General features: G+C 74.1%; 50 protein-coding genes and 7 pseudogenes (2 of these 57 running past the window's edge). 25 read left to right on the plus strand and 32 right to left on the minus strand.

Annotation, left to right across the window (positions count from 1 at the left end; genetic code table 11):
- The 4 genes and pseudogenes from AC4IHM_RS01380 to AC4IHM_RS01395 form a co-directional block, all read left to right on the plus strand.
- Positions 1-2,300: pseudogene (locus AC4IHM_RS01380) on the plus strand (SpoIIE family protein phosphatase); it begins 255 nt to the left of the window's first position.
- 295 nt (positions 2,301-2,595) lie between these two features.
- Positions 2,596-2,949: pseudogene (locus tag AC4IHM_RS01385) on the plus strand (histidine kinase); the annotation flags it as partial.
- A gap of 262 nt (positions 2,950-3,211) precedes the next feature.
- Entirely contained in the window at positions 3,212-5,140 is a 1,929-nt protein-coding gene (locus AC4IHM_RS01390) for a SpoIIE family protein phosphatase (RefSeq protein ID WP_490865239.1), read from the plus strand.
- A 145-nt stretch (positions 5,141-5,285) separates the two neighbouring features.
- On the plus strand, positions 5,286-6,125 hold the full coding sequence (locus tag AC4IHM_RS01395) for a chitosanase (protein WP_490865240.1): 840 nt from the start codon (positions 5,286-5,288) through the stop codon (positions 6,123-6,125).
- 72 nt (positions 6,126-6,197) lie between these two features.
- Here AC4IHM_RS01395 and AC4IHM_RS01400 read toward each other — a convergent pair.
- Positions 6,198-6,372: pseudogene (locus AC4IHM_RS01400) on the minus strand (CsbD family protein).
- Positions 6,373-6,472: 100 nt separating this feature from the next.
- Positions 6,473-7,942: an MFS transporter gene (locus tag AC4IHM_RS01405; protein ID WP_490865241.1), complete on the minus strand. Its 1,470-nt coding sequence runs from the start codon at positions 7,940-7,942 to the stop codon at positions 6,473-6,475.
- Positions 7,943-8,171: 229 nt separating this feature from the next.
- Here AC4IHM_RS01405 and AC4IHM_RS01410 point away from each other — a divergent pair, with 229 nt between their 5' ends.
- Positions 8,172-9,536 carry an FAD-dependent oxidoreductase gene (locus tag AC4IHM_RS01410; protein ID WP_490865242.1) on the plus strand — a complete coding sequence of 455 codons (1,365 nt, stop codon included), beginning with the start codon at positions 8,172-8,174 and terminating at the stop codon, positions 9,534-9,536.
- A gap of 82 nt (positions 9,537-9,618) precedes the next feature.
- On the opposite strand, the gene AC4IHM_RS01415 is transcribed toward AC4IHM_RS01410, so the two are convergent.
- The 5 genes from AC4IHM_RS01415 to AC4IHM_RS01435 all read right to left on the minus strand — a co-directional run bounded on the left by AC4IHM_RS01415 (position 9,619) and on the right by AC4IHM_RS01435 (position 13,031).
- A complete protein-coding gene (locus AC4IHM_RS01415) occupies positions 9,619-9,993 on the minus strand; it encodes a roadblock/LC7 domain-containing protein (RefSeq protein ID WP_490865243.1) in 375 nt (124 codons plus the stop codon).
- A gap of 53 nt (positions 9,994-10,046) precedes the next feature.
- Complete coding sequence (locus AC4IHM_RS01420) at positions 10,047-10,571, minus strand: roadblock/LC7 domain-containing protein (protein ID WP_490865244.1); 525 nt, start codon at positions 10,569-10,571, stop codon at positions 10,047-10,049.
- 38 nt (positions 10,572-10,609) lie between these two features.
- On the minus strand, positions 10,610-11,395 hold the full coding sequence (locus AC4IHM_RS01425; RefSeq protein WP_490865245.1) for a hypothetical protein: 786 nt from the start codon (positions 11,393-11,395) through the stop codon (positions 10,610-10,612).
- Positions 11,392-11,805, minus strand: coding sequence for a hypothetical protein (locus AC4IHM_RS01430; RefSeq protein ID WP_490865246.1), 414 nt, complete (start codon positions 11,803-11,805; stop codon positions 11,392-11,394). The genes AC4IHM_RS01425 and AC4IHM_RS01430 overlap by 4 nt, the downstream gene beginning before the upstream one ends.
- A gap of 431 nt (positions 11,806-12,236) precedes the next feature.
- A complete protein-coding gene (locus tag AC4IHM_RS01435; protein WP_490865247.1) occupies positions 12,237-13,031 on the minus strand; it encodes an SDR family NAD(P)-dependent oxidoreductase in 795 nt (264 codons plus the stop codon).
- 195 nt (positions 13,032-13,226) lie between these two features.
- On the opposite strand from AC4IHM_RS01435, the gene AC4IHM_RS01440 reads away from it, so the two are divergent.
- From AC4IHM_RS01440 to AC4IHM_RS01455, 4 genes and pseudogenes are all read left to right on the plus strand, one after another.
- The gene (locus AC4IHM_RS01440) at positions 13,227-14,411 is read left to right on the plus strand and encodes a hypothetical protein (protein ID WP_490865248.1); all 1,185 of its coding nucleotides are present in this window, start codon (positions 13,227-13,229) and stop codon (positions 14,409-14,411) included.
- 174 nt (positions 14,412-14,585) lie between these two features.
- Positions 14,586-15,149: a (2Fe-2S)-binding protein gene (locus tag AC4IHM_RS01445; RefSeq protein ID WP_490865249.1), complete on the plus strand. Its 564-nt coding sequence runs from the start codon at positions 14,586-14,588 to the stop codon at positions 15,147-15,149.
- Positions 15,146-16,136, plus strand: a pseudogene (locus tag AC4IHM_RS01450) (FAD binding domain-containing protein). Before AC4IHM_RS01445 ends, AC4IHM_RS01450 begins: the two are co-directional and overlap by 4 nt.
- A gap of 25 nt (positions 16,137-16,161) precedes the next feature.
- Complete coding sequence (locus AC4IHM_RS01455; RefSeq protein ID WP_490865250.1) at positions 16,162-18,291, plus strand: xanthine dehydrogenase family protein molybdopterin-binding subunit; 2,130 nt, start codon at positions 16,162-16,164, stop codon at positions 18,289-18,291.
- Between the two features lie 78 nt (positions 18,292-18,369).
- Here the strand turns inward: AC4IHM_RS01455 and AC4IHM_RS01460 are convergent, their stop codons facing one another.
- On the minus strand, positions 18,370-19,986 hold the full coding sequence (locus tag AC4IHM_RS01460; protein ID WP_490865251.1) for a hypothetical protein: 1,617 nt from the start codon (positions 19,984-19,986) through the stop codon (positions 18,370-18,372).
- A gap of 206 nt (positions 19,987-20,192) precedes the next feature.
- Here AC4IHM_RS01460 and AC4IHM_RS01465 point away from each other — a divergent pair, with 206 nt between their 5' ends.
- From AC4IHM_RS01465 to tgmB, 3 genes are all read left to right on the plus strand, one after another.
- Positions 20,193-20,513, plus strand: a complete 321-nt coding sequence (locus AC4IHM_RS01465) for a DUF1232 domain-containing protein (RefSeq protein ID WP_490865252.1) — start codon at positions 20,193-20,195, stop codon at positions 20,511-20,513.
- A gap of 119 nt (positions 20,514-20,632) precedes the next feature.
- Entirely contained in the window at positions 20,633-20,824 is a 192-nt protein-coding gene (gene tgmA / locus AC4IHM_RS01470) for a putative ATP-grasp-modified RiPP (RefSeq protein ID WP_490865253.1), read from the plus strand.
- 16 nt (positions 20,825-20,840) lie between these two features.
- Entirely contained in the window at positions 20,841-21,827 is a 987-nt protein-coding gene (tgmB, locus tag AC4IHM_RS01475; protein WP_490865254.1) for an ATP-grasp ribosomal peptide maturase, read from the plus strand.
- 33 nt (positions 21,828-21,860) lie between these two features.
- Here the strand turns inward: tgmB and AC4IHM_RS01480 are convergent, their stop codons facing one another.
- The 3 genes from AC4IHM_RS01480 to AC4IHM_RS01490 form a co-directional block, all read right to left on the minus strand.
- Positions 21,861-22,076, minus strand: a complete 216-nt coding sequence (locus AC4IHM_RS01480; protein WP_490865255.1) for a hypothetical protein — start codon at positions 22,074-22,076, stop codon at positions 21,861-21,863.
- Positions 22,077-22,279: 203 nt separating this feature from the next.
- Positions 22,280-22,543 carry a DUF5133 domain-containing protein gene (locus tag AC4IHM_RS01485; RefSeq protein ID WP_490865256.1) on the minus strand — a complete coding sequence of 88 codons (264 nt, stop codon included), beginning with the start codon at positions 22,541-22,543 and terminating at the stop codon, positions 22,280-22,282.
- Positions 22,544-22,754: 211 nt separating this feature from the next.
- Complete coding sequence (locus tag AC4IHM_RS01490; RefSeq protein WP_490865257.1) at positions 22,755-23,300, minus strand: hypothetical protein; 546 nt, start codon at positions 23,298-23,300, stop codon at positions 22,755-22,757.
- Between the two features lie 228 nt (positions 23,301-23,528).
- Between AC4IHM_RS01490 and AC4IHM_RS01495 the strand changes: the two genes are divergently transcribed.
- A complete protein-coding gene (locus tag AC4IHM_RS01495; protein WP_490865258.1) occupies positions 23,529-23,756 on the plus strand; it encodes a DUF397 domain-containing protein in 228 nt (75 codons plus the stop codon).
- 125 nt (positions 23,757-23,881) lie between these two features.
- Entirely contained in the window at positions 23,882-24,802 is a 921-nt protein-coding gene (locus AC4IHM_RS01500; protein WP_490865259.1) for a helix-turn-helix domain-containing protein, read from the plus strand.
- A 56-nt stretch (positions 24,803-24,858) separates the two neighbouring features.
- Here the strand turns inward: AC4IHM_RS01500 and AC4IHM_RS01505 are convergent, their stop codons facing one another.
- The 9 genes and pseudogenes from AC4IHM_RS01505 to bdeA all read right to left on the minus strand — a co-directional run bounded on the left by AC4IHM_RS01505 (position 24,859) and on the right by bdeA (position 36,461).
- Entirely contained in the window at positions 24,859-25,677 is an 819-nt protein-coding gene (locus AC4IHM_RS01505; protein ID WP_490865260.1) for an SAM-dependent methyltransferase, read from the minus strand.
- 146 nt (positions 25,678-25,823) lie between these two features.
- Positions 25,824-27,101, minus strand: a complete 1,278-nt coding sequence (locus AC4IHM_RS01510) for an ABC transporter substrate-binding protein (RefSeq protein ID WP_490865261.1) — start codon at positions 27,099-27,101, stop codon at positions 25,824-25,826.
- Complete coding sequence (locus tag AC4IHM_RS01515) at positions 27,098-28,246, minus strand: branched-chain amino acid ABC transporter permease (RefSeq protein ID WP_490865262.1); 1,149 nt, start codon at positions 28,244-28,246, stop codon at positions 27,098-27,100. The genes AC4IHM_RS01510 and AC4IHM_RS01515 overlap by 4 nt, the downstream gene beginning before the upstream one ends.
- Positions 28,239-29,135, minus strand: coding sequence for a branched-chain amino acid ABC transporter permease (locus AC4IHM_RS01520; protein ID WP_490865263.1), 897 nt, complete (start codon positions 29,133-29,135; stop codon positions 28,239-28,241). Before AC4IHM_RS01520 ends, AC4IHM_RS01515 begins: the two co-directional genes overlap by 8 nt.
- Positions 29,132-29,932, minus strand: coding sequence for an ABC transporter ATP-binding protein (locus tag AC4IHM_RS01525; RefSeq protein WP_490865264.1), 801 nt, complete (start codon positions 29,930-29,932; stop codon positions 29,132-29,134). Before AC4IHM_RS01525 ends, AC4IHM_RS01520 begins: the two co-directional genes overlap by 4 nt.
- Positions 29,929-30,711, minus strand: coding sequence for an ABC transporter ATP-binding protein (locus AC4IHM_RS01530; RefSeq protein WP_490865265.1), 783 nt, complete (start codon positions 30,709-30,711; stop codon positions 29,929-29,931). The genes AC4IHM_RS01525 and AC4IHM_RS01530 overlap by 4 nt, the downstream gene beginning before the upstream one ends.
- 491 nt (positions 30,712-31,202) lie before the next feature.
- Positions 31,203-32,489, minus strand: coding sequence for a PucR family transcriptional regulator (locus AC4IHM_RS01535; RefSeq protein WP_490865266.1), 1,287 nt, complete (start codon positions 32,487-32,489; stop codon positions 31,203-31,205).
- Between the two features lie 118 nt (positions 32,490-32,607).
- Positions 32,608-35,320, minus strand: a pseudogene (locus AC4IHM_RS01540) (helix-turn-helix transcriptional regulator).
- A 220-nt stretch (positions 35,321-35,540) separates the two neighbouring features.
- The gene (bdeA, locus tag AC4IHM_RS01545; protein WP_490865267.1) at positions 35,541-36,461 is read right to left on the minus strand and encodes a bis(hydroxyethyl) terephthalate hydrolase; all 921 of its coding nucleotides are present in this window, start codon (positions 36,459-36,461) and stop codon (positions 35,541-35,543) included.
- Positions 36,462-37,088: 627 nt separating this feature from the next.
- Between bdeA and AC4IHM_RS01550 the strand changes: the two are divergent.
- Positions 37,089-37,974: pseudogene (locus AC4IHM_RS01550) on the plus strand (Gfo/Idh/MocA family protein).
- A 13-nt stretch (positions 37,975-37,987) separates the two neighbouring features.
- Here AC4IHM_RS01550 and AC4IHM_RS01555 read toward each other — a convergent pair.
- Positions 37,988-38,335, minus strand: coding sequence for a hypothetical protein (locus AC4IHM_RS01555; RefSeq protein WP_490865268.1), 348 nt, complete (start codon positions 38,333-38,335; stop codon positions 37,988-37,990).
- Between the two features lie 288 nt (positions 38,336-38,623).
- Here AC4IHM_RS01555 and AC4IHM_RS01560 point away from each other — a divergent pair, with 288 nt between their 5' ends.
- The 3 genes from AC4IHM_RS01560 to AC4IHM_RS01570 all read left to right on the plus strand — a co-directional run bounded on the left by AC4IHM_RS01560 (position 38,624) and on the right by AC4IHM_RS01570 (position 41,322).
- Positions 38,624-39,832 (plus strand): glycoside hydrolase family 64 protein, encoded by a 1,209-nt coding sequence (locus AC4IHM_RS01560; RefSeq protein ID WP_490865269.1) that lies wholly within the window; start codon positions 38,624-38,626, stop codon positions 39,830-39,832.
- Positions 39,833-39,892: 60 nt separating this feature from the next.
- Positions 39,893-41,002, plus strand: coding sequence for a PP2C family protein-serine/threonine phosphatase (locus tag AC4IHM_RS01565; protein ID WP_490865270.1), 1,110 nt, complete (start codon positions 39,893-39,895; stop codon positions 41,000-41,002).
- Positions 41,003-41,130: 128 nt separating this feature from the next.
- The gene (locus AC4IHM_RS01570; protein ID WP_490865271.1) at positions 41,131-41,322 is read left to right on the plus strand and encodes a hypothetical protein; all 192 of its coding nucleotides are present in this window, start codon (positions 41,131-41,133) and stop codon (positions 41,320-41,322) included.
- 40 nt (positions 41,323-41,362) lie between these two features.
- On the opposite strand, the gene AC4IHM_RS01575 is transcribed toward AC4IHM_RS01570, so the two are convergent.
- From AC4IHM_RS01575 to AC4IHM_RS01590, 4 genes are all read right to left on the minus strand, one after another.
- Positions 41,363-41,848: a DUF5709 domain-containing protein gene (locus AC4IHM_RS01575; RefSeq protein ID WP_490865272.1), complete on the minus strand. Its 486-nt coding sequence runs from the start codon at positions 41,846-41,848 to the stop codon at positions 41,363-41,365.
- A 71-nt stretch (positions 41,849-41,919) separates the two neighbouring features.
- On the minus strand, positions 41,920-43,395 hold the full coding sequence (locus tag AC4IHM_RS01580; protein WP_490865273.1) for a hypothetical protein: 1,476 nt from the start codon (positions 43,393-43,395) through the stop codon (positions 41,920-41,922).
- Positions 43,396-43,593: 198 nt separating this feature from the next.
- Positions 43,594-45,948 (minus strand): glycoside hydrolase family 65 protein, encoded by a 2,355-nt coding sequence (locus AC4IHM_RS01585; RefSeq protein ID WP_490865274.1) that lies wholly within the window; start codon positions 45,946-45,948, stop codon positions 43,594-43,596.
- Entirely contained in the window at positions 45,945-46,685 is a 741-nt protein-coding gene (locus AC4IHM_RS01590) for a beta-phosphoglucomutase family hydrolase (protein ID WP_490865275.1), read from the minus strand. Before AC4IHM_RS01590 ends, AC4IHM_RS01585 begins: the two co-directional genes overlap by 4 nt.
- Before the next feature lie 54 nt (positions 46,686-46,739).
- On the opposite strand from AC4IHM_RS01590, the gene AC4IHM_RS01595 reads away from it, so the two are divergent.
- On the plus strand, positions 46,740-47,387 hold the full coding sequence (locus tag AC4IHM_RS01595) for a nucleoside/nucleotide kinase family protein (RefSeq protein WP_490865276.1): 648 nt from the start codon (positions 46,740-46,742) through the stop codon (positions 47,385-47,387).
- 70 nt (positions 47,388-47,457) lie between these two features.
- Here the strand turns inward: AC4IHM_RS01595 and AC4IHM_RS01600 are convergent.
- Positions 47,458-47,871, minus strand: a pseudogene (locus AC4IHM_RS01600) (FhaA domain-containing protein); the annotation flags it as partial.
- 77 nt (positions 47,872-47,948) lie between these two features.
- Positions 47,949-48,110, minus strand: coding sequence for a hypothetical protein (locus AC4IHM_RS01605; RefSeq protein ID WP_490865277.1), 162 nt, complete (start codon positions 48,108-48,110; stop codon positions 47,949-47,951).
- A gap of 226 nt (positions 48,111-48,336) precedes the next feature.
- Here AC4IHM_RS01605 and AC4IHM_RS01610 point away from each other — a divergent pair, with 226 nt between their 5' ends.
- Both AC4IHM_RS01610 and AC4IHM_RS01615 read left to right on the plus strand, forming a co-directional pair.
- Positions 48,337-49,254, plus strand: coding sequence for a MurR/RpiR family transcriptional regulator (locus tag AC4IHM_RS01610; RefSeq protein WP_490870733.1), 918 nt, complete (start codon positions 48,337-48,339; stop codon positions 49,252-49,254).
- 143 nt (positions 49,255-49,397) lie between these two features.
- Positions 49,398-49,775: a hypothetical protein gene (locus AC4IHM_RS01615; RefSeq protein ID WP_490865278.1), complete on the plus strand. Its 378-nt coding sequence runs from the start codon at positions 49,398-49,400 to the stop codon at positions 49,773-49,775.
- A gap of 24 nt (positions 49,776-49,799) precedes the next feature.
- Here the strand turns inward: AC4IHM_RS01615 and AC4IHM_RS01620 are convergent, their stop codons facing one another.
- Both AC4IHM_RS01620 and AC4IHM_RS01625 read right to left on the minus strand, forming a co-directional pair.
- On the minus strand, positions 49,800-50,288 hold the full coding sequence (locus AC4IHM_RS01620) for a flavin reductase family protein (RefSeq protein ID WP_490865279.1): 489 nt from the start codon (positions 50,286-50,288) through the stop codon (positions 49,800-49,802).
- A gap of 22 nt (positions 50,289-50,310) precedes the next feature.
- Positions 50,311-50,499, minus strand: a complete 189-nt coding sequence (locus AC4IHM_RS01625; RefSeq protein ID WP_490865280.1) for a hypothetical protein — start codon at positions 50,497-50,499, stop codon at positions 50,311-50,313.
- Between the two features lie 63 nt (positions 50,500-50,562).
- Here AC4IHM_RS01625 and AC4IHM_RS01630 point away from each other — a divergent pair, with 63 nt between their 5' ends.
- Together AC4IHM_RS01630 and AC4IHM_RS01635 are read left to right on the plus strand one after the other, a co-directional pair.
- Positions 50,563-51,324: a TetR family transcriptional regulator gene (locus tag AC4IHM_RS01630; RefSeq protein WP_490865281.1), complete on the plus strand. Its 762-nt coding sequence runs from the start codon at positions 50,563-50,565 to the stop codon at positions 51,322-51,324.
- A gap of 145 nt (positions 51,325-51,469) precedes the next feature.
- Positions 51,470-51,883: a Zn-ribbon domain-containing OB-fold protein gene (locus AC4IHM_RS01635; RefSeq protein WP_490865282.1), complete on the plus strand. Its 414-nt coding sequence runs from the start codon at positions 51,470-51,472 to the stop codon at positions 51,881-51,883.
- Between the two features lie 7 nt (positions 51,884-51,890).
- Here AC4IHM_RS01635 and AC4IHM_RS01640 read toward each other — a convergent pair whose 3' ends face one another.
- The gene (locus AC4IHM_RS01640) at positions 51,891-52,292 is read right to left on the minus strand and encodes a PPOX class F420-dependent oxidoreductase (protein ID WP_490865283.1); all 402 of its coding nucleotides are present in this window, start codon (positions 52,290-52,292) and stop codon (positions 51,891-51,893) included.
- A 132-nt stretch (positions 52,293-52,424) separates the two neighbouring features.
- Here AC4IHM_RS01640 and AC4IHM_RS01645 point away from each other — a divergent pair, with 132 nt between their 5' ends.
- The gene (locus AC4IHM_RS01645) at positions 52,425-53,480 is read left to right on the plus strand and encodes a hypothetical protein (RefSeq protein WP_490865284.1); all 1,056 of its coding nucleotides are present in this window, start codon (positions 52,425-52,427) and stop codon (positions 53,478-53,480) included.
- 96 nt (positions 53,481-53,576) lie between these two features.
- Positions 53,577-54,944 carry a S1 family peptidase gene (locus tag AC4IHM_RS01650; RefSeq protein WP_490865285.1) on the plus strand — a complete coding sequence of 456 codons (1,368 nt, stop codon included), beginning with the start codon at positions 53,577-53,579 and terminating at the stop codon, positions 54,942-54,944.
- A gap of 130 nt (positions 54,945-55,074) precedes the next feature.
- Here the strand turns inward: AC4IHM_RS01650 and AC4IHM_RS01655 are convergent, their stop codons facing one another.
- Both AC4IHM_RS01655 and AC4IHM_RS01660 read right to left on the minus strand, forming a co-directional pair.
- Positions 55,075-55,260, minus strand: a complete 186-nt coding sequence (locus tag AC4IHM_RS01655) for a hypothetical protein (RefSeq protein ID WP_490865286.1) — start codon at positions 55,258-55,260, stop codon at positions 55,075-55,077.
- A gap of 181 nt (positions 55,261-55,441) precedes the next feature.
- Positions 55,442-55,663 carry the end of an SDR family NAD(P)-dependent oxidoreductase gene (locus tag AC4IHM_RS01660; RefSeq protein WP_490865287.1) on the minus strand. It continues 579 nt past the right edge of the window, so the window shows 222 of its 801 coding nt (coding positions 580-801); the start codon falls outside the window, past its right edge; the stop codon is at positions 55,442-55,444.

Raw genomic sequence — 55,663 nt, forward strand, 5'->3', positions numbered from 1 at the left:
CGGGTGGTCCTGCCGAACTCCACGGAGGCCATGCGCCGCTATCCGCAGTTCACGGCCGGCCTGCCCTTCTCGTTCGGATCCCTGCACGTGCCCGTCGCCGGACCGGACCGGACGTACGGCGTCCTGACCGTCCTGTGTCCCCCCGCCCCGGACGGCGCGGAGATGCTGGAGGCCGTGGACCCGGTGGAGCGGCTGGCGCAGGACCTCGGCGCGGCCCTGGAGCGGCTGGACGAGGACCCCGCCGAACCGCCGGTCCACTGGGAGGGCGAACCGCTGTGCGTCCGGCCGCCCACCTGCGCACGGCATCCACAACGCGCCGGAGGTTTCACCTGGGACCCGGCCACCGGCGCCTGCACGCTCGACGAACCGCTGCGCGCCCTGCTCGGCGCGCCGGCGGACATGACCGGAGCCTCCCCCGAGCCCGACGCGCTCACCGGCGTCCTGTCGCCCGACGACGGGCACCGGATCGCCGCCGCGCTGCGTGAGACGGCCGCCGGCCGGCCGCCCCGGCTCCCCCTGTACGTGCGGACCGCGGACGGTGCGCCGCGCCTGGTGGAGATGTGGCGGCCACCGTCCGCGCCGCCGGTCGGCGGCCCGGTGCGCGGCATCGTCCGCGACCCCTCGCCCGGCACCCTGGCCGACGCCGCGGCCGACCTGCTGCCGGAGGGCGTGTTCTGCGTCGACCGGCTGGGCATCGTCGTCTACGCCAATCCGAGCGCCGCCCGGCTGCTGGGCCGGCCGCGGTCCGAGCTGCTCGGCCGCTCCCTGTGGGAGGCCGTGCCCTGGCTGGACCAGACCGCCTACGAGGACCACCTCCGCGGCGCGCTGCTCTCCCCCGAGCCGGTCAGCTTCCACGTCCGGCGCCCGCCCGACGACGACCGGACGACGACGCCGCAGCCCTACGAGGGCGACTGGCTCGCGGTCTCGGTGTATCCCGGCCCGGAACGTTCCTGACGGGCACGCTCCGCCCGGCCAACCGGGTGGCCGACGGGCTCACACCCGACGACGACGCGCCCCCGGCCGCGCCCGAGGCGGGCGACCCCGCGCCGCCGGTCGCCTCCACCGCGCCCAAGTACCGCCCCATCGTGCTGGCCGTGGCCCTCACCGAGGCGGTCACCGCCCGCCAGGTGTCCGCCGTGGTCGTGCGGGAGCTGCTGTCCGCGTTCGGCGGCCGGCGGCTCGCCATCTACCTGCTCCAGGACCGCCGTCTGCACCTGGCGTGGGAGACGGGCTTCCCGCCCGGCTTCCTCGCGCCCTTCGAGGGGGTGCAGCTGGACGCCCGGCTGCCCGGGGTCGAGACGCTGACCAGCGGACGGCCGCTCTTCTTCGACTCGATGCAGGCGCTGGCCTCGGCGTACCCCGGCATCCCGCTCGACGCCACGGAGGGCGCCCGCGCCTTCCTGCCGCTGATCGCCTCCGGGCGCCCGGTCGGCACCTGCATCCTCGGCTTCGACCGTTCCCGCGGCTTCAGCACCGAGGAGCGCTCGGTGCTCACCGCCCTCGCCGGGCTGATCGCCCACGCCATGGAGAAGGCCCGGCGCTACGAGTCCGAGACCGCCCTCGCCCGCGGGCTCCAGGAGGCACTGCTGCCCCGGCGGCTGCCCGCGCACCCGCTGCTGGAGACCGCCGGGCGCTATCTGCCCGGCACCCAGGGCATGGAGGTGGGCGGGGACTGGTACGACGTCGTCGCCTCCGGGGAGGGCATGGCCCTGGTCATCGGCGATGTGCAGGGGCACGGCGTGCAGGCCGCGGCCACGATGGGCCAGCTGCGCAGCGCCGTGCGCGCCTTCGCCCTCGGCGACCGTCCGCCCGACGAGGTGATGAGCGGCGTCAACCACCTGCTGGCGGACCTGGACCCGGGCCTGTTCGCGAGCTGCTGCTACGTCCGGCTCGATCCGGCCACCGGACGGGCCCGCGCGGCCCGCGCCGGACACCTGCCCCCGCTGCTGCGCCACCCGGACGGACGTACCGAGGCGCTGGACCTGCCCGGCGGAATGGTGCTGGGCGTGGACCCCGCGGCGGCGTACCCGCTGACCGAGTTCCGGGTCGAGCCCGGTGCCGTCCTCGCCCTCTACACGGACGGGCTGGTGGAGCGGCCGGGCGGCGACATCGACGACGGCATCACCGCCCTGCGACTGGCCCTGGCCAGGGCCGGTACGCCCGCCGGGCGGCCGGGGAGCCGTTCGCTGGCGGGCGTCGCCGACCGGCTCATCGTGACCGCACGCCGGACCACGGACCGCCCCGACGACATCGCCCTGCTCCTCGCCACCCGCCGCCCCCGCCCCGGGGGGCCGGCGTGAGCCGGGCGCCGGGCGCGGGCCCGGCGGGCCGCTCCGGCACGGGGGGCGCCCCTCGCCTCCTCGGGCCCGGCAGTGTAGACATGGGCACATGGTCCGACTGAAGGGTCGATCGGGAGAGCGGTCACCCCGTCGTCCCAGCGGCCCGTTCACCCGACGCCGGGAAGACACGGACCGGTCACGACGGGGAGCGGACATGGAGCCGCGGCGTACCGCGTTCTGGCGCGCGGCGCTGTCCGGGCGCAGCGTCGCCACCCAGGTCTTCGCCATGAACGTGGTCATCGTGCTGCTGCTCGTGATGGCCGCGGCGGGCGCGCTGGTGCTCCAGGTGCGGCACGACGGCACGGTGGAGGCCCGCAACCGGTCCGTCGCCGTGGCCGCGTCGTTCGCCAACTCCCCCGGCATCGTCGAGGCGCTGCGCGCCCCCGATCCCACGGCGGTCCTCCAGCCCCGGGCCGAGGCCGCGCGCAAGGCCGCCGACGTGGACTTCGTCGTCGTCACGAACAGCGACGGCATCCGCTACACCCACCCCAAGCCCGACCGCATCGGCAAGCGGTTCGTGGGCAACATCGCCCCCGCGCTGGCCGGGAGGACGGTGACCGAGGAGGTGGAGGGGACCATCGGCCCGCTGGTCCAGGCCATCGTGCCCGTCAGGGCGCCCGACGGCACGGTGGTGGGCCTGGTCTCGGCCGGCATCACCACGAAGAACGTGGGTGTCTTCGCCGACCGGCAGCTGCCGCTGGTGCTGATCGCGGCGGCCGTCGGACTGGCCCTGGCGACGGGGGGCACGGCGCTCGTGAGCCGCCGGCTGCTGCGCCAGACGCACGGCCTGGGACCGCACGAGATGACCCGGATGTACGAACACCACGACGCGGTCCTGCACAGTGTCCGGGAGGGCGTGCTCATCGTGAGCGGTGAGGGCAGGCTGGTGCTCTCCAACGACGAGGCGGAGCGCCTGCTCGACCTGCCCGCGGACGCCGAGGGCCGGCACGTCCGGGACCTCGGGCTCCCGGCCGACACCGCGGAGCTGCTGGCCTCCGGGCGGGTCGCCACCGACGAGGTGCACCTGGTCAAGGACCGGTTACTGGCGGTCAACCAGCGGCCCACCGCGGTACGGGGCGGCCCGGCCGGCAGCGTCGCGACGCTGCGGGACTCCACGGAGCTGCGGGCCCTGTCCGGCCGGGCCGAGACCGCCAGGGAACGCCTGGAGATGCTCTACGACGCCGGCGTGGGCATCGGCACCAGCCTGGACGTCACCCGTACCGCGGAGGAGCTGGCGGAGCTGGCCGTGCCCCGGTTCGCGGACTACGTCACCGTGGACCTGTTCGACACCGTCCTGTCCGGCGGCCAGCCGGAGGGGCTCGCGCCGCTGCGCCGCGCCGCGCTCGGCGGCATCCGCAAGGACGTCCCGCTCTATCCGGTGGGGCGGCAGATCCGGTACGTGGACTCCTCCCCGCAGGGCCGCACCCTGCGGACCGGCCGGCCCGTGCTGGAGCCCCGTCTCGACACGGCGCCGGGCTGGCGGGCCCAGGACGTTCGAACGCACCACGCAGGTGGTGGAGTACGGCGTGCACTCGCTGATCACCGTGGCGCTGCGGGCGGGCAGCCTGGTGCTCGGGGTGGTCGGCTTCTGGCGTTCGGAGCGGCCCGAGCCGTTCGACGAGGACGAGCTGGCCCTCGCCGAGGAACTGGTCGCGCGCGCCGCGGTCTCCATCGACAACGCGCGCCGCTACACGCGCGAGCACAGCATGGCGGTGACCCTCCAGCGCAGCCTGCTGCCGCGCAGGCTGCCCGAGCAGAACGCCCTGGACGTCGCCTACCGGTACCTGCCCGCGCAGGCGGGGGTCGGCGGGGACTGGTTCGACGTGCTGCCGCTGTCGGGGGCGCGCGTGGCGCTCGTGGTCGGCGATGTCGTCGGGCACGGGCTGCACGCCGCGGCCACCATGGGCCGGCTGCGGACGGCGGTGCACAACTTCACCGCCCTCGACCTGCCACCCGACGAGCTGCTCGGTCTGCTGGACGAACTGGTGGGCCGCATCGACCAGGACGAGGTCGCCGACGACAGCAGCGCCCCGGTCACCGGTGCGACCTGTCTCTACGCGATCTACGACCCGGTCGCCGGCTCGTGCGTGATGGCCCGCGCGGGCCATCCGCCGCCCGCGCTGATCCGGCCCGACGGCGGCGTGGAGTTCCCCGAGGTGACCGCCGGTCCCCCGCTGGGCCTGGGCGGCCTCCCCTTCGAGACGACCGAACTGCGCCTGGCCGAGGGCAGCCGGCTGGTGCTGTACACCGACGGGCTGGTCGAGGACCGGGAGCACGACATCGACGTCGGTCTCGGGCACCTGCGCCAGGCGTTGGAGACGGCCGGCGAGTCGCCCGAGGAGACCTGCCGGAGCATCCTGGACGCCCGGCTCCCGGAGCGGCCGGGCGACGACATCGCCCTGCTCGTCGCCCGTACCCGCACGCTCGGCCCCGACCGGGTCGCCGAGTGGCAGGTCCCGAACAACCCGGCGGCGGTCGGCGAGGTGCGCTCCGAGGTCACCCGGCGGCTGGCCGAGTGGGGACTGGACGAGCTGGTGTTCACCACGGAGCTGATCCTGAGCGAGCTGGTGACCAACGCGATCCGGTACGGCGGTGAGACGGTCCATGTCCGGGTGCTGCACGACCGCAGTCTGATCTGCGAGGTGTTCGACAGCAGCAGCACCTCGCCGCATCTGCGCTACGCGGCCATGACGGACGAGGGCGGGCGCGGTCTGTTCCTGGTCGCGCAGCTCGCCGAGCGCTGGGGCACCCGCTACACGCCGGCCGGCAAGGTCATCTGGGCGGAGCAGCCGGCGCCCTGACGGACGCGGGCGCCGCCCACGGTCCGTACGTACCAATGTGCTGCCGGGTGGGTGTCCGGTGTGCCGATTGTCTGGTAGGAAACTTTCCTATCAGTGCCCGCACTCCCCCCACCCCACGATCACCCCACGATCACCTGGAGATGCCGTGAGGCACCCGACCCCCGACCCGGCGCGCCCCGCAGGCACCTCGCGCCGTACCGTGCTCGCCATGGCATGCGCGTCCCTGGCGGCAGTCCCCCTTCTCAGCCCCTCGCGGGCCACGGCAGCCGTGCGCGCGCCGGGGCTCGACGACCCGGTGAAGAAGGAGATCGCGATGCGGCTGGTGTCCAGCGCGGAGAACTCCTCGCTCGACTGGAAGGCGCAGTACCCGTACATCGAGGACATCGGTGACGGGCGCGGCTACACGGCGGGCATCATCGGCTTCTGCTCAGGCACCGGCGACATGCTCGACCTGGTGGAGCTGTACGGCGACCGCAGCCCCGGCAACGTACTCGCCGGGTATCTTCCGGCGCTGCGCCGGGTCGACGGCTCCGCCTCGCACGAGGGGCTCGATCCCGGTTTCCCCGACGACTGGCGCCGGGCCGCGGACGATCCGGAGTTCCGCCGGGCGCAGGACGACGAGCGCGACCGCGTCTACTTCGGCCCGGCCGTGCGGCGGGGCGAGGAGGACGGGCTGCGGACGCTGGGCCAGTTCGCGTACTACGACGCGATCGTCATGCACGGCGACGGCGGCGACCCGGCGAGCTTCGGCAGCATCCGGGAGCGGGCGCTCGGCCGGGCCAGGACGCCGGCGCAGGGCGGCGACGAGGTGGCCTACCTGCACGCGTTCCTCGACGCGCGGGTGTGGGCCATGGAGCAGGAGGAGGCGCACAGCGACACGAGCCGGGTCGACACGGCGCAGCGCGTCTTCCTGAACGAGGGCAACCTGGACCTCGACCCACCGCTGGACTGGCACGTGTACGGCGACGCCTACCACATCGGCTGATCCCCGCCACGACGCGTCAGGGCCGCGGAGCCGGCTGCCTGCCGGGTTCCGCGGCCCTGGTGCGTCGGGGTGTCAGCGCCGGAACGCGTCCTTGCCCTTCTCCTTGGCCTGCCGGAACGTCCCCCTTGGACTGCTCGGCGCGGCCCTCGGCCGTCATCCGCTCGTTCCCGACGGCCCGGCCGGCCGCTTCCTTGGCCTTCCCCTTGGCCTGCTCCATCTTGGCCTTGGACTTCTGATTGCCGGCCACAGTGGCTCACCTCTCGGGTTGGCTTGCGATGTCGTGCGCGGTCCTGTCCTGCGGGTCGCCAGGTACGGCGATGTCAAACCCCCGAGGGCGGGCGGCCCGGTCAGCCCTGTCCCGCGTGGGTGTGGCTGTGGGCCGCCTCCGGCGGGCAGCTCCGGGCGCCGGAGGGACGGTCCTGGCGCCAGTCGCGGACCGCGACGGTGAGCGCGCAGAGCATGGTGACGACACCGCAGCCCACCGCCAGGGCGACGGCGTCCCGGTAGTCCCCGTGGGTGGCGTTCAGCGTGAGGTAGAACAGTCCGGGCAGCGCGGCCGTGCCCACGGCGCCGCCCAGCCGCTGCCCCGTCTGCAGGGCGCCGCCGGCGGCGCCCGCCATCCGTACCGGGACCTCCCGCAGCGTCATCGTGACGTTCGGGGAGATCACACACCCGCTGCCGAGGCCGCCGAGCAGCATCGCCGGGGCGGCGAACCAGGCGGCCCGGTCGGCCGGGGCCAGCCAGAGCACCAGCGCGGTCGTGCCGAGCCCCGCCATGACAGCGACGAGTCCCCAGACCGTCAGCAGCCGCCCCACTCGCTCCACCAGCCGGCCCGCCACGGCCGCGGCGAAGGCCGACCCCACCGCGAAGGGGGTCACCGAAAGGCCGGACTTGAGCGGTGAGAAGCCCAGCCCGTCCTGGAAGAAGAGCGCGAACACCAGCCACACACCGCTGAACCCGACGAAGTACAGGGTGGCCAGGCCCGCGCCGGTGGTGTAGCCGCGGGTCTCGGTGAACAGCGCGGGGTTGAGCAGCGGTTCCCCGCCCCCGCGGGCCACCCGGCGCTCCCACCACGCGAAGACGGCCAGCATCACCAGTCCCACCGGGAACAGCCACCACGCCTTGGTCAACCCGCCGCTCTCGGCCAGCACCAGCGGCAGCATCAGGGCGAGGATCCCGAAGCCGAGGAGCGCCACGCCCACGGGGTCGAGACGGCCCCGGCCACCGGGTGCCACCCGGGGCAGCAGGCGGAAGCCGAGCACGAGGGCGAGCACGCCGACCGGCACGTTCACATAGAAGATCCACCGCCAGCCGCCGGCGCCGGCAAGGGAGAGGATCAGGCCGCCGACGACCGGCCCCACGGCGCTGGAGATGCCCACGGTGGCCCCGAAGAGCCCGAACGCGCGCCCGCGTTCCACGCCCCGGAACAGCTGTTGGATCAGTGCCGAGTTCTGCGGCGCGAGGGCGCCCGCGGCGACGCCCTGGGCCAGCCGCGCGACGATCAGCAGCTCGATGCCGGGCGCGGCCCCCGAGGCGGCGCTGAAGAACACGAAGGCGGCCAGCGCGACGAGGAAGACGCGTCGTCTGCCCCACGCGTCGCCGACGCGTCCCGCGGTCACCAGGGTCAGGGCGAACGCGAGGGCGTAGCCGGACACGACCCACTGCACGGACGCCGCGGAGGCGTGCAGTTCCCGCTGCATGGACGGCAGGGCGACGGCGACGATCGTCACGTCCAGCAGGGTCATGAAACCGGCGACCAGGGTGACCCACAGGGCTCGCCACCGGTTCGGATCCGAGCCGTCGTCCGGTCCGTCCACGGCGACTCCTCTCGTGAGGTGGCACGGTGGGCGCGATCACCGCGTCCCACGCCTGCGTCACCCGTGACCGCGGGTTCAAACCCGCGCTCCGGCCCGCCCCCAACCTCGGCCATGAGATGCCATAAGATGTCCTTATGACCTTATAGACCGGACCCGCGTACCGACTTAGGCTTGCCTTAGTTTAGGCTTCCCTCGAGACGATCTGTCGCCGCTCGAAGGGAACCTGAACATGCCCCGCCCTCTGCGGGTAGCCATCGTCGGATCCGGCCCGGCCGGGATCTACGCCGCCGACGCCCTGCTCAAGTCCGAGGTGGCCGCCGAGCCCGGTGTGTCCATCGACATCTTCGAGCGCCTGCCCGCCCCCTTCGGCCTGATCCGTTACGGCGTGGCGCCCGACCACCCGCGGATCAAGGGCATCATCACGGCCCTGCACCAGGTGCTCGACAAGCCGCAGATCCGCCTCTTCGGCAATGTGGAGTACCCGACCGACATCAGCCTGGACGATCTGCGCACCTTCTACGACGGTGTGATCTTCGCCACAGGTGCCACGGCGGACCGGGCCCTGACCCTGCCGGGCATCGACCTCGACGGCTCCTACGGCGCGGCCGACTTCGTCGCCTGGTACGACGGCCACCCCGACTTCCCGCGCACCTGGCCGCTGGAGGCGGAGAAGGTCGCGGTCCTCGGTGTCGGCAACGTCGCCCTGGACATCGCGCGCGTCCTCGCCAAGACCGCGGACGAACTGCTGCCCACCGAGATCCCGCCGAACGTGTACGAGGGCCTGAAGGCCAACAAGGCCCTGGAGGTCCACGTCTTCGGCCGCCGCGGTCCCGCGCAGGCGAAGTTCAGCCCGATGGAGCTGCGGGAGCTGGACCACTCCCCCAACATCGAGGTCATCGTCGACCCCGAGGACATCGACTACGACGAGGGCTCGATCGCGGCCCGGCGCGGCAGCAAGCAGGCCGACATGGTCGCCAAGACCCTGGAGAACTGGGCGATCCGCGACATCGGCGACCGGCCCCACAAGCTGTTCCTGCACTTCTTCGAGTCGCCCTCCGAGATCCTCGGCGAGGACGGCCGGGTCGTCGGCCTGCGCACCGAGCGCACCGCGCTCGACGGCACCGGCAATGTCAGGGGCACCGGCGAGTTCAAGGACTGGGACGTCCAGGCGGTCTACCGGGCCGTCGGCTATCTGTCCGACCAACTGCCCAAGCTGCCCTGGGACATCGACTCGGGCACGGTCACGGACGAGGGCGGCCGGGTCGTCCAGGAGTCCGGGGAGCACCTGCGGTCGACGTACGTCACCGGTTGGATCCGGCGTGGCCCGGTCGGCCTGATCGGCCACACCAAGGGCGACGCCAACGAGACGGTCTCCAACCTGCTGGACGACTACGCGAACGGCAGGCTGCTGACCCCCGCCTCACCCGAGCCGGAGAGCCTGGACGCCTTCCTCGCCGAGCGGGACATCCGCTTCACCACCTGGGCCGGCTGGTACCGGCTCGACGCCGCGGAGAAGGCGCTGGGCGAGCCCCAGGGGCGTGAGCGCGTGAAGCTGGTCGAGCGCGAGGACATGCTCCGGGAGAGCGGCGCCTGAGAAGCCGTGACGACCGGCGCCGGCGTCTCGCGAAGAGGCGCCGGCGCCGGTCGTCGAGCGCGCGCTGTGGGCGCGGGCCGGGTCAGACCTCCAGTTCGCTCTCGATCCGGCGCAGCTGGTGGCGGGCCATCGCCAGGTTGGCGCGGCCCGAGTCGAGCACCAGGTAGAGGAACAGCCCGTTGCCGCCGCGGCCCTTGAGCAGGCGGATCAGGTGGTACTGGGTGTTCAGGGTGATCAGGACGTCCTCGATCTCCTCCTTCAGACCGAGGTGTTCCATCGTGCGCAGTTTGGACCGCACAACGTCGGTGTTGCCGGCGGCGGCGACCTCCAGGTTGAAGTCCTTGCTCCCGCCCAGCGTGCCGAGTGCCATGCCGCTGGTGTAGTCGACCAGCGCGGCGGCGGTCGCTCCGTCGATGGAGCTGAGGCATTCCTTGAGCGAGGTCTCCAGGTTGGCCATGGTGAGTTCCTTTCCGGACGTGATCGATGCGTGATCGGTGCGTGGTCGGTTGGTCAGGTCGGCCGGCGATGTCCGCCGGCCTGCGGACTGGGTTGGTGTGCGGGCCGCTGCGGCGTGCGCACCGGCAGGGTGCCGATGGGCCGCGCCGAGTCGGCGGCGGGGGTCGTGCTGTGCTCGGCGGCCGTGGCGGCGCCGCGGTCCTGGCCGATGCGGGCGGCCACCAGCTCCGCGATCCGCGCGCCGCTGCGCCGGCCCTCCAGGTGCAGCCGGCCCACGTTGACCCGGCCGTCGGCGAGCAGGGTGAGCACGGCGGCCGGACCTGCGGCGTACGTGGCGACGTAGCCGTCGGCCCCGCGCAGCAGCAACTCGCGGAACCCGCCGCGCGCGGTGGCCTCGGCCATGCGGTGCGCGACACCGAGGGCGGCGGCGGTGAGCGCGGCGAGACTCTCGGGTTCGGTGCCCGGCGCGTCGTGGGCCAGGACGAGCCCGTCGACGGTGGCCGCGAGCGACCCGGTCAACTGGGGCACGCGATTGCGCAGTCGGTGCAGTTCCTCCAGGACGTCGCTCTCGACGGCCATGAGCAGTCTCCTTTCGGCACGCTGGCGGCGCGCGCGGATCACAGGGCCTCCAAGGCGTCTCGGAGCCGTCGCAGCAGGGCCGTGTCCGGGTCGTCCCACACGACGCCGCGCGGGCCCGAGCCCGTCGGGAGGGGGGTGGGGAGGGGTGGCGCGGCGGTGACGAGGCCGTCGGCGGCAAGGCGGCGCAGTTCGACGAGGGTGTGGTAGGTGCGGCAGGCGAGGGCCGAGGCTATCTCCGCGGCGGTGCGGACGCCGTCGACCTGCGTCAGGGTCCGGCCGCGCCGGGCCGGCAGGTCGGCGGTGTCGGCGTCCGGCACCCGGGCGAGGGGGACGGTGTCGATGTCGGGGTCCGGCCATATGCGGTCCAGCAGGGCGCGCCGGCGCTCCGACTCGCGGACGACGACCTCCACGGGCACGGACCGGACCGCGCCGAGCCAGTGCACGGCACCGGGCCGGAAGCGGTGGGCGCGGGTGTCGTGGGTGAGGACGAAGTACGCGGCGTCGAACAGCGCGCCCAGATGGCAGACCTCCAGTGCCCCGGCGCTGAGCCGGCCGCTGTCCACGAGCCGGTGCCCGACCCGGTGCTGCGCCCCGCCCCCGTCCACCGCGTCCCACCAGCCGTCCTGCGGGACGGTACCGCTGCGGGTGAGCAGCGCGCCGAGGTCCGGGGTGCAGGCCGACTCCACGTGCACGACGCGGCCCGCCGAGAGGTAGACGATGCCCCGCTCGCCCGACAGGGCACCGGTCGCCCCTTCGGCCGCCAGGGCGCCGAGGGCCGCCAACGTCGTCTCGTACGCGGCCCAGGTGGTCGTCACTCTGGTCATCCGAGCACCAGACGATCCGCCATCTCGGCCAGCCGGATGCGGGCCAGGGCGAGGTTTCCGTCGTTGCGGTCCAGCCACAGATGGAGGAAGACGGTGCTGTCGAAGGGCGTGCTGACGAACCTGAGCAGGTGGTAGGCGTCGGTGGTGGTGGCGATCAGGTCCTCCACCGGCGGTTCCTTGTCCGGCCCGGCTCCGTCACCGGCGCCGGGAGTGCCGACCGCCGCCAGGGAGCCGCTCTCCGCGACGTGCCGGGCCAGTTCCGCGGTCTCCGCCGCCGTCGCCTCCCAGTCGCCGCCCGGTGCCTCACCCACGGCGCCCAGGGCGAGCCCACTGATCCAGTCGACCAGCGACGCCCCCCGCGCACCGGGCAGTCGCATGGCTTCCAGCAGACTCTCGTCGATTCCGGGCACGCCGGATCCCCTCCCCTGCACGGCTGTACCGCGAACGTGACGCCGAGACTACGGAATGTGCACGCATCCGGTGAGTGCTTTGGCATTTTCCAGAGGAACGTGCGCGCGCTCCGGCACAATGCGGTATTTGGGCCGGGAATCCGCGCGGGGACGGCACGGGCGGACCCGCCCCGATGCGGATGGTGGGCGGGCCCGCCCGCGGGCTCCATTGTGCCGACGGCCCGCCGCCCGTACCACGGGTGAACCGCGGCGCGCTCGGGCGCGAGCCGCGCGCCGGGTGCGCGTCCCGGGCGTGCGCGCGCCGGGTCGCTGTTCCCGGCCCTGCTGGTGCCGGTCTCGCTGCTCGGCGCCGTCTGGTCGGCGTCCGGCCGCGTGGCCGAGGGGCGCCCGGTGCGGATGGGCGCCTCCGCCGGGTTCGCGCTCTCCGGGCCCTAGGGAAGGATCGAGTCGACGTACCCGCCGTCGACCCGGACCGCCGCGCCGGTCGTGGCGGATGCCTGCGGGGAGCTGAGGTACACCACGAGGTTGGCGATCTCCTCGGGCTCGATCAGCCGTTGGAGCAGGGACTGCGGCCGGTGCTCGCGCATGAAGGCGCGCTGTGCCTCGTCCCAGGGCAGGTCGCGGTCGACCAGTTGGTACACGAAGTCCTCGACGCCCTCGGTGTGGGTGGGTCCGGCGATGACGCAGTTGACCGTGACGCCGCTGCCCGCCGCCTCCTTGGCGAAGCCGCGGCCCACCCCGAGCAGGGCGGTCTTGGAGACCCCGTAGTGGATCATCTCGGCGGGGATGACGACGGCCGAGTCGCTCGCGATGTACAGCACCCGGCCCCAGCCGCGTTCCCTCATCCGGGGGAGATGGGCGCGCGTCAGCCTGACGCCCGCGAGGACGTTGATCTCGAAGTAGCGGCGCCACTCGTCGTCGCTGATCTCCAGCGCGGGCACGGCGCCGAAGACGCCGAGGTTGTTCACGAGGATGTCGACGTCGGGCAGCGCCTCCAGCGCCCGCTCGGCGCCCTCCTCGGTGGCGAGGTCGGCCGCGACCGGCACGAACACGCCGTCCGGCACCTTTGCCCGCAGGGCGCGCACACTCGCCTCCAGACGGCCGGCGTCGCGTCCGTTGACGCCCACGGTGGCGCCGGCCCCGGCCAGTCCTGCGGCGATCGCCGCGCCGATGCCCTGCGAGGAGCCCGTCACCAGTGCGGTACGTCCGCCGAGGTCGAGGTTCATCGGTTCGCTCCTTCTCGTGCCGTACGGTCGGTAGCGGTGCTCCTGCCCACCCTCGCCCACGACCGCACCTCGGAGCCACCGCCGTACCGTGCACCGCGTTGTGGCCCGCCCGGTCGGCGGACCCCCCGGGTGCTCTCCGCTGACCTGCGGCGACGATACTTGCCTACGTCCGTGCCCCTGCTGCCTGATGGACCCATGCCGACCTCTCCCACCGCCCGCCCCACACTTCCGCCCACCCTGTGGGCCGCTCGCGGCCGCCATGTCGGTTCCGCGGCCGAGGACACCGTCCGGCACACGCTGCGACGCCTCAAGGACAGCCATGTCCTCGACGACTTCCTGGAGCTGCCCGCCGAGCCGCCGGCCGACGGGAGCGTCGCCCTGCTGACCTTCGAGGCCCGCTGGAAGGCTCCGGGGGCCGTCACCGTACGGGCCAGGCTGACGCTGGAGCCCGGCTCGGCGGGCGGGCAGGAGTGGACCCTGCTCGCGGAGGCCGAGGAGACCTGGGACTTCGGCTGGCCCTCCCCCGCCACCATGTTCTGGCCGGACGACCCGGACGTCACCTGGGACCGGGACGCCGCCACGGGACTGCGGCTGCGGGGCATCAACACCCTGCCGGACGACGACAAGGCCGTACGCCGGCTGCTCAAGGAGTCCGGGCGCAGCGGGTGGAACATCCACGTCGTCGTGCACGAGGCGATGACCCCCGACCACCGCGGCCGGGTGCCGCTGGCGGACCGGCTGCCGCCCGGTCTGCGGCACCGGGTGGTCGAGCACCGCGCCGCGCCGCAGCAGCTGCGGGTCGTGAACTGGGCGCTGGAGGCCTTCGGTGTCCAGGTGCCGCGCGGCGGCGCCGTGGTGCTGCCCGGCACGCCGGCCCCGGCCGGCTACGACGCCGGGGAGTTCTCCGTGCGCACCGTCTTCCTGGACGGCTCGGAGCCCACCGCCCTGCTCACGGCGGTGGAGTCCTTCGCCGCGCTGCCCAGGCCGCTGCCGGACGGTGCCGGGGAGGCCCTCACCGCACTGCGGGAGGACTGGCGGCTGCTGACGCTGCAGGAGGAGCTGGACCGCGAACGCGCGCGGGTGGCCATGTACGCCGAGGCGCTGGAGGCGATGACGCAGTCCCGGGACCTGTACCGGGAGGCTGCCGAGCGCGCGGCCGAGGCGCTGGCCGTGTACCGGGAGTCCGCGCCGGCGGCTCCGGCCGGGCCTGCGCCGGCCCAGGCGCCGACGGCGTCCCCGCTGCGAGGGCTGACCCGCACGCTGGAGCGCTTCAGGGGCGCGGGCCGGGCGTCGCGCCCGAAGGCCGACGGCTCGAAGTCCACCGACTCGAAGGGCGCCGCCCGGGAAGACACCCCCGAGGAGGCCGGCCCGGATCGGTGATCCGGAGACCGGCGGCCGGGAGAGCGCCAGGCCGGTGACCGAACCGGACGGCTGACCCCCGACCGGCCCGGGGCGTTGTCGGCTGAGGGCACCCTCATGTGTCATCCGGGGTGAGACGGATACGCGGACCGCACGGCAGCACGGCCCGGCCCGTCCCGGAAGGTCATCGACGCCATGGACAGCCAGCACGAGAGCGCCCCCGCCTCCCGCCCACCGGAAACCCCCTGCTCGGAGACCACGCTCCGCGTCAACGGCAAACCGCACACCCTCATCGTCGACAACCGCCGCGTCCTGCTGGACCTCCTGCGGGAGGATCTCGGGCTGACGGGCGCCAAGAAGGGCTGCGACCACGGACAGTGCGGCGCCTGCACGGTCCTGGTCGACGGGCGGCGCGTCAACAGCTGTCTGCTGTTCGCGGTCGCGCTGGACGGCAGCGAGATCACGACCGTGGAGGGGCTGGCCGGGGACGGCGAGGAACTGCACCCGGTGCAGCACGCCTTCCTGGAACGCGACGCCTTCCAGTGCGGGTACTGCACCCCGGGCCAGATCTGCTCGGCGGTCGGCGTACTGGCCGAGGCGGAGGCCGGGCACCCCTCCCACGTCACCGACCCGGCGGCGCCCTCCGGCGAGCCCGTCGCGCTGGACCGGGACGAGATCCGGGAGCGGCTGAGCGGCAACCTGTGCCGGTGCGGTGCGTATCCGCGGATCGCCGACGCGGTCGAGGACGTGATCCCGTGAAGCCCTTCGCCTACGTACGCGCCGAGAGCGTCGAGGAGGCCACCGACGCCTTCGCGGCCCACCCCGGCGCCCGCTACCTCGGCGGCGGCACCAATCTCGTCGACCTGATGAAGCTCGGCGTGGAGAGGCCCGCCGCCCTCGTCGAACGTCACCCGGCTCCCGCTGGACGGGGTGGAGGAGCTGCCCGACGGCGCGCTGCGGGCCGGCGCGACGGTCCGCAACAGCGACCTCGCGGCCCATCCCGCCGTCCGCGACCGCTATCCCGCGCTGTCCCAGGCGCTGCTCGCGGGCGCCTCGGGGCAACTGCGCAACGCCGCCACCACGGGCGGCAACCTGTTGCAGCGCACCCGCTGCCCGTACTTCCAGGACCTGTCCAAGCCCTGCAACAAGCGGGAGCCCGGCACCGGCTGCGGTGCCCTGGAGGGCGTGCACCGCGACCACGCCGTGCTCGGGTACTCCGATCAGTGCATCGCCACCCACCCCTCCGACCTGGCGGTGGCGCTGGCCGCGCTGGACGCCCGCGTGGAGCTGCGCGGCCCCGAGGGCACCCGGACCGTTCCCGCCGCCGACTTCCACCGGCTGCCGGGCATGCGTCCGGAGCGGGACACCGAGATCCACCCGGGCGAGCTGATCACCGGCGTCGTGCTGCCGGCCGCGACGGGCGGGCTGTCCTCGGCGTACCGCAAGGCGCGGGACCGGGCGTCGTACGCCTTCGCGCTGGCCTCCGTCGCGGCCGTGCTGCACATCGCGGACGGGGTGGTGGACCGGGTGGGGATCGCCTTCGGGGCGCTGGCGCACCGGCCCTGGCGCGCCCGGCGGGCCGAGGACGCGCTGCTGGGCGCGGCGCCCACCACGGCGGCGTTCGAGCACGCCCTCGACCTGGAGCTGGCCGCCGCGGAACCGCTGCGGGACAACGCCTACAAGGTGCCGCTGGCCCGCCGGCTGGCCCTGGACGTACTGGGCCGGCTCGCCCCGGCCTCGACCTGAATCCGGCGTCCACGAGGAGGACCCCATGACCGGCACCGAGCGAGTCCTGGGTGCCCCGGCCGAGCGCCGGGAGGGGCGGGAGAAGGTCACCGGCACCGCCCGGTACGCCGCCGAGTACGACTCCCCGGACCGTGCCCAGGCCCGGCCCGTGCCGGCCACGGTCGCGCGGGGCCGGGTGACCGGCGTCGACACCACCGCGGCGCTCGCCGTGCCCGGCGTGCTCGCGGTGCTCACGCACGAGAACACGGCCCGGCTGGCGGAGCCCGGCGACCCCGCTCTGGCCGTGCTGCGCGGCCCGCGGGTCCCGCACCGTGGCTGGTTCGTGGCCCTGGTGGTCGCCGAGACGACGGAGGCGGCCCGCGCCGGTGCCGCCGCCGTCCGGGTCGCCTACGAGAGCGAGGGCCACGACGTGACGCTCGGCGCGGCGCATCCGGAGGCGTACGTCCCGCAGACGGCCAACGGAGGGTACCCGGCGGTCACCGAGCACGGCGACCCCGACGGCGCCCTCGCCGGCTCGCCGACCCTGCTGGACGTCGAGTACCGGGTGCCGCCGCTGCACAACCACCCGATGGAGCCGCACGCCAGCACGGCGCGCTGGGACGGCGACCGGCTGACGGTGCACTCCTCCAGCCAGGGCACCAGCGCCGTACGCGCGGAACTCGCCAGGATCTTCGAACTGCCCGAGGACCGGATCACCGTCCGCGCCGAGCACGTGGGCGGCGGGTTCGGCTCGAAGGGCACGCCGCGGCCCGACGTGGTGCTGGCCGCGATGGCGGCGCGCGAGACCGGCCGAACGGTCACGGTCGCGCTGCCGCGCCGCCATCTGCCCGCCGCCGTCGGACACCGCGCGCCGACCCTGCACCGGCTGCGCCTGGGTGCGGACGGCGACGGCCGGCTCATCTCCCTCGTGCACGAGGTGACGACGCACACCTCCCGGGTGAAGGAGTTCGTGGAGCAGGCGGCGGTACCCGCCCGGGTCATGTACGCCGCTCCCGCCATGCGCACCCTCCACCGGGTGGCCCGCCTTGACGTGCCCACGCCGTCCTGGATGCGGGCCCCCGGCGAGTGTCCGGGAATGTACGCCCTCGAGTCCGCCATGGACGAACTGGCCGCCGAACTCGGCGTCGACCCGGTGGAGTTGAGGATCCGCAACGAGCCGGAGACCGAGCCCGCCAGCGGCAAGCCCTTCAGCAGCAGGCATCTGGTGGAGTGCCTGCGCGAGGGCGCCCGCCGCTTCGGGTGGCGGGAGCGCGATCCGCGCCCGGGGTCCCGCCGCGCCGGGCCCCTGCTGGTGGGCAGCGGGGTGGCCTCGGCCACGTATCCGGTCCTGGTGTCGCCGTGCGTGGCGTCGGCGCGGGCGCTGCCCGACGGCGGCTTCCTGGTACGGGTCAACGCCACCGACATCGGCACGGGCGCCCGGACGGTGCTCGCGCAGATCGCGGCCGACGCGCTCGGCGCCCCGCTGGACCGGGTCCGGGTCGAGGTCGCGGACAGCGGCATCGGTTTCGCCCCGGTGGCCGGCGGCTCCTCGGGCACCGCTTCCTGGGGCTGGGCGGTGCACGAGGCCTGCGTCCGGCTGACCGGCCGGCTGGCCGAGCACTCGGGCCCGCTGCCCGGCGAGGGCCTCGCCGCCGACGCCGACACCTCCGGTACGGCCGACGCCGCGAGCCCCTTCGCGCGGCACGCGTTCGGCGCGCACTTCGCCGAGGTCACCGTCGACACGGTCTCCGGCGAGGTACGGGTGACGCGGCTGCTGGGTGTCTTCGCCGCGGGGCACATCCTCAACGCCCGTACCGCGCGCTCGCAGTTCATCGGGGGCATGACGATGGGCCTGGGCATGGCGCTGACCGAGGGCAGCACGATGGACCCGGCGTTCGGGGACTTCGTCGAGCGGGACCTCGCCTCGTACCACGTGCCCGCGCACGCCGACGTGGCCGCCGTGGAGGCGCACTGGATCGACGAGGACGATCGCCGTCTGAACCCCATGGGCAGCAAGGGGGTCGGCGAGATCGGGATCGTCGGCTCGGCGGCGGCCGTCGGCAATGCCGTCCACCACGCCACCGGCGTCCGCTTCCGTGAACTCCCGCTCACTCCCGACCGGGTGCTCACCGGTCTGCTCGAACACCAGCATCCCGCAGGCATGTTGGGGGTGTGAGCACGGCACGTGGTCCGCGCCGGAGAGACGGTCGTCTCTCCGGCGCGGACCACGTGAGGTGAGGGGCGGCCGGTGCGCTCAGTCCGCCGCGCGGCCGACGGCGGTCGTCCCGCGGACCCGCCGGCGCCCGGCGGCGTCCTGCGCGGAGGCCACCCGCACGCCCAGGGCCGTCAGCGCGGCCAGTGAGGCCACCACCGCCACGGCGCCGGCGATCCAGGTGGGCGCAAGCGTGAGGCCCGTGACCCCGGACACCCGCGCCGAGGGTGTCGCGCTGCCGTACAGCTCGACCACGGCCAGCGCCCCCGGTCCCACGACCGCCGCGACGAGCAGCGGCACGGCGGGCCGCACGGCCAGCAGCAGGGCGAGCAGCAGGCACAGCGCCGACAGGGCGAGGGCGATCCCGTAGGCACGGGCGGAGGCGTCCCCGCGGTGCAGCGGGAAGCAGGCCACGCCGCACCCGGCCAGGACGGCCACGGTGAGCCGGGCCGGCCAGTCCACGCCCCGGACGGCCCGACGCACCGCACGCCCGCGCTCACGGGCGGCCCGGTCCTCGCCCCGGCCCCGTGCCGTACGTCCCTTGCCACGCTCGCGAGCCGCACGGTCCCTGCCCCGGTCGCGAGCCGCACGGTCCTCGTCGGGGTCCTGAGCCTCACGGACCCCGTCACGCTCCTGAGCCGCACGGCCGGTGTCACGGTCCCGAGCCGCACGGACCCCGCCAGGGCCCTGAGCCTCACGGACCCCATCACGATCCTGAGCCGCACGGCCGGTGTCACGGTCCCGAGCCGCACGGACCCCGCCAGGGCCCTGAGCCTCACGGACCCCATCACGATCCTGAGCCGCACGGCCGGTGTCACGGTCCCGAGCCGGACGGTCCTCGTCAGCCTCGTGAGCCGCACGCTCCTCGTCGGGGTCGTGAGCCGTGCGGCCCTTGGCGCTGTCGTGGTCGCTTCCCCGGTGGTCCGGGCGGGGCGTTTTGCGGCGTTCGCGTGCGCGGGGGTCTCCTGCGGTGAACGCGCCGGTGGCGGGCTCCCCTTCGTCGTCCGCGCCGGTCTCGTCGAGGACCTCCCGCGGCCGGCGGGCGTCGGTACGTTCCGAGTCCTCCTGGTCCTCGGCGAGGCGGCCGATCAGCTCGACCAGTTCCCCGACGGGGCGGCCGGTGGCGGCGGCCCGTACGGCCGCCTGCCCGCAGTGCGTCTCCAGGGGCGTGCGGTGCAGCAGTGCCATCAGCCGGGTCACGTCCTCCACGGAACGGCACTCCGCCGCGGCCCGGATCGCCTCGTCCGCGCTGTCGGGGTTCCGCGGCGGCCGGGTCAGCAGGCCGACCAGCCGCGTCACGTCCTCCACCGGCCGGTTCACGCCGACCGCGCGCAGCGCGTCGACCGTGGCCCGCGCGTACTTCGGGGACTGCTCCAGCATCGTGATCAGGTCGACGACCTCCTCCAGCGGCCGGTCGGCCACGGCGGTGCGCACCAGATCGCCGACGGGGTCTCCGTACGCGCACGCCACCGCGTCGTCGACGGCGGGCTCGGGTTCGAGCAGGTCGGTTTCCCAGACGTTTGTCTCCCGGACGCCGAGTTCCGTGCCCGGCCGCCGCAGCGTGTGGGTACCGGTGGCCGTGGTCGTCTCCCCGGTGGGGAGGTCCAGGGCGGGTATGGCGTACTCGGGCGAGCGGGGTGATGAAGAGCCGGTGGTCATGATCTCTCCGTGTGGTGGGGGTGCGGCCGCCCTGCGTCCCCGACATGCGACACGCGCTGTGTGCTGACCATTACTAGGCACGGCCGGCGCACCGTGCCACTTGAGTGGGCCGCAGGAATGAGAGACACCGCACACCGGTCTTGCCGCGGCCGTGAGCGGGCATCCGGGAGAGTAGGCGCGTGCCGCGCGCCACAAGGAGGGGCACGGTGGACACAACCACAGTGGTGATCGTCGCGGCGGTGCTGGCCACGCTCGCCCTCGCGGCGGCGGTCGCCGTTCTGGTGCGGCTGGTCCGCACCCGGCGGGACCTCAGACGAGCCGGGCTCCCCACGGGCCCGCGCTGGATCTTCTGGGGTGCCGTCCTCTATCTGGTGCTCCCGGCGGACCTGCTGCCCGATCCGGTCTACCTGGACGACGTCGGTGTGCTGCTCCTCGCCCTGCGCTCCACGCGCGGCTCACTGGGCGGGCGGCGGAAGATCGTGGACCGGCACAAGGGCGCGAGCCCGCCCGGTGACTACGCAGCGTGAGGAAACCAATCACCCGTTCGATTCGTATAAGTCTCTGGAAGCCGAAGGAAGTCGGCGGACCAGGTGAAGGCGGACAAGATCCTTCACCTGATCGGCGCAGCACCGACTAGGGAGAGACTATGCAACCGTTCGCGCTCAACTACGCACGGCCAGCAGTGGCTTTGGAAGCGACCACTCCGTACGTCTACGACTCCGGGCTGCAGTTGAACGTACTTCTGGACGGGCGGGTGGCCGCCGGCGACCACGCGCTGCTCAGAGAGCTGGGGACCACGACCTCCACCGCGGGGTCGAAGACTCACTTCGACGACTGAACACGGGCCGCCGAGAATGACCGTGTTGATCCTTACCTGTGAAGAGGATGTCACCGCGGACATGGTGGTCGTGCACCTGAACGCGTCGGGCGTGCCGGTGGTCCGGCTGGATCCCGCCGATCTGACGGGCTCCGTCGCGCTCTCCGGCGAGTTCGCGCACGGCTCCTTCAGGGGCCATCTGTCCTCGGAGGGCCGCCTGGTGAGCATCGGCGGGCTGCGTTCCATCTGGGTGCGCAGACCGGGCGGCGCGGCCACGCGGGCCGCCGAGCCGTCCTCGTGGCTGGCCGAGGAGGCCGGGCAGGCGCTGTACGGCATGCTCCGTGACTGCGGGGCGCGCTGGATGAACCAGCCCGACGCCGCGCACCGGGCCCGGTACAAGCCCTGGCAGCTGCGTCTCGCCCAGCAGTGCGGGCTGCCCGTGCCGGCCACGCTGATCACGACGTTTCCGCGTGCGGCGCACGAGTTCGCCGAGCGCTACCCGGATCTGGTGGTCAAGCCGGTCTCGGGCGCGCACCCGCAGGATCCGCCGCTGGCGGTGCCGACCAGCCGGGTTCCACCCGAGGCGGACTTCTCCGCCGTCGCCCACGGCCCGACACTGCTGCAACGCCGGGTCGCCAAGCGGGCCGACATCCGTCTGACCGCGGTCGGCGACGAGTTGCTGGCGGCCCGGAAGACGGCCCTCGTGGGTCCGGAGCCCGACGAGGTGGACGTCCGGTTCACGGCGTCCGCCGAGCCGTGGCGCCCCGCGGAGGTGCCGCCGCGCGTGGCCGAGGCGGTCCGCGCCTATCTGCGGGCCGCGGGACTGGCGTACGGCGCCCTCGACTTCGCCGAGGACGGCGACGGCATCTGGTGGTTCCTGGAGTGCAACCAGTCGGGGCAGTTCGGTTTCGTCGAGGTGGACACGGGCCAGCCGATCGCCCGCACCATCGCCGAGTGGCTGGCCCGGCCCGGGTCCGAAGGCCCGGTGGGCGCGGACGGGCCGAGCGCGTCGACCCTGGTGTGAGGACCGGTCCGCCCGCCGGGCGGCCTCGGCCCGTCAGTGCGGGCGCGGGCCGGGCAGCAGGGCGGTGCGCTGCCATCCGGCGCCCGGGGACGGCTGTCGTTCGGCGCCGGGCAGGTGGCCGGGCGAGTGCAACGGGCGCATGACAACCTCCAGCTCCCTGCTCACGCGCTCGGCATCCGAGCGCACCTGCGCTGGGACGTCACCGCGTTCGGCGACGAGTCGGTCGTAGATGGGGGAATCCTGGAACACCCGTCAACGTGCCTTTCGTGTCGTCCGCCCCCGCACGGAGGCGCGACTGAGCAGTCTAGGCGCCCGTCCACGCGGTGGTGCACATTCCGCCCAGGAGGTGACAGCTCATCAGGCTCCGGTGGTGGAACCGGGCGGTACGGGCGGGCTCGACGGGCCGCCGGGAGGATTCCGTGCCCCTGCGCGGGCGCCCGGGTACGGCGATGTCACACGGCCAGGGACACGCCGCCGCCCTCGTCGGGGCTCACCGTGCGGGCCTTCGCCGCCGGCCGCCGCTTGGCGAGCAGCAGCGCGTCCGCCTTCGCCACCGCGTCATGGACGCTGGTCGTCGCCATCATCACGCACAGTGTGTAACTGACGTCCGCCAGTTCCCGCTCCGTCGCCGGCCTCTCCCTCTCCGCCTGAGCCATCCGCAGCGACGCGTACCGCGTCAGCAACTCCCTGACGACCTTCGGGTTCGGTTCCAGCACGAAGCGCCCCTCTCTCGATTTTCGCTGCGTATGCCCGAACCCGCTCGAAACATTCCCACCGTGCGCACGACTGTTCGCAATTGACGAGAATCCGACGCTTGCTGTCCGACCGCCACTTCGCCGCACCGTCCGTATCCACCGCGCGGCGGATGGTTGGCCGCCGGGCCGGATAAGGAGACCCGCGCCTTCTCCCCCGTGGAGGGCGCGGGTCTCAGTCTCCGAGAGTGCGGGCGAGTTCGGTCGTGGCGCGGGTGATCTCGCTGTCGTCCTCGGCCAGCAGCCGCTCCAGCCCGTCCCGCCGGGCGCGGACGGCCTGTCGCGCCGCGCGCTCCCACACCACCGGGTTCTCCCGGTGGTTGAGCAGCTTGGGGTAGGCGGTGGCGGTGGTCTCCCACTGCCGGGCGTCGGCGATGTTCTGGAGCAACTGGATGATCTGGGCGCGGCACTTCACCTGGGGCCGCTGGGCCAGTTCCCACAGGAAGGGGACGGTCGCGGCGGTCGCCTGTTCGACGACGAAGCCGTACTGGCAGATGCGTTTCCGCAAGTCGCCGAGGGCGGCTCGGGCGGTCTCGGCGTCCCCACCGGCGACCTTGCGCAGCAGCCGGGGAATGGCCGCGGCCGAGCCGCTGGAGTCCTGGATGTCACTCCAGGGCACGGCGTCGAGCCCCGCGAGGGGGGCCGCGGTCCGCGAGCCGGGCGGCTGCGTCTGACGGTCGGTGCGCCGGGTGCTCGGCTCGGGTGTCGGAGCGCTGCGCATGGTGTGGGGCCCTTCCGCGGCAGTCGGGTCAGGTCGGAGATGGGGGGGCAGATCCCCCTGATGCGACGTCAGGTCAGGGCGCCTACCGAGGGGTTGACGACACGGCTATTATCCACGCTGAGAGCGATCGCGTGCAATTGCACGAGAAATTGCGCGAAAAAAATCGGATGGGAGCGAACCGGCGACCGACGAGGCCCGGTCCGCACCCCCAACGGCAAGGAGACCGCAGTGCCATCAGTGAGCAACGGAGTACAGGCCAGCACGTTGGACGTCTGCTGGAAGAAGAGCCGGCACAGCAACGCGGAGGGCAACTGTGTCGAGGTCGCGCTCGTGGACGGAGGCATAGCGATGCGCAACTCCCGCTACCCGGACGGTCCCGCACTCGTCTACACCCCCGCCGAGCTGGCCGCCTTCCTGGCCGGTGCGAAGGAGGGCGAGTTCGACCACCTGCTGTGAGGCGGGTGCTCCGACGGCGAGGCGGAGCCCAACTGCCCCTTTCCCGTGGGCGGATGGGCCAAGTCCCGGCACCGGTGGAATGAGATAGTCTTTTCTTCAAGTCTGCCGGTCTGCTGGGAGCCAGGATGTCCGCCGCGCCGCATCACACCTCCCGTCTCGAACCCTATCTGGACCGGGTCGAGCCGGCTCCGACTCTGCTGAAGATGCTCGTCGGCGTTCAGCTGGCGGGCCTTCGCGAGGACGCGGGCTTCTCCCAGGAGCAGGCGGCCCGCGCCCTCGGCTTCAGCCCGGCGAAGCTCTCGCGCATAGAGTCGGGCAAGGGCCGCAGGCCTCCGACGGAGAACGATGTCCGTGCGCTGCTGGAGCGGTACGGCACCGACGCCTACGAGGCCTCGGTACTGCTCAAGCTGTTGCAGCGCGCCGGAGAACCCGGCTGGTGGCAGCGGTACGACAAACGCCTGATGCCCGAGTGGTTCGACCGCCTGGTCGGTCTCCAGGAGGCCGCGGCGATCATCCGCACCTTCGAGATCCAGTACGTCCCGGGTCTGCTGCAGACGCGGGACTACACCCGGGCCGTGGTCGAGCGCGGCCTGCCGAACGCGCCGGCCGGGGAGATCGAACGGCGCGTCGAACTGCGGACGCGTCGCTCGAAGTTGCTGCACCGCGGCGACCCGCCCCAGCTGTGGGCGATCATCGACGAGTCCGTGCTGCTGCGCGTGCTGGGCAGCCGCGAGATCATGCGTGAGCAGCTCGCGCATCTGGTCGAGATGGCGAAGCAGCCGCATGTGACGCTCCAGATCGTGCCGTTGGACGTGACGAACGCGTCGGCGCCCGCGATCCCGGTCACCTATCTGCGCTTCGGCGGCATCGATCTGCCCGACGTGGTCTATCTGGAGCACATCAAGAGCGCCAACTTCCTTGAGGACCGGGACGAGACCGAGGAGTACCGGGTCGCGCTGGACCGGCTGGCCGACGAGGCGCTGACTCCCCGCGCCTCCCGGGAGTTGCTGCGCGAGACGATGACGCTTCGCTACCCCGCGGCCTAGGAAGCAGCAGAGGGGCCGCGCGTCGCACGGCCCCTCTGCTCTGTCGGCCCGCTCCGTCAGCGCAGGCGGCCCAGGCCGCCGAACTCGATCCACTCGTCGGTGAGCTGACGGGGTGCCACCTCGGTGTCAGGACGCCACTCGGAGACCTCCACCAGCCCCGGCTCCAGGATGTCCATGCCCTCGAAGTAGGCCTCAACGTCCTTGGGCTCGCGGACCCGGCCCCAGTGCCCCTGCGTCGCCCGGTCCATGAAGTCCGTGACGAACTTCCGCACTTCGGCGTCCTCGCTGACCAACTGGCAGATCACCGCGTAGCTCCCCGGCACGAGCCGCTCGGTCACCCGGCGGACGACCGCGCAGGGGCCGTCGGTGTCGCTGTCCGGGATGCAGTGGAAGACCGAGTTGAACAGCACGGCCACCGGCTGCGAGAAGTCGATCAGACGCTGGGTGTCCGGGTGGGAGAAGATCTCCTCCGTCGCACGCATGTCCGCGTGTATGACGGCGGTCCGGTCGTTCTGGTCCAGCAGGGCCCGGCCGTGGACCAGCACCATCGGGTCGTTGTCGACGTAGACGACGCGGGAGTCGGGGGCGACGCGCTGGGCGACCTGGTGCACGTTGTCCTGCGTGGGCAGGCCGGAGCCGTGGTCGAGGAACTGGCGGATGCCGTAGTCCTCGACAAGGGTCCTGACGACCCGCTGTAAGAAGCGCCGGTTGTTCAGCGCCAGGCGGCGCGTGCTGGGGACCACCTTGTCGAGTTCCCCGACCGCCGCCCGGTCGGCCGCGTAGTTGTCCTTGCCGCCCAGGTAGTAGTCGTACATACGCGCGGCCGTCGGCACATTGGCGTCGATCTCCGTGGACAACCGCTTCTCGACCTGCATCGTTCCCCCAGCTCCGTACCGCGCCAACTGCGCTGGCCTGACCGAGAGTACATCTTAAGGACCGGGTCTTCAGGGAAACCAGTGGCAGGACCCCATGACCGTCAAACCAACTGCCTGGCACGCGAATTGACGGACACTCAGCGGTCTCAGCGCCCGGCCAGGTAGGCGTCGACGCCGGGCGCCTTGTGGGCCTCCTCCACCTCGACCAGACCACCGACCGCCTTGGCGTCGGGCTTCAGCACATACGTGGACCGGCTCGCCGGCGCGGTCACGTAGGTGAAGTCCTGCGGGGTGCCGAGGCCGGTGTCGGCGTTCTTCTGCGAGCGGTGCGCCTTGACCACGCTCTCGCGGGTGAGGCTGCCGCCCGCACAGGCCTTCTTCAGGTCGGCGCCCATCAGTTGGGCGGCGTTGTATCCGGAGAGCACACCGGAGTCGACCGGCTCGCCCGGGTACTTCTCGCCGTAGGAGGCGACCATCTTCTTGACGCCCGGCAGTTCGGAACCGACCGCCGGTGCGGCGCTGACCACATGGACCATGGCCGCCAGCGCCGCCGCCGCGGGCGTCTTCAGCAACTGCGGGGCAAACCCGGGGGCGCTGCTGACGATCGGCACCTTCAGACCGCGGGCGGCGGCCACCCCGGCGAGCGAGGCGGTCTGCGCGGGACCCGCGCTGATCAGGATCGCCTTGACCCCGGCCTTGTCCAGCGCCGACACCTGCGCGGACAGATCGGTGTCCGTGGCCCTGATCTTCTGGCCGGCCACCTTCACCCCCGCCTGCCCGGCCGCCCACTCGGAGCCCTCCAGCGCGTTGGCGCCGTAGTCGCCCTCGAAGTACACGTGGCCGATCGTGTCACCCCCCGCGACCTTGCCGGTACGGGTGAGGAAGTCGACGGCGGCGATCATGTCGAGGTCGTAGGTGGTGCCGAGGACCTGAACGGAGTCCCTGCCGAGCAGGTCGGCCGCCCAGGCCTGCGGGAAGGTCAGCATGCGGTCCCGCTCGATGTCGTCGAGCAGGGCCGAGACCACCGGTGAGCCGATGACCTGGGGCAGGGCGACGACGTCCGGGGCGATGTCGGCGTACGCGGTGACGGCCTTCTGCACGTCGTAGCCGTGGTCCTTGACGACGATCTCGACCTCGCGCCCGCAGATGCCGCCCGCGGCGTTGGTCTCGTCGGCCCACATCTGCTGGGCCTGCACGATGCTTCTGCCGAGGGTGGCGTAGGGGCCGGTGAGGTCGGTCAGCGCGCCCAGTCTGATGGCCCTGTCGCTGACTCCTGGCCCTGTAGTGACACCGTCGGCGCCGTCGGCGGCGCTCGTGCCGCCCGCCTTGGAGCCGCAGGCGGTGCCCGCGAGCAGCACGGCGGCCAGGGCCGCGGCCAGGGCGGCGGTCCGGGTGGTGCGGGGCCTGGGGTGCGTGATGTTCACGGGGTGTGCTCCTCGGCTCGTGCGGTGGTGGCGGGGGTGCGGGGCGTGGTCCCGGCGGCGGGAGGGTCGGTGCCGGGCGGTGTGCGGCGCAGTCGGGCGCGGGTGCGGCGGGCGAGTCCGTGCAGGCCGTCGGGGGCGTAGAGGAGGATCACGATGATCGCCGCGCCGTAGAGATAGCGGGAGGCCTCGGTCGGGCCGAGGGAGCCGTCGCCTGAGCCCGGGGTGGCCACCAGCGGCAGCCGGTCGGCGTAGCGCGTCATCAGCAGGGGCGGCGCGGTGACGAAGACGGCTCCGGCGGTGGCTCCGGCCACGGAGCCGAGACCGCCGATGACGATCATGGCGAGGTAGTCGACGGAGAGGGCGAGGGAGAAGTAGTCCGGCACGACGCGGCGGAAGGAGAGCGCGAGCAGGACGCCGGCGAGGCCCGCGTACATCGAGGAGACGACGAACGCCGCCGAGCGGTACCGGGCGACGTGCACGCCCATCACGGACGCCGCGGTCTCGCTGTCGCGCAGCGCCGCCAGGGCGCGGCCGGGCCGCCCGCGCAGCAGTGCGCGCGCGGTGCACCAGGTCAGCGCGAACAGGGCGAGGCCCAGGTACCAGAGGCGTTCCTCGGCGCCGAACGGCACGCCCAGCACCGTCAGTTCCGGGCCGGACCCCGCGAAGGCGAACCCGGCGAACTCCAGCGGCGGCACCGAGCGGCCGTTGAAGCCGCCGGTGACGGAGTCGGCGGTGAGCAGGAGGTGGTGGCCGAGGAAGACCAGGGCGAGCGTGGCCACGCCCAGGTAGACGCCCTTCACCCGGGCGGCGACGGGGCTGAACAGGCCGCCCGCCGCGCCGGCGAGCAGTACGGCGAGGACGAGGGCGACGACGGGCGGCAGCCCGGGGCCGGGCTCGCCCGCGAGCCAGACGTAGCCGTAGGCGCCGACGGCGAGGAAGAAGGCGTGCCCGAGGGAGAGTTGTCCCGCGGTGCCGCTGAGCAGGCCGAGCCCGACGGCGCCGATGGCCGCGGCCATGGAGAACAGGCCGATGCGCAGCCAGAAGGCGTCCAGGTAGAAGGGCAGGGCACACAGGAGGAGGGCGGGCGGCAGGAGTCTGCCGTATGCGAGGGTGCCGCGGTCGCCTCGCTCGCGGAGGTCAGACACGGGCCGCTCCCTTCGCCGCGAAGAGCCCGGCGGGGCGCATCAGGAGGACCAGCACCATCACGGCGTACGGCGCGACATCGCCGAAGCCCTCGCCAAGGACGTGCAGGTCGGACTGGTAGCCGGCGACGAAGGCCTCGGTGAGGCCGATCAGCGCGCTGCCGACCAGGGCGCCGACCGGGGAGGCCATGCCGCCGAGGATCGCCGCCGGGAACGCCTTGAGGGCGATCTGCCCGGTGGTGCGCTCAAGGCCCGGCGCCGGGAACGCGACCAGGAAGACCGCGGCGAGCGCGGCGAGGCCGCCGGCCAGGCACCAGGCGACGGTGCGCACCCGGTTCAGCCGTATTCCCATGAGGGCGGCGGCCTCGGCGTCCTCGGCGGACGCGCGCAGCGACAGGCCCCACGGCGTGAACCTGAAGAGCGCGAAGGCGCCGCCGATGGCCGCGGCGGAGACCAGGATCGCGGCGACTCGGCTGTCGGCGACGGTCACCGGGCCCAGGTCGGTGACCGCGTCGCCCCAGGGGTCGCCGAGCGGCAGCAGGTCGCCGCCGATGCGCCGGGCCAGGTCGGTCACCAGGACGATGTCGATGCCGATGGTGACGATGGTCTGCGCGTGGGCGGTGTGCGGGTCGGTGCCGAGGCGTTGCAGCACCAGCCGGTCCAGCGCCCCGGCGACGGCCGCCGTCACGAGGACCGCGAGGGCCAGCGCCCCGGCGAACCCGAGGTCGTCGTGGAGGACGGCGACGAGGTAGCCGCCGAGCAGCAGCAGGGAACCGTGGGCGAAGTTCAGTACGCCGGAGGCCTTGAAGATGGTGACGAAGCCGAGGGCGATCAAGGCGTAGACCGAGCCGAGGGCCAGGCCGTTGAGGAGGTTGTCGAGGAAGCCGCTCATGCCGCGTCCTCCCCCGGGGTGTCGGTGCCGAGGTAGGCGCGCAGCACCTCCGGGTCGCGGCGCACCTCGTCGGGGGTGCCGTGGGCGATGACCCGGCCGAAGTCGAGGACGGTGACCTCGTCGGCGAGCCGCATGACCAGGCCCATGTCGTGCTCGACCAGCACGACGGACAGGCCGAGTTCGGCGTGGATCTCCCGGACGACCTCGGCCGTGCGGGTGCGTTCGGCGGCGTTCATGCCGGCCACGGGTTCGTCGAGCAGCAGGACACGGGGCTCCAGGCAGAGGGCGCGGGCGAGTTCGACGCGCTTGCGGTCGCCGTAGGACAGCAGGGCGACGGGTGCGTCGAAGTGGGCGCCCAGGCCGGTGAGTTCGGCGATCTCGCGGGCCCTGGCGAGGTGTTCGCGCTGTTCGCGCACGGCGTGCGGCAGACGCAGGGCACTGGCGGCGAACCCCGCGTGCGAGAGGGCGTGCCGGCCGAGCATCAGGTTGTCGGCGACGGTGCCCCGGGTGGTGACGATGTTCTGGAAGGTGCGGGCCACGCCGAGGGCGGCGATCCGGTGCGGGGCGAGCCTGGTCAGTTCGGCGCCGCCGAGTCGTACGGTGCCGGTGGTGGGCCGGTGCAGGCCCGACAGGACGTTGAAACAGGTGGACTTGCCCGCGCCGTTGGGGCCGATGACGGCGTGCACCGTGCCGGGGGCGACGGTGAGGGAGACGTCGTCGAGGGCGACGAGGCCGGCGAAGCGCACGCTCACGCCCCGGACTTCGAGCGCGGGGGGCGCGGCGGTGCGGCCGGTCACGCGGCCCCCCGGCCGTCGGTGGTCTCGCCGAGGTAGAGGCGGCGTACGGCGTCCGTCCTGGCGAGTTCGCCGGCGTCGCCGGAGAGCCGGATCTCGCCGACCTCCAGGACGTGGGCGTGTTGCGCGAGCGACAGCGCCATGCCGGCGTTCTGCTCGACGAGCAGCACGGCGGTGCCCCGCGCGTTGATCTCGCGGACGACTTCGGCGATCCGGTTCACCATCAGCGGGGCGAGGCCGAGTGAGGGTTCGTCGAGGAGGAGCAGTCGGGGCGCGGCCATCAGGGCGCGGCCGATGGCGAGCATCTGCTGCTCCCCGCCGGACAACAGGCCGGCGGCCTGGCCGGTGCGTTCGGCGAGCCGGGGGAAGAGGCCGAGGACCCGGTCCCGGGCCTCTCGGACCCGGCCCGGGGTGCGCCGGTCGAGGCCGAGTGCGCCGGCCCGCAGATTCTCGTCGACGGTGAGTCCGGCGAACACCCGCCTGCCCTCGGGCACTTGGACGACTCCGGCGTGTACGGCGGCGACCGGGTCCCGGCCGTCGAGGACCGTGCCGGCGTAGCGGATCCGGCCGGCCGTGATCGCGCCGCGGTGCAGGCGCAGGGTGCCCGAGACGGCCCGCAGCAGCGTCGTCTTGCCGGCGCCGTTGGCACCGAGCAGCGCGACGACGGCACCGTGCGGGACGGTCAGGGACACGGAGCGGAGGGCGGACAGCGCACGCCCGTACGTCACGTCGAGGTTCTCGACGCGCAGCGCGGGCGCGCCGTCCGGTGGTGCTGCGGGCATCGCGGCTCCTTGGGACCGGGCCGGGGCGGCACGGTGGCGGGTGAACGGGGGGCTCACGACAGCACGGGCACCGCCGGCCGTACAGGGCTCCCGCACGGGTTCGCTGCGGCCTCCCAGTCCGACGCCGCCGACTCTGTGCGGACGCCCAGCGGAGCACGGTGCCGCGCCCTTGGGGACGCCGGGTCGCCGAGGGGGCCGGCCGTGCCGCCGGACACCGCCTCCCCGCACCCGGCGCACAGCCGCGCCGAGGACGACACGACGCCGTGCCGCCGGAACCGCACCCGTAGAGATGCCGGGCCGCCATGGGGGCCGGAGCCGTGCCGCCGGGCGGTGGCCTCGCGGGTCGCCGCGTGGACTCGTGTCGGCGGCGCCGCCGTGCTCACCAGGGCATCGACGGACGGCGGCACCGCCGGACTCGCCGTGAGGTGCCGTTCTCCCTCGGCATGGAGCGGGCTCCGGTCCCGGGGCGGCGTGGGACGCGGATCGCGTCGTCAGTCGTGGAGGACCCGGTGGGCGGTCAGGGACAGGCTGATCTCGACGGCGTCGGCCGGGCGGGCCAGGGAGCGGCCGGTCAGTTGTTCGCAGCGGCGGAGGCGGTTGAGGACGGTGTTGCGGTGGCAGTAGAGGCGTTCGCCGGCCCGCTGCGCCGAACCGTCGCAGTCGAGCCACGTGGTGAGGGTGTCGAGCAGCACCTCGCGGTCGGCGGGCTCCAGACGCAGCACGGGGCCGAGCACCTTCTCGGCCAGGGCCCGGCCGAGTTCGGGGCTCGAGACGACCAGGGCGGCGGGGAGCCGGTCGGCCAGTCTCACCGTGCCGCCGTCCCGGGGACAGATGTCCAGCGCGGTGTCGGCGAGCCTGCGGGCGTCCCCGACGCGGGCGAGCCCGTCGACCGGGGTGCCGACGCCGATCCGGAGACCGGGGAGGTGGACGTGCGGCCCGGACTCCGGCCGCCGCGGGGCCGCGAGCCCGTCGTCGCCGGCGCCGATCAGGACGATGCCGTGGTCGGCCCCGGCCCCCGCGTGCCAGTGGACGCGCGCGCCGGGCGGTACGGCGGCGGCGCGGGCGGCTGCGGACCGGGCGAGGGGCCCGCCGGTGACGGCCACGACGACGTACCGGCCCTGCTCGGGCAGGCCGAGCGCCTGGGCGGCCTCGGGCAGGTCGGCGATGCGGCTGGTGCCGTCGAGCAGGCCGGCCGCCAGCAGCCGGGCCCGGTTCTCTCGGCGCCGGCCGATCTGCCACTCGGTCTGCCGGTAGGCGTCGGTGACGAGGGTGCAGTGCTGGTCGACGAAGTTCCACACGTCGGCGGCCACGTGGACGAGGAGGCGTACGTCCTCGGGCGCGGTCCTGGAGGTCTCCTCGACCAGCCGCTGCCACACCAGGGAGCCGCCGAGGCGGAAGGCGTGCAGCAGGGCGTCCAGCGGGAGTCCCTGCTCGGCGCGGGTGGCGCCGAGCCGCCAGGAGCAGCGGCGGGCCGCGTCCCGCGCGCCGCCCGGGTCGAGCAGCGAGGCCACGCCGTGCCGCAGCGAGCGGTGGACCTCCTGCCGGGTGGCGGTGGGAGCCCTGGTGACGGCCGCGTGGTACGCCGGTTCCTGCTCCTGGAGCAGGGCCACCAGCCGGTCGGTCAGGTCGGTCAGGTCGTCCAACAGGGCGTGTGCGGCCCGGTGCAGGACACGCAGCGCGTCGGCGTCGATCAACGACGTGACGCTCGGTGTCCGTGGGCGTGGCACGGGCGCGAGCCCGGTGCGGATCGCTGCTCGTGACCGTACGGCGTGCTGCATCGCGGTCCTCCCCGGGGTCAGGGCTTGCGGGGGCGCCCGGCGCGGGCCGTCCCGTCCGCGCCGGACCCGCCCCCTGGCTCGTCCTGCCCCGAAGGATGACATACCGTCCGGTCGGTCCCTAGGGTTGTGCACCGGTCTTTTCGGCCGGTCCGCGCTGTTCGGCGTGCTCGACCATGCGGGCCAGCTCCAGCCGGGACCGTACGCCGAGCGCGGCGAAGACCTTGCGGAGGTGGTAGTCGACCGTGCGGGTGCTCACCGCGAGGGTCAGCGCGACCTCGCGGTTGGTGGCGCCCTCGGCGACGTGCCGGGCGATGCGCAGTTGCTGCGGTGTGAGGCGGGTGAGGGTCCCGGCCTCCCCGCCGGGCGACGCCGCGCCGAGCGCGCGCAGTTCGCCGCGCGCCTGGGCCGCCCAGACGCCGGCGCCGCAGCGCTCGAAGCCGGCCAGCGCGGTGCCGAGCCGGCCGCGCGCCTCCCGCGGTCTGCGGCGCCGGCGCAGCCATTTGCCGTACAGCAGGGCGGTGCGGGCCCGTTCGAAGTCGCCGCCCGCCTCCTCGTGCCGGGCCAGGGCGTGCCGGTACAGGGCGTCGGCGTGGTCCGGCGGGGCCAAAAGGGCGCGGCAGCGGGCCAGTTGCGCGGCGGCCTGCGGGTCGGCGCCGAACGCCGCCCAGCGGGCGAAGTCGGTGAGGACCTCGCGGGTGTCCTCGTGGCGTCCGGCGAGGACCGCGGCCTCCACGAAGCACGGCACCGCGAGCCGCCACACCGCGAAGTGGCCGCGGCCGGGGCCGGGCAGCACCAGGAGGCCGAGCCGGTCGGCGGCGTCGAGGGGGCGGCCCCGGCCGAGGTCGGTCCGGGCCGCCGCCCATTCCGCGAGGGTCGCCGCCTGGGCCAGTCCGTGCCGCCTGGCGGTGGCCAGCGCGGCGGTGACGTGCCGGGCGACGACGTCCGGCTCCTCCTCGATCGACGCCGCGAGGGCCAGTACCGCCCGGTGGTGTGCCGCCGTGTTGCGCTGCCCGGCCCGCAGCGCGGTGCGCAGCCCCTCCTCGGCATGGGTGCGCGCCTGCGGGTGCCGGCCGGCGCGCAGTTCGGCGTAGGCGAGGTACTCCAGTGCCCGCGGCACCAGCGCGTCGGAGCCGAGCTGCCGGGCGGCGGCCAGTGCCCGAGCCCCGGCGTGGCGGGCGGCGTCCGTGTCGCCGAGCAGCAACGCGGCCTGCGCCGACCGCAGCAGCCCCTCGGGCCGGTCGTCGCTGCGGCCGCGCTCCACCACGTGCCCGAGGGGCGCGGTGGCCCGGTCGAGGCGCCCTTCGAGCAGCGCCCGCAGGCCGGCGCGGTGGTCGCGCGCGGCGGTGGCCTCGGGTGCCGCGGGGCGCCGGGCGGCGGTGGGCGGGCGGGCCGGGGTGTCGTTCCGGTGCGTCGGTTCGGGTGCGAGCGTGGTCAGGCACGCCCGCAGGTCGCCCGCCGCCCAGGCCGCGTCGACGGCGGCCAGGGCGGCGGTCGCGGCCTCGGCGGGGGCGTCCGTGGCGAGCAGGGAGGTGGCCAGCAGCAGGGACTGGTGGGCGTCCACGACGGGGCCGTCCCTGAGTTCCGTCAGGCCGCGCACCAGTTCGGCCCGCCCCCGTACGGCGGCGGGGGCGGCGCGGTCGCGGGCCGCGTCGAGCAGCGGGCGTGCCCGGTGAGGGCGGCCGGCGAGCAGGGCGTGCTCGGCCGCGGTGGTGTACCGCTCCGCCCGCCTCGCCGCGTCGGCCGTCAGCTCGGCGGCACGGGCGTACGCGGTCGCGCGCAGCCGGTACGAGGCCGGCACCGCCCCGTCGGCCGCCACCGCGGCCAGCCGGTCCGCGAGCCGGGGCGCGGGTGCCCGGCCGGTCAGGGACCAGGAGCGGTGCAGCAGCGCCGGGAGGCGGTGGCCGCCGGCCTCCAGCACGTCGGCCAGCGCGCGGTGCGCGGCGCGGCGCCGGTCCGGCGCGGCGGTGGCGTGGACGGTACGGCGGACCAGCGGGCTGTGGAAGCGCAGCCGGTCGCCGGCCAGCACGAGCTGCTCGGGCAGCGGTTGCGGACCGAGGTGCGGCCCGTACGCCGGCCGCAACTGCCGTACGGCGTCCAGGACCGGGCCGGCGTCGAACGTCCGGTCCGTCCGAGGCGCGTACGGCGGCCGCCGCCGTCAGCAGCAGGTCCCGCGCGTGTGCGGACGGGCCCACCGGTGCGCGGCCCGCGACCTCGGCGAGGGTCGCGGCGTCGGCCAGGGGGCTGGGCGGGGGCCGGTGGCCGCGCAGTTCGGCGGGTGACAGCCGACGGACCAGGGCGAGCAGCAGGGCCGGGTTGCCGTCCGCCTCGGCCAGCACCTGTTCGCGGACCGCCGGGTCGGCGGCGCCTTCGGTCGTGTCGTCGAGCAGGGCGGCGGCCCGTTGCGGGGTCAGCGGGTCCAGGCGGACGACGGGCAGGCGGGCGAACTCCGGGTCGACGGCGCGGTGTCCGGCGACGGACAGGAGCAGGCCCACGGGTCCCGCGGTGGGCGGGTGTTCGGCCGCGCGGGCCAGGGCGGCCCGGGACGGTGCGTCCCACAGGTGCGCGTCGTCGGCGCATACGAGCACGGGTGCCGCGCCGGCCGTGGCCGCCCGCAGGATGCCGGGCAGTTCCTCGGCGGTGCGGCGGGTGCCCGGCTCGGGGCCGGGGCTCAGGTGGAGTACGGGACCGGCCCGGAAGGAGCGGGCGGCCCACTGGAGCACGGTGGTCCGGCCGAGTCCGGGTTCGCCGGTCACGACGAGGTGGCCGCCGCGGGCGGGCAGTCCGTCCAACAGCGCGCGCACGGCCGTGCGTACGGTCGTCTCTCCGGTCATTCCCGGGAGGTTACGCGCGCGTAACCTGAGCCGGAAGCCATCGGTCCGGGGCGGTCCGCGGGGGCGTCGGGCCTGTCACCTGCGACGGTGCGCCGCGCGGGCGGTGCGCGTGCTGTGCCGCCGCCCAACGGGGCCGGGCCGGTGCCGTGCACCGGCACAACGCGCCGGCGGCGGCCGCGACTTGCCCGCGACCGCCGCCGGACGGTGCCGTGCGGGTGGGTCAGGAGTTGTGCGGGCAGTTGCCCCGGAACTCCTCGATGGTCAGGCTCGGCCGGGGCAGCGGGCACAGGAACTGCTCGTAGCGGGTGTCGTCGTCGATGAACCGCTTGAGCCAGGAGACGCTGTACTTCGCGATCGTCGTGTTCGACGAGATCGGTGCGAGATGGGTCGCGTTGTTCAGCTTCAGGTACGCGCGGTCCGTGGTGGACGGCAGGCCGGAGTAGAACGGTTCGGCGTGCGAGGCGACCGGGGCGACCGTGTCCCCGTCCGCTCCCACGATCAGTGTCGGGGTGCTGACCTCGGGCCAGGTCTTGTCCGTGTTCCAGGGCGTCAGGGGGATCGCGGCCTGGAGGGAGGGACGGGACTTCGCGGCCTCCAGCGTGCCGCCGCCGCCCATCGAGTGCCCCATGACGCCGAGCCGGGCGCTGTCGATCCTGTCGCGCACCGAGCTGCGCTCGGTGAGGTGGTCCAGGGCGGCCAGCAGTTGCCGGCCGCGTGAGTCGGGCTGGTCCAGTGTGGTGTTGGTGTCGATGGTGAACACGACGAAGCCCTGGGAGGCCAGCCGCGGGCCGAGCCAGGCGATGGAGGACTGGTACGCGCTGAACCCGGGCGCGATCACGACGGCGCCGAACGTGCCGTCGCCGGTGCTGGTCGGGTAGTAGATCGTGCCGCCGCCGAAGCCGGTGACCGCGAGCGAGGAGACGCTGGTGTCCGACACGGAGTACGGGCCGCGCGACGCCTCGATGCTGGACTCGGTGGGCGCCGGGCCGCGCTCGTAAGGGTTGTCGGCGGCCTGGGCACCCGGGCCGGTGAGGGTACCGAGCGCGACGACCGCGGCCACGGCCGCCGTGACGCCGGCGAGCCGCCGCCGCGTTCCGCGCGGGGCCCGGGGGGCGGCGTGGGGGTGGGGGTTCTGCTGCACGAGGAGTGGTCCTCTCTGTCGTGGCGAGCGGCCCGGCCGGTGATCGCACACGCCCGGAACACGTGCTGACACGTGCTCCGGGACATCCACCGGCCGGACATCGCCGATGAGCCGGAGATGCCACTGTCGGCACCCGACCCGCTCCCCGGGATCGGCAGAATCACCGGCCTCACCCGAAGCGACGACGCACGGGCCCGTCCGTCCCGCAGACGATTCCCCGGGACGAGGACGGACCCACGGACCGGGAACGGGGCGGACCACCGAGCCACGCCACGCGGCAGACGGTCCGACGACCACGGGGCACGGCAGCAGGCGCACGGGCCAAGGCCGGGAATCAACTCACCAGGGCGCACCGCGCGGCTGGCGGCCGGGGGCCGGGGGCCGGGGGCCGGGGGCCGGGGGCCGGGAGCCGGGGGCCGGGGGCCGGGAGCCGGGAGCCGGGAGCCGGGAGCCGGGAGCCGGGAGCCGGGAGCCGGGAGCGGATCGTACGGTGCCTGCGCGGTGTTCGTGGAGTGCGGGTCTGTCCGGGTGGGCGGTGGTGTGGCACGCTCGGTGGTCGGTCGGGGCGTGGCGTGCCGGCCGTCAGGGGGCCCGGCCTCGGGTCCGGCAGCGTGGAGAGGCGACGGCATGCGTATCGGACTGCTCGGCACCGGCCCCTGGGCGGACATGACGCACGCCCCCGCGCTCGTCCGGCACGACGAACTGGACTTCGTGGGCGTGTGGGGGCGTCGCCCGGACGCCGCCAAGGAACTGGCGGAGCGGCACGGCACACGTGCCTACGACGAGGTCGACGCCCTGCTCGCCGACGTGGACGCCGTCGCCGTCGCGCTGCCTCCCGCCGTGCAGGCCGGCCTGGCGGTGCGCGCGGCACGGGCCGGGTGCCATCTGCTGCTCGACAAGCCGCTCGCGGCGACCGTGGCCGAGGGGCGGGCGGTGGTGGAGGCGGTGCGTGCGGCGGGCGTCTCCTCGGTCGTGTTCCTCACCACCCGGTTCCAGCCGGAGACCGAGGCGTGGATCACCGAACAGGCCGCCGGGGGCGGCTGGTTCACGGCGCGGGCACAGTGGCTCGGCGCCGTGTTCACCGGCGACAGCCCGTTCGCCGACTCGCCCTGGCGACGGGAGAAGGGCGCCCTGTGGGACGTTCGGACCGCACGCGCTGTCCGTACTGCTGCCGGTCCTCGGCGACGCCCGGCGCGTGACCGCGGCGGCACCGGGTCCCGGGGACACCGTCCATCTGGTCCTCGACCACGCCGGCGGGGCGTCCAGCACGCTCACGCTCAGTCTGACGGCGCCGCCCGCCGCCGCGGGTGCGACGGTGGAGCTGCGCGGCCGGGCCGGTGTGACGCTCCTGCCGGAGACCGCGCAGGGGCCGGTGCCCGCGCTCGCGCGGGCCGCGGACGCGCTGCTCGCCGCCGCGGGCGGCGGGCGCCCGCATCCGTGCGACGCGGCGTTCGGCCTGCGGGTCACCGAGATCCTCGCCGAGGCCGAGGAGCTGCTCACCAGGGAGCGGTGACCGGTGACCGCGCTCAGCCGTCGCTCCACCGGAACCACGCCCGGTCGCCCTTGACGTGCAGCAGGAACGCGGCGACCGGCCCGTCGGGCGAGATCAGCCGCACGCGCCGTTCGATCTCGGCGCAGACCGCCTCCCACCGCGTCCAGTGCTCCGCGTCGTCCCGCTCCGCGAGGGCGAGGGCGAGTTCGTGGGCGAACAGGTCCTGGACGGCGCCGTACGCCGGACCGGCCCGGAACCGGCCCGACAACCAGGGGAAGTCGGCGTCGTCGATCAGGATCTCCCCGATCCGCGCACCGGCTCCCCCGTCCGGCCCGGCGTCGGGCACCCCGCGCACGTACCAGGTCTCCCCCTCGAACCCCATGCCGCCTCCGCCTCGCCCGCGCCGCCGATCACCGTGCGGGCCAGGATGCCACCCCGCCGGTTTCCCGGCCCGGGTTAAGCGGGTCCTAAACACCGGTTAAGCGTCCCCGCGCGGCCCCGGGACGCCCCAAGTCCGAGCTGGGACAACGGGCTTGGGGGCGGGAGACGGCGGTTGGCCGGGGCATCCGGTCTGCGTACCATCGCCGCACGGCGCGAGAGCGCTCTCAGACTCCGCTCACGGGTTTCCGCTCTCGCACCGTCATGTCCCGATCCCTCTGGAGACCCCCACATGACCCCTCGTCACCAGCGCTCGCTCGGCCGCCGCAAGCTGCTCGTCGCCCTCGGCGGAGCGGCCGTGGCCGCGCCCGTGATCGCCGCCGTCGCCCCGCACGCCCTCGCGGGTGTCACCCCGGACGACGGCACGGCCGCCGCCAAGGCCGCCGGCGCCCTGCCGCTGACGATCGTCAACAGCACCGGCACCTTCGGCAACGCCGATGTCCACGTGTACATCGTCGGCAACCAGGACGGCCAGCAGGTACGCGTCACCCCCGAGGGCACCGTCGCACCCGTGGCGCTGTCGGACAACGGCCCCGACGGCTACACCGACTACGCCATCGGCCTCGCCGGCAGCGGCGAGACCGCGCTGAGCCTGCCGTACCTGTCCGGCCGGATCTACGTGTCCCTCGGCGAGAAGCTGAGGTTCAAGGTCGTCGAGGACGGCGCCGGAAACGCCGCGCTCCAGTACCCGGCGGGCTGGGTCGAGTCCGACCCCAACTACGGGGTGCTGCACGACTGCGCCGAGTTCACCCACAACTCCGCCGGGATGTTCTGCAACACCACCATGGTCGACATGTTCAGCGTGCCGCTGAGCATCCGGCTGACCGGCGACCAGGACCGCACGACCGGCACCGTGCGGCCGGGCGGGCGGGCGGCCGTCTTCGAGGCGCTGCGGAAGGCCGAGGAGTTCGCGCCGCTGGTCGTGGACGACACCCGCGTGATCGCCCCCGGGCACGGTCTGGACGCCGGGCTGTTCCCCGAGGACTACCTCGCCCCCTACATCGACGAGGTGTGGAGCACCTACACCGGCAGGGATCTGAGGATCACCACCGACGCCGGGACCTTCACCGGCCGGGTCCGCGGTGACCGGCTGACCTTCGACGGGCCGGCCCAGGTGTCCTTCGCCAGGCCCTCCACCCGCGACGTGCTGTTCTGCGACGGCGCCCTGGCCGCGCCCAACGACGGCACGACCGGTCCCGTCGCCGCGGTCCTGGGCGCCGGCTTCAACCGCTCCACGCTGCTCTCCTCGGCCGACCAGCCGACGACGGACACCGCGCAGTTCTACGGGACCGGCCTGACCAACCACTACGCGAAGGCCGTGCACGCGGCCACCGAGGACGGCAGGGCGTACGGCTTCGCCTTCGACGACGTGGCCGACTTCGCCTCCTACATCCAGGACTCGGCGCCCACCGGTTTCCGGCTGACGCTCGGCGCCCTGTAGGCACCGCGCCACCGCACCGCCCGGCGTGCGGGAGCCGGGGCGGCGTAGGAGCGTGGTGGTGTGCGAAAGGTGTCCGGCTGGCGACCACGCCGGGGCGAGGACCGAAAGAGCTGGCTGAGCGGGGCCCCGCCGCCCCGCTGGGTACGCGTGCTGCCGCCGGCTCTCGCCGTGGCGATCTGCACGGTGACGTTCGTCAGCCACGACCCCCTCGACATCGGCTTCCTGCTCGGGGCCATCCCGCCGCTGGCCGTCCTGTCGTACAGCCCGATGGCGACCGCCCTGCTGGGCGGCGCCGTGATCGCGATGCTGAACATCCCGGCCTTCGAGCTGGACCGGCCGGGCAACGCCGATCTGCTGACCATCGTCTTCGTCGCCGTCCTCAGCGTCTTCGTGTCCTTCGTGCGCAGCCGCCGCGACGCCCAGCTGGACCTGGAACGCACGGTGGCCGAGGCCGCGCAGCGTGCCGTCGCGCCCCCGCTGCCCGAGCGGGTCGGGACGGTGCGCTGCACGGGGCTGTACCGGGCGGCGCAGCGCGGGACGCTCGTCGGGGGCGACTTCTTCGACGTACGGGAGGGGCCCTTCGGCGTACGGGTCGTGACGGGGGACGTGCAGGGACACGGTCTGTCGGCGGTGTCGACGGTCGCCTCGCTGCTGGGGGCGTTCCGGGAGGCGGTGCTCGACGAGCCGCAGCTCACGTCGGTGGCCCGGCGGCTCGACCGCAGGCTGCTGGTCGACGCGGCGGACGAGCGGCACGACGAGTTGTTCGCCACGGCCGCGCTGCTGGAGTTCTCCGCGGACGCCCTGGAGGCACGCGTCGTCGTCTGCGGCAACCCCCCGCCCCTGCTGCTGCGGGGCGCGCGGGCCACGGAGATCGAGGTCGTGCCGTGGACGCCGCTCGGGCTCGGGCTCGCGGACCCCGCCGCGATCGAGGCGCGCGCGGTGTCGCTGCGCCCCGGCGACCGGCTCTTCCTCGCCTCGGACGGTGTGGTCGAGGCCAGGGACGACCGGGGCGCGTTCTATCCGCTGGCCGACCGGCTGACCGCCTTCGCCGACGAGGACTCCGCCGCGCTTCCCGAGCGGGTCTGGGACGACCTCGTGCGCTTCTGCCCGGAGGTGCGGGACGATGTCACGATGCTCGTCCTGACTCCCTCGCCGCCGTCCGGGCACTGATGTCCCGCTGCCTTCTTCCCGTGCTCCGGATGCGCGGGACGCTTCCGCGTTGAATGGTGTTATCGGGATATTCGGGACGTACACAGCACGGCACCGAAGCAGCGATCCGGAACCGAGGAGCACTGATCATGTCGATGTCACAGCCCGACGACGACCGCGTCACCGCGGACGGCCTGCTCCACGCCCGCACCGGCACGGAGGTGTCCCCGGAGGACATCGTCCTGGCGGCCGGCCGGGACATCACCCCGGAGAACCTGGAGTGGGCCAGGCACAAGCTGGCCGAGGAGGGGCCCGCGGCCCTGGACAAGCTGCTGCCCTGACCCGCGGGCCGGCTGGGCGGGCCGGGGCCCGCCCACGCCGTCACGCGTCGTCGCGGTCCGGCAGTTCCGTCTCGTCCTCGACGACGTGCACGGCGGCCTCCTCGGCACCCGCGGCTCCGCCGTCGATGCCGACGTCCTCGGCGACCGTCTCCTTGGTCGTGTCCTCGCGTACGCCCTCGTCGGGGGCGACCAGCCGCCCCGAGCGCTCGGTGCCCGCCTCCGGGTCGACCGGTTCGCCCTCGCCGCCGGGCTCGTCGCCCACTCCGTCGCCGTCCGGTGCGGACACGTCGGGCACCTCCTCGGCGAGCCGTTCGTCGAGGGTCTCGCCGGCGCGCTGCTCGGCGGCCGTGGTGCCGTGCCTGGTCACACCGAGGGGCTTCTCCGGCGGGGAGTAGCCCTCGTCGAGTGTGTCGTCGTAGGTCCGCTCGTCGACGGCGTCCTCGAGGTCGAGGGGCGCGGCGTCCGCCTGCTCCTCGTTGGTTCCGGTGGGCTGGTAGGCGTCATCGGCCATCGGGTCCGTGCCCATCGCTGCCTCCCTCTCGCGCCGCGTCGGCCGCGTCGTCTCGTGTCCGGTTCGCGTTTCCCGATACGCGATCTCTAACCCGGGGGCGCGACGCGGATCTCCAGACCGGCGACGCGGTGCGGGGTCCAGTCGCGGGCGTAGCCGGGCGGGCTGCCGCCCGGTCCGGTCAGGGCGGCGACCGGGATCCGGCGGGCGGTGTCCGCGATCTCGGCGGCGGTGGTGTTCTCGTTGTTGCCGCCGGTCGCGCCGGAGGAGCAGCCGGCGTAGTAGCCGATCGGGATGGACTCGTGCTCGGTGAGCAGACAGGGCGGCCGGACCCCGAGCCGGTGCAGCGCGTCGGCGGTGCGGGCCCAGTCCCGGCGGCTTTCGACGCTGCGGCCGACGGTGTCCGCGAGGACGCCGAACTGCACCGCCAGGTGCCCGGCAAGCACGAGCGCGACCAGCGTCGCGGCCACCGGGCGCCAGCGGCCCCGGCCGGTCCTGACCAGGTGCCACAGCGCGTCGGCGACCGGGACGGCGAGGAGGGCGTAGGCGGGCTGCAGGAAGCGGGGCGCCGCGTAGCCGATCAGGAACAGGTACGGCAGCGCGGCCGTGGCGGCGCAGGCGAGCGGGATCAGTGTCCGGGCGGCGCGCCGGGCCCGGACGGCGACGACGACGGCGAGGACGGCGACGGCCGGCAGGAGCAGCCACCACAGGGTGATCACCGGGTGCGGCATGGATCCGGTGCACGGGCGGCACAGCCCCCGTCCGCCCAGGCTGCGCAGTTGGTCGCCGACGGCGAGGTGCCAGCCGAGGCCGCCCTGGATCTCGGAGGCCCGGGAGAGCCGTTCCCCGAGGCCGCCGTACCAGGCGTACGCCTCGACCACCCACTCCCCTCCCCCGGCCGCGAGGCCCCCGGCGAGGGCGAGCAGCGGCGGCCAGTGGCGGCGTACGAGGGCGATGCCGAGCAGGGGCAGGGCCGCCCAGACCGCGTCGGTGGGCCGCATCAGCGCCATCAGCGCGGCCCCGGCCGCCAGGCCCCACAGCGGTGCCCGGCCGGAGTGCCCCTGCCGGGCCCGCAGGAAGCAGCCCACGCAGATCAGGGCGCCGATGGCGACCCAGTAGTTGGGCATGGCCTGCGGGCCGTAGAAGAGGGTCACCCACAGGGTGGCGAAGAACGCGCCGGCCGTGGCCAGGACTCGGGCCGGGAACAGGCCCTTCCAGGTGCGCAGGGCGAGATACAGGCCGAGGCCCGACAGTACGGCGAGGTAGACGCGCAGCAGTTCGGTGGAGGCCGACCAGGAGGCGACGGGTGCCACCAGCAGGGAGACGCCCCGGGCGCGCGGTGCGCTGAAGAAGGCGGCGGGGTGGTGGGCGGTGACCTGGCTGACGTACACCGTCTCGTCCCAGCCGAGCCCCATCCAGGGGTGGACGAGGGCGAGTTGGAGCAGGGTGAAGGCGGCGGCGACCGCCGCGAGCGGGGCGGCGCCGCGCAGCCGGGGGGTGCCGGACCGCGTGGCCGTCTCACCCCGCAGCCGGCCGACGAGAAGGGCGTTCACGCCGTCGGCCATCGTGCACCCCTCACCCCCGCGTGCCGCGGGGCCGCTCGTCCTCGCCTCCGGCGGCCCGGGGCGGGAGCCCGCGGAACGGGCAAAGCGGGCGGTCCGGATAAAGCCTGAAAGCAAGGTCAAACTAACCCGCGTGCCGTCGCCGCGCAGGGCGGGACTCGGCCGGACGCGCCGTCCCGTCCCGCTGCCGGGCCCGGTGGGTCAGCGGGCGTTGGGGCGGCGGTGCGGCGGCTGTTCGGGGGTGGGCCGCCGCTTGGCCTCGGGAATGGCGCGGCTGACGGGGCCGTCCCCGTTCATCCGCACCGCGCTCCCGTGGTGGTGGATGGTCAGGGGCGCACCGCTCAGCAGCGTGTACGTCGCCTTGTCGGCGGCGATCTCCACGCGCAGGCACCGGCCGCGGAACTGGAGCCGGAAGGCCAGGCGGCTGAACTTCTCGGGCAGGCGGGGCGTGAAGCGCAGGCTCTCGCCCTCCCGGCGGGTGCCGCCGAACCCGGCGACCAGCGCCATCCAGGTACCGGCGAGCGACGCGATGTGCAGTCCGTCGCGGGTGTTGTGCTCCAGGTCCGCCAGGTCCATCAGGGCGGACTCGGCGGCGTAGTCGTAGGCCAGGCGCAGATGTCCGGTCTGGGCGGCGATGACGGCCTGGCAGCACGTGGACAGGGAGGAGTCGCGTACGGTCAGCGGCTCGTAGTAGGCGAAGTTCGCGGCGATCTGGTCCTCGTCGCAGTGGGCGTCGAACCAGCTGCCGCAGGTGTACATCGCCAGCACGAGGTCGGACTGCTTGACGACCTGTTTGCGGTAGAGGTCGAAGTAGGGGAAGTGCAGCATCAGCGGGTACTGGTCGGCGCCGGTGCGGTCGAAGTCCCAGCGCTGGTGGCGGGTGTAGCCCGCGGCCTGTTCGTGGACGCCGATCTCCTCGTTGTAGGGGATGTGCACGGACTCGGCGGCGTCCCGCCAGGCGGCGCTCTCCTCTTCGTCGACGCCGAGCCGGGCGGCCTCGTCCGGGTGGCGTTCGCACACCTCGGCGGCGGCGAGGAGGTTCGCGCGCGCCATGAGGTTGGTGTAGGTGTTGTCGTCGACGACGGCGCTGTACTCGTCGGGTCCGGTGACGCCGTCGATGTGGAAGACGCCGTGGGGGTCGTGGTGGCCGAGGGAGCGCCACAGCCGGGCCGTCTCCACCAGCAGTTCGAGGGCGGTGTCGCGTTCGAAGACGGTGTCGCCGGTCGCCGCCGTGTAGCGCACCGCGGCGTGCGCGATGTCGGCGGCCACGTGGAAGGCCGCCGTGCCGGCCGGCCAGTACGCCGAGCCCTCCGAACCGTCGATGGTCCGCCAGGGGAACGCGGCGCCGCGCAGCCCGAGCTGGGCGGCGCGGTCCCGGGCGGCGGGCAGGGTGGCCTGGCGCCAGCGCAGCGCCTCGGCGACGGCCTTGGGCTCGGTGTAGGTCAGCACGGGCAGCACGAACATCTCGGTGTCCCAGAACGCGTGCCCGTCGTAGCCGGAGCCGGTCAGTCCCTTGGCCGGAATCGCCCGCTGCTCGGCGCGGGCACCGGCCTGCAGTACGTGGAACAGGGCGAAGCGGACGGCCTGCTGGATCTCCTCGTCGCCGTGCACCTCGACGTCCGAACGCGCCCAGAAGTCGTCGAGGTAGGCGCGCTGTTCGGCCACCAGGCCGTCCCAGCCGCCACGCGCGGCGGCGGCGAGCGCGGCCTCGACCTGATCGCTCATCGCGGGCCGGGAGCGGGCGCCCGACCAGCCGTGCGCGACCGTCTTGCGCACCCGCAGCCGCTGTCCGGGGTCCAGGACGGAGGTGATGGTCAGGCGGGCCACGTCGACGTTGCTCTCCTGGCTGGTGGTGGTCCCCTCGGGTCCGTCGACGACGTGGTCGGCGGCCACGGCGACCCGCAGACCGCTGCGCCGGGTGCGGTGGACCAGGCGCAGCCGGGATCCGACGGCCAGGTGCTCCTCCGGCTCCAGCGGGGACTGGAGCGCCTTGGCCGTGCGGGGGTCGCCGTCGGGGTCGGGCAGGCTCTCGTTGGTGACCAGCTCCGACTGGATCACCACCCGGGCCTGAGTGTCGACGGGCTCGACCTCGTACTCCACGGCGGCGACGGCGCGCTGGGTGAGGGAGACGAGCCGGGTGGAGCGCACCCGGACGGTCGTCCCGGCCGGGGAGGTCCACTCGCAGGTCCGCTCCAGCACGCCGCGCCGCATGTCGAGGGCGCGTTCGTGCTTGACGAGCCGCCCGTAGCGCAGGTCGAACGGCTCGTCGTCGACCAGCAGCCGCAGCAGTTTGCCGTTGGTGACGTTGATGACCGTCTGGCCGGACTCGGGGTAGCCGTAGCCCGCTTCGGCGTAGGGCAGCGGATGCAGTTCGTGGACGCCGTTGAGGTAGCTGCCGGGCAGTCCGTGCGGTTCGCCCTCGTCGAGGTTGCCGCGCCAGCCGACGTGCCCGTTGGACAGGGCGAAGACGGACTCGCTCTGCGCCAGGAGGTCGAGGTTGAGGGCGGTCTCGCGCACGCACCAGGGCTCGACGGTGTAGGTCCGGTTGGTGATCATGCCTGGCCTCCCAGCTCGGCGAGGTCCTTGACGACGTGGTCGGCGCCGTGGGCGTACAGGGCTTCGGTCTGGCCCACGCGGTCGACGCCGACGACGTAGCCGAAGTGTCCTGAGCGGCCGGCGTCCATGCCGGCGAGCGCGTCCTCGAAGACGGCGGCGCGGGAGGGTTCGACACCCAGGTCACGGGCGGCGGCCAGGAAGGTGTCGGGGCGCGGTTTGCCCGGCAGTCCGCGTTCGCGGGCCACCACGCCGTCGATCCGTACGTCGAACAGGCGCTCGGCGTCGATGGAGCGCAGCACGTCCTCGGTGTTGGCGCTGGAGGAGACGATCGCGGTGGCGAGGCCCGCGGCGCGCACCGCCTCGATGTAGCGCAGCGTGCCCTCGTACGGCTCGACGCCGTCGGTGTGGATCTTCTCGAGGAGCAGTTCGTTCTTGCGGTTGCCCAGGCCGTTGACGGTCGGCGCGTCGGGCGGGTCGTCGGGGCTGCCCTCCGGCAGCTGTGTGCCGCGGGAGGCGAGGAAGGAGCGTACGCCGTCGGCGCGGGGGAGGCCGTCGACGTACTCGCCGTAGTCGGAGTCGGTGAAGGGGCGGAAGTCCGCGCCGTCCCGCTCGCGCAGGAAGGCGTCGAAGGTCTCCTTCCAGGCGGCGGCGTGCACCACCGCCGTCCTGGTGACGACCCCGTCGAGGTCGAAGAGGCAGGCCTGGATGCCGTCGGGAAGTCCGAGCTGCGTCGTCATACCCGACACAGTTCCCCACGGGAGCGGGTCCGATCAGGTGACACACTGTCGGGCGTGCCACTCACCTTCGACGACCTCCTCGTCCGCGCCCGCGCTCTGCCCCGGGACGGCCGGCGCGCGGTCCTGGGCATCGCGGGCAGCCCCGGCGCGGGCAAGTCGACGCTCGCCGGGCATCTGGTGCGGAAGCTGAACGGGAGCGGCGAGCCGTGGGTCGCGCACGTCCCCATGGACGGCTTCCACCTCGCGGACGCCGAGTTGGACCGGCTCGGCCGCCGGGACCGCAAGGGCGCGCCGGACACCTTCGACGCGGCCGGGTACGCGGCGCTGCTGCGCCGGCTGCGCGTGGAGACGGACGGCGAGACCGTGTACGCGCCCGGCTTCGAGCGGACGCTTGAGCAGCCGGTCGCCGGGGCCGTGCCGGTGCCGCCGTCGGCGCGGCTGGTGGTGACGGAGGGCAACTACCTGCTGCTGGAGACCGGCGCCTGGGCGCGGGTGCGGCCCCTCCTGGACGAGGTGTGGTTCTGCGCACCGGCCGAGGAGGAGCGTGTGCGCCGGCTGGTGGCCCGGCACGAGGCGTTCGGCAAGTCTCCCGAGGAGGCCCTCGCCTGGGCACTGGGCACCGATCGCCGCAACGCCGGCCTGGTGGCGGCGACCCGGCACCGGGCCGACCTGGTGGTGCCGCCGGGCGCGATGCCGCCGTGACCGCCGCAGACGAGCCCCGCGGACGGGCAGTGGGCGCCTCCGCCACGACCGGGCAGGTACGACCCACCGGTCAGGCCACGGCGCCTCGGCCGCCGGCCTGCGGGAAGCCCTCGGCGCTCACCTGCGGCAGCACTCTGCTCGCCCCGCGGTAGCGGCCGTTGGGCACGTCGTCCGACCTGGTGATGTGCCCGGCCGGCGGGCCGGCCCACTCGTACCCGTGCCGTTCGGCGTGCCGGGCCGGCGTGTCGGTGAGCACCTGGCCCACCCGCCCGTCGCGGCGGGCCAGTTCGTCGTGGACGGCGCCGGTGAGGGCCACGTCGTAGGCGTTGGGGACCATGGTCCGGCCCGCCGGGCAGACCACGGCGTTGCCGCCGCATTCGCGGCGCAGGGCGTCGAGGAGTTCGACCGGGTCCCGGTCGAGGATCCGTGCCCACAGCGCTTCCCAGTGGCTTTCCGGAGTCTTTTCCGGCGCGCCGACGGCGCCCGTGCGGTGTCACCTGCCGGGGGTGCTCGGGGTCGGTCGGCCGGGTGCGGCGCGGTCGTGCCGCGGTCGCCGGGCGGTCATTCCTCGTCGTAGTCGTCGGGGCGGACGTGCGCCTCCTCCAGGGCCTCGCGCAGGGTCCGGCCGGTGCCGCCCGGCGGGCGGTCCGTGTCCTGCCGGCGCTGGTCGAGCACCTCGTCGGTGGTGTCGGTCTTCGGCCGGTTCTCTTCCGGGACGGTCATGTCGGCGACTCCTCGTCCGTGTCGGCGGGCCCTTTTTCGCCCGTGGTCCCTTCCGTGACGGCGGGTTCCCGGCCGGCGCGGTGCTATCCCCCGCGGGGGCCGGATTCCGGTCTCGCACCAGGTGTGCCCCGGGCCGGACGGCCACCGGGAAGGCCGGTCGGACCGCCCTGCCGACCACGGAGAGTGGGCTATGTTGACCCCCGTGGGAGACAAGGGAGACGCGCCCCTGCCATCGCCGCAGCAGGCACGCGCACAGGCGTCGGCGATCACCTCGGGACGGGCGGCACCGGAGACGGAGGTCTCCCCCACGTCCCGGCTCAGGACCCTGTTCGACCGGCCCCGGCTCTCCCCCGGGCAGCGGCGCATCGCGCAGTACCTCATCGAGCACCTCCCCGAGGCGGCGTTCCTGTCGATCACCGACCTCGCCGACCGGGTCGGGGTGAGCCAGCCGTCGGTGACCCGGTTCGCCTCGGCGGTCGGCTTCAGCGGTTACCCGGCGCTGCGGGAGCGGCTCCAGTCGATCGCGCTGGGCGGTCGCGGCGGGGCGCCGGACGAGGAGTACCGGGGCAACGAACTCCAGGCTGCCGTCGACGCCGAGATCGAGAACCTGGAGAATCTGCGGCGCGACTTCGCCGACGCCGACCGGGTCATCAACGTCGGCCGCAAGCTGGCCGCGTCGGCGCCGCTGACCGTCCTCGGGCTGCGGATCTCCGTCTCGCTCGCCGAGTACTTCGCCTACGCCGCCCGCCGCGTCCACCCCGACGTGCGCCTCGTGACGCGCGGCGGCAGCGTCGCCTACGACGCCCTGCTGCAGTCCCGGGAGGCGGGCGGCACCTGGGTGCTGGCCTTCTCCATGCCCCGGCACGCCCACGAGACCCTGGGTGCGGTCCGGGTGGCGCGCGGTGCCGGTCTGAAGGTGGCGCTGATCACCGACCTGGCGCTCGGTCCCGTCGTGGACGAGGCCGACGTCACGTTCGCCACGGGCACGGGGTCACGGCTGGTCTTCGACTCCTACGCGGCGCCGGGTGTGATGTGCGCGGCACTGCTCCAGGCCATGACCGACGCCGATCCCGAGCGGACGCAGGCCCGGCTGGAGGAGTACGAGCAGGTCGCCGACCAGCACCAGTTCTTCCTGCGGGAATGAACGCGCACCCTTGAATCAGGCATGAATGTTTTCATACGTCTTGCAAAGATGATGGCATATATAAATACTGCTCAAGGATCGTGACCCGGCGCCGACCCGGGGCGCCCCACCCCGGCGACGCCGCACACCCGGAAGCGATGATCATGACCTTGATGACGACGCGCATCGGCCCGGACTGGCCGTGCCAGGTCAAGACGCCCGGCAGTTACGACTGGGAACGCTCGGCGGCCAAATGGCTGCGCGAGCTGGTGCCGGCCCGCTACGCCGGTTATCCGGCGCTGATCCGGCACCCCGTGCTGCTCGCCCGTCATGCGCAGATCCAGGTCCAGCACGAGATCCGGGTGGCCCGCACCGCTCTGCAGACGGCTCGGGCCGACCTGCCCCGGCTCGGCCTGCCCGAGTCGGTCATCGAGCACACCATCAAGCTCTACGCGGCCGAGGTCCTGCAGTTGCAGCACATCGCGCGCAGCGTCCGGGCGGTCACCGCGGCACTCGTCGAGCGGGGCGGCGGCGGACGCTGACCCGCACCGCATCGGGAGCCCGGGTCAGCCCACGGGGTGACCCGGGCGGATGGTGACGGAGTCGGCGAGCCGCAGCAGCGGTCCGCCGGACGTCTCGCGCCCGCCCCACTCGACCGGTTCGAGGACGAACCCCACGTGGTCGCCCCCGGCCGCCCGCCGCACGACCCGGCCGACGAACCACGCCTCGGCCTCCTCCAGCACGGCGGCCCCGCCGTACCCCTCCCGCCAGCGGACCTGCCGGAACTTGTCGACCCGGTCACCGGTCTGCCCGCCGAAGACCTCGGCCGTCCCGCGCCGGCCGCGGGTGAGCAGATGGACCGCCAGCACGTCGGCGGACCGCGCCACCCGGAAGGTCCGGTTCACCTCGGAGAGCCACACGACGAACCGCACGGGTTCGATGGAGCACTGCGAGGAGAAGCCGACCAGGCAGCCCGCCCGCTCCCCCTGCGCCACGGCCGTCACCACGCACATGTCCGGGTCGAGCCGGTCGAGGAAGGCGTCCATGGCGGCCATGTTAGGGGGCGCTGGCCGTGCTTCAGGCCGCGAGGAGGCGTCGCAGGACCGTGCGCAGGGCGGCGACGAAGGCGTCCGGCAGGGCGGTGGCGTCCCGGGGACGGCACCGGGCCAGGTCGGACTCCTCGCGCAGCCGGGAGGTCGGGAAGATGTCCTCGGGGCCGGCCGGAAATGATCGTATGCGACCGGCGCGGCGGTACCACGAGCGCACTCAGTTCCCTCGTTTCCCTGCACTGCGTGCCATGGACGTCGGTGAGCTGCTACGTTCCCCTGCATGAGGTCCAGCAGTGCGGCGCCCCGTCGCGGGGACGGTACGGACGCGGCGGGTGCCCGGCCGCCGATGCGGGAGGCGCTGGTCTCGGCGGCGTTCCGGCTCTTTCTGGAGCGGGGCTACGAACAGACGACGGTCGACGACATCGTCACGCTCGCCGGTGTCGGACGCCGGTCGTTCTTCCGCTACTTCCCGTCCAAGGAGGACGTGGTCTTCCCCGACCACGAACGGTGCCTGGCCGACATGAAGGCCTTCCTGGCCGCCTCGCCCGAGGACGCCGACCCGGTGCGGCGGGTCTGCGACGCGGCCCGGCTGGTGCTGCGCATGTACGCGGAGAACCCCGGGTTCTCGGTGCAGCGTTACCACCTCACCAAGAAGGTACCCGGGCTGCGCGCCTACGAGTTGTCGGTGGTGTGGCGCTACGAGCGCGCCCTCGCGGAGTATCTGCGCGGGCGCCTGGGCGAGCGGACGGACGGGTTCCTGCACGCCGACGTGATCGCGGCGGCGGTGGTCGCGGCGCACAACAACGCCCTGCGCTCCTGGCTGCGTTCGGACGGGCGGGACGACGCGGTCGCCGCGGTGGACCACGCGCTGGGGTACGCGCAGTCCGCGTTCGGCGGCGTTCCCGTTGCGCCCCGCGGCGAGGCACCCGAGGACGTGGTGGTCGTGGTCGCGCGTCGCGGGACGCCTCTGTGGCAGGTCGTCCGGGAGGTCGAGACCGCGTTCGGACCGGACCGGCCGGCCGGCGGCCGGAGCAACGAGTAGAAATTCAAGGGTACGCAGTACCTTTACGAGTGACACTGAGTGCCATAACCTGTGGGCGTGCACGGTGGCACGGCGAGCCGCGCACACGCGTGGCCGGGCGACGGCACACGCGGGATTCCGGCCCGAGTGCAGGGAGTTGACCACCGTGTACCACCACTCAGGAAACGTCGCTCAGCAGGCAGCCGGCTCCACGACGGGTGTGCTCGACTCCGAAGCCCCGGAGAGCGAGGCCGTGTTCTTCCAGCGCTGCACCTGGTGCGGCACCACCATGTACCACCGGGTGCTGTGCCCGGTCTGCCGCGGCAGCGACCTGCGGACGGAACGCAGCGCGGGCACGGGGACGGTGCGCCACGCCACGGTGGTGCACCGCAACTCCTCGGCGGCGCGCAATGTGTCCCTGATCGAGATGGCCGAGGGCTTCGTGCTGCGCGGCCGGGTCATGGGCCCGCTCATCGGCATCCACAGCGGCGACCGGGTGCGGCTGTCCACGGCCAAGGACCCGGTGCGCGGCGAGCCGGTCTTCCAACTGGTCGACGAGCCGTACCGGGCCTGGACCTGAGCGCCGGTCAGTCCCCGGCCGCCGGGGGCGCCGATGTGATGCGGATGCCCACGGTGCCGTCCCGTCCCCGGCGCAGCCGGCTGCCGAAGAGGGTGAGCCGGCCGGCGATGCCGTACTTGCGGGCGATGAGCCGGCGATAGCGGCCGGTGGTGGCCGGGTCGCACAGCTCCGCCGTCGCCGGGACCTGGTCGCCGGTCGGCCTGCCGCGCACGTCGCAGGGGCCGACCAGGACATCGGCGCGGTTGCGGACGCGCTTGACCTTCCAGGAGTCGGCGACCGTCCAGACGCCGAGCGCGTCCCCGTCCCCTACGACCCACACCGGGGTGGCGACCGGCGTGCCGTTCTTCCGGTAGGTGGTGACCAGCAGGTACTTGCCGGCACCGAGCCGGGCCAGCGTCGCGTCGTCCATGCTCCGGGAGTCTAGGCGCGCGAAGGGTGCGGGGCGAGGCCCCGGCCCCGCGGCCGGGCGCGCGAAAAAGGTTCGCCCCGTCGGGCCGGTCCTGCGAGATGCTGGGCACGGGCACGAGTGAGGGGCCGTGGTGTGACCGGGACGCAGGAGAACGAGGCACCGACGGGGGTGTTCTGGGAGGTCGCGTGCGACGAGTCGGGGTCGGACGGGGAGAACCTCACCGGCGGGAACACCGACGTGTTCGCCCATGCCGGCGTGCGGCTGCCGATGGCGTCGGCCGCGGCGTCCCTGCGTGAGGTACGGGACCGGATCCGCTCGCCCGCGGAGGAGTACAAGGCCAACCACCTGCTGCGGGAGAAGCACCGCGGGGTGCTGGAGTGGCTGCTCGGCCCGCGGGGGCCGCTCCACGGGCGCGCGCAGGTGCATCTCACCGAGAAGGCGTACTTCGTGGTGGACCGGACCGTCGGGATGCTGCTCGGTGACCCGGCGCAGGCCCTGCCGCTGTACCGCGAGGGGCTGCGGACCCTCGGCGAGGAGGGCCGGCGGGAGTTCCTGGGGGCGGCCAACCGGCTGCTGTGGGTCCGCTGGGTACGCGACAACGGCAGCGGCGTCGGCCGCGGGGACCCGGCGTCCCCCGTCGACGCCTTCTTCCGCACGGTGGACTCCCTGCGCCGCACGCACGCCGGTACGGACGTGGCGGCGACGCTGGAGCGGCTGGCGGCGGCCCGGCCCCGGGCGGACGCCTACCGGGCGCGGCTCCTGGACGGGCCGGTGCTGGTCCCGGTGCTCAATCCGCTGCTGCCGGCCATCGTCGCCACGGCCGCGTACTGGAGCGCGGGCGGGCGCACGGTCCGTCTGGTGCACGACCGGCAGAACATGCTGACGCCGCAGCGGATCGCCTGGGTGGAGGAGACGGCCCGGCTGGCGGGCGTCCGGCTCGACGGGCTGCGGCTGGTCCGCGCGGGGCTCGATCCCCGGGTGCAGCTCGCCGACTTCCTCGCCGGGATCGCCCGCCGGGTCGCCTCCGACGAACTGGGCGGACACGGTGACGCCGCGCTCACCGCGCTGCTGCGGCCCTACGTCGACGCGGCCTCCGTGTGGGGGGACGAGGGCAGTTGGGCCCGGCTCACCGGTGGCGCGGCGCCCGCCGCGCCGGCCGCGGGCGCGACGACTCCGCCTGTTCGGTGAACGCGGGCGGGCCCGGCCCCGTATGGGAGGAGGGCGCTCGACGTCCGGAGGTCCCCGCGGCGGCGACGCCGTGTGTTCGGGTTCGGGAGCGCACGCATGAGGCACGCACGACGACGCATCGTCCGGCGAGTGGCACGGCTGGCGGCCGTCGGCGGACTGCTGGTCGGGGCGACGATGGTCACCCGGGCCGTGGCGAGCGAACCCCCGGGCCCGGCAGCGGCCCCGCACACGCTGGCGCAGTCCGCGTCCGGCGCGGGCGCGGACCTCGTGTCGCGGCTGGGCGGCGACCGTACGGCGGGGCACTGGGTCGGCTCCGACGGGCGCCCGGTCGTCGCGGTCACCGACGAGGGCACGGCCGAGGAGGTGCGGCGCTCGGGCGCCACCGCGAAGGTCGTGCGGCACAGCATGACCGAGCTGAGGTCGGCCGCGTCGACGCTGCGTGCGGCGCCCCGGGTGCCCGGCACCGCGTGGGCGCTCGACTACCGGTCGAACGAGGTGGTGGTACGGGGCGACAGCACCGTCTCCGGGTCCGACTGGTCCCGGCTGACCGGCGTCGCGGAGGGCATCGGCGGCTTCGTGCGCATGGAACGCACCGAGGGCACGTTCACCACGCGTCTGAACGGGGCGGAGCCGATCCTGTCCACGGCGGGGCGCTGCTCGGCGGGCTTCAACGTGACCGACGGCAAGCGCGACTTCATCCTCACCGCGGGCCACTGCGGGCCGACGGGGTCCGTCTGGTTCGGGGACAGCAGGGGGGACCGGCAGATCGGCAGGACGGTCGCCGGGAGCTTCCCCGGGGACGACTTCTCCCTGGTGGAGTACGCGAACGGCAAGGCGGGCGACGGTGCCGACGTGGTGGCGGTCGGCGACGGCAAGGGGGTGCGGATCACGGGTACGGGTGACCCCGCCGTCGGGCAGCGGATCTTCCGCAGCGGCAGCACCAGCGGGCTGCGCGACGGCCGGGTGACGGCCCTGGACGCGACGGTGAACTACCCGGAGGGCACGGTCACCGGCCTCATCGAGACCGATGTGTGCGCCGAGGCCGGGGACAGCGGGGGGCCGATGTTCTCGGAGGGCGTCGCGCTCGGCGTGACCTCGGGCGGCAGCGGCAGCTGTGCCCAGGGGGGCACGACGTTCTTCCAGCCGCTGCCGGAGGCCCTGGAGTCGCTCGGCGTCCGGCTGATCGTCTCCGCCCAGGAGGGCACCGGACAGGAGGCCGGGTCCTCGTCGCCGACCGCCACCGGCACCGGAGGGACCGCCCCGGGTGCCGCGGCACCGGGGGCGACGGCACCCGTGACGGGCGAGAGCACGACCCTGCTGGCCCGTCTCACGGACCGCCGCAACGTCGGCCCCGGGCTGCTGGTCGTCGCGGGCAGCCTGCTGGTCCTGGTGGCCAGCCGATGGATCCGCGCGGAACACGACCGCAAGGCCTATCGGCGGCACTACTCGGCGACGTGGGGGTGAACCCGTGGGCACATGTGACGGTGCTCACGGGCACCACCGCGACCGGGGTCGGTGCGAGCAGGGCACCCGCTTGGTGAGGGTGCTCGGGTACCGGGGCTCCGAAGCGCCGGGAGGGTCTCGAACGCGCCTGTCAGGCGGCTTTTACGGACCCCGGGGCCACGGTGGCCCACTCCGTGACGAGCCGCTGGTACTCCGCTCGCTGCTCGACGCTCAGTGTCCCGCCCGACCGGAGCCACAGGGCCCGGATCTCCTCGTTGACCTCGGCAGCCGATCGCTCGGAGGAGGGTTCAACAGTGGTGGACATGCTGTGAAGCATACGGCGCCGGGCGTGAAGACGATGTGAGTAATCACAAGACAAACGGACATAACGGACCGTGTTACTAGTCACGTCGACTCCCTCATCTGTCAATACCTACCGGCGAGTTCATACCTCACCCATGTGTCCTGTCGCACATGCCCGTGGCTCCGCCGCTGCGGTGCCGCACGCCACCGGCCGGTCAGTCCGTGCCGTCCGGCTCCCGCAGGGCCCGACGGAACCCGGTGTTGACCGCGGTCAGTCCCCCGTCGACCACGAGCGTGGCCCCGGTGACCCAGGACGCGTCGCGCGAGGCGAGGAAGGCGACGGCCGCCGCGATGTCCTCGGGCTCGCCGACCCGCCCCAGCGGGTACAGCCCCCGCACCGCCGCCAGTTCCTCGTCCCGGCCCTCCCATGCCGTGGT

The organism is Streptomyces sp. SL06, from assembly GCF_058244745.1.

Excerpts from the sequence above, each read along its gene's own strand:
- AC4IHM_RS01410 (WP_490865242.1), top strand. The coding sequence starts at position 8,172 with ATGCCCCGCCCTCTGCGGGTAGCCATCGTCGGATCCGGCCCGGCCGGG.
- AC4IHM_RS01415 (WP_490865243.1), bottom strand. The coding sequence starts at position 9,993 with ATGGCCAACCTGGAGACCTCGCTCAAGGAATGCCTCAGCTCCATCGAC.
- AC4IHM_RS01420 (WP_490865244.1), bottom strand. The coding sequence starts at position 10,571 with ATGGCCGTCGAGAGCGACGTCCTGGAGGAACTGCACCGACTGCGCAAT.
- AC4IHM_RS01425 (WP_490865245.1), bottom strand. The coding sequence starts at position 11,395 with ATGACCAGAGTGACGACCACCTGGGCCGCGTACGAGACGACGTTGGCG.
- AC4IHM_RS01435 (WP_490865247.1), bottom strand. The coding sequence starts at position 13,031 with ATGAACCTCGACCTCGGCGGACGTACCGCACTGGTGACGGGCTCCTCG.
- AC4IHM_RS01440 (WP_490865248.1), top strand. The coding sequence starts at position 13,227 with ATGCCGACCTCTCCCACCGCCCGCCCCACACTTCCGCCCACCCTGTGG.
- AC4IHM_RS01445 (WP_490865249.1), top strand. The coding sequence starts at position 14,586 with ATGGACAGCCAGCACGAGAGCGCCCCCGCCTCCCGCCCACCGGAAACC.
- AC4IHM_RS01455 (WP_490865250.1), top strand. The coding sequence starts at position 16,162 with ATGACCGGCACCGAGCGAGTCCTGGGTGCCCCGGCCGAGCGCCGGGAG.
- AC4IHM_RS01460 (WP_490865251.1), bottom strand. The coding sequence starts at position 19,986 with ATGACCACCGGCTCTTCATCACCCCGCTCGCCCGAGTACGCCATACCC.
- tgmA (WP_490865253.1), top strand. The coding sequence starts at position 20,633 with ATGCAACCGTTCGCGCTCAACTACGCACGGCCAGCAGTGGCTTTGGAA.
- tgmB (WP_490865254.1), top strand. The coding sequence starts at position 20,841 with ATGACCGTGTTGATCCTTACCTGTGAAGAGGATGTCACCGCGGACATG.
- AC4IHM_RS01490 (WP_490865257.1), bottom strand. The coding sequence starts at position 23,300 with ATGCGCAGCGCTCCGACACCCGAGCCGAGCACCCGGCGCACCGACCGT.
- AC4IHM_RS01500 (WP_490865259.1), top strand. The coding sequence starts at position 23,882 with ATGTCCGCCGCGCCGCATCACACCTCCCGTCTCGAACCCTATCTGGAC.
- AC4IHM_RS01505 (WP_490865260.1), bottom strand. The coding sequence starts at position 25,677 with ATGCAGGTCGAGAAGCGGTTGTCCACGGAGATCGACGCCAATGTGCCG.
- AC4IHM_RS01520 (WP_490865263.1), bottom strand. The coding sequence starts at position 29,135 with ATGAGCGGCTTCCTCGACAACCTCCTCAACGGCCTGGCCCTCGGCTCG.
- AC4IHM_RS01530 (WP_490865265.1), bottom strand. The coding sequence starts at position 30,711 with ATGCCCGCAGCACCACCGGACGGCGCGCCCGCGCTGCGCGTCGAGAAC.
- AC4IHM_RS01535 (WP_490865266.1), bottom strand. The coding sequence starts at position 32,489 with ATGCAGCACGCCGTACGGTCACGAGCAGCGATCCGCACCGGGCTCGCG.
- AC4IHM_RS01555 (WP_490865268.1), bottom strand. The coding sequence starts at position 38,335 with ATGGGGTTCGAGGGGGAGACCTGGTACGTGCGCGGGGTGCCCGACGCC.
- AC4IHM_RS01560 (WP_490865269.1), top strand. The coding sequence starts at position 38,624 with ATGACCCCTCGTCACCAGCGCTCGCTCGGCCGCCGCAAGCTGCTCGTC.
- AC4IHM_RS01570 (WP_490865271.1), top strand. The coding sequence starts at position 41,131 with ATGTCGATGTCACAGCCCGACGACGACCGCGTCACCGCGGACGGCCTG.
- AC4IHM_RS01575 (WP_490865272.1), bottom strand. The coding sequence starts at position 41,848 with ATGGGCACGGACCCGATGGCCGATGACGCCTACCAGCCCACCGGAACC.
- AC4IHM_RS01580 (WP_490865273.1), bottom strand. The coding sequence starts at position 43,395 with ATGGCCGACGGCGTGAACGCCCTTCTCGTCGGCCGGCTGCGGGGTGAG.
- AC4IHM_RS01585 (WP_490865274.1), bottom strand. The coding sequence starts at position 45,948 with ATGATCACCAACCGGACCTACACCGTCGAGCCCTGGTGCGTGCGCGAG.
- AC4IHM_RS01590 (WP_490865275.1), bottom strand. The coding sequence starts at position 46,685 with ATGACGACGCAGCTCGGACTTCCCGACGGCATCCAGGCCTGCCTCTTC.
- AC4IHM_RS01605 (WP_490865277.1), bottom strand. The coding sequence starts at position 48,110 with ATGACCGTCCCGGAAGAGAACCGGCCGAAGACCGACACCACCGACGAG.
- AC4IHM_RS01615 (WP_490865278.1), top strand. The coding sequence starts at position 49,398 with ATGACCTTGATGACGACGCGCATCGGCCCGGACTGGCCGTGCCAGGTC.
- AC4IHM_RS01620 (WP_490865279.1), bottom strand. The coding sequence starts at position 50,288 with ATGGCCGCCATGGACGCCTTCCTCGACCGGCTCGACCCGGACATGTGC.
- AC4IHM_RS01630 (WP_490865281.1), top strand. The coding sequence starts at position 50,563 with ATGAGGTCCAGCAGTGCGGCGCCCCGTCGCGGGGACGGTACGGACGCG.
- AC4IHM_RS01640 (WP_490865283.1), bottom strand. The coding sequence starts at position 52,292 with ATGGACGACGCGACGCTGGCCCGGCTCGGTGCCGGCAAGTACCTGCTG.
- AC4IHM_RS01650 (WP_490865285.1), top strand. The coding sequence starts at position 53,577 with ATGAGGCACGCACGACGACGCATCGTCCGGCGAGTGGCACGGCTGGCG.
- AC4IHM_RS01655 (WP_490865286.1), bottom strand. The coding sequence starts at position 55,260 with ATGCTTCACAGCATGTCCACCACTGTTGAACCCTCCTCCGAGCGATCG.